Annotated in this window: 47 protein-coding genes; 20 read left to right on the top strand and 27 right to left on the bottom strand. The window is 38.7% G+C overall.

Annotated features, from left to right (window positions below; all coding sequences use genetic code 11):
• Nucleotides 1-271: 271 nt before the first annotated feature.
• The 7 genes from ACKPEB_RS22300 to ACKPEB_RS22330 form a co-directional block, all read right to left on the bottom strand.
• Nucleotides 272-1,903, bottom strand: a complete 1,632-nt coding sequence (locus ACKPEB_RS22300) for a CocE/NonD family hydrolase (RefSeq protein ID WP_408967213.1) — start codon at nt 1,901-1,903, stop codon at nt 272-274.
• A 229-nt stretch (nt 1,904-2,132) separates the two neighbouring features.
• A complete protein-coding gene (locus ACKPEB_RS22305; protein WP_408967214.1) occupies nt 2,133-3,584 on the bottom strand; it encodes a methyl-accepting chemotaxis protein in 1,452 nt (483 codons plus the stop codon).
• Nucleotides 3,585-4,053: 469 nt separating this feature from the next.
• Nucleotides 4,054-4,881 carry an ATP-dependent sacrificial sulfur transferase LarE gene (gene larE / locus ACKPEB_RS22310; RefSeq protein WP_408967215.1) on the bottom strand — a complete coding sequence of 276 codons (828 nt, stop codon included), beginning with the start codon at nt 4,879-4,881 and terminating at the stop codon, nt 4,054-4,056.
• 30 nt (nt 4,882-4,911) lie between these two features.
• Nucleotides 4,912-5,685 (bottom strand): ABC transporter permease, encoded by a 774-nt coding sequence (locus ACKPEB_RS22315; protein WP_408967216.1) that lies wholly within the window; start codon nt 5,683-5,685, stop codon nt 4,912-4,914.
• 73 nt (nt 5,686-5,758) lie between these two features.
• Entirely contained in the window at nt 5,759-6,352 is a 594-nt protein-coding gene (locus ACKPEB_RS22320) for a DUF5357 family protein (protein WP_408967217.1), read from the bottom strand.
• 92 nt (nt 6,353-6,444) lie between these two features.
• Complete coding sequence (gene fraC / locus ACKPEB_RS22325; protein WP_408967218.1) at nt 6,445-6,951, bottom strand: filament integrity protein FraC; 507 nt, start codon at nt 6,949-6,951, stop codon at nt 6,445-6,447.
• A 47-nt stretch (nt 6,952-6,998) separates the two neighbouring features.
• Nucleotides 6,999-7,850: a glycine betaine ABC transporter substrate-binding protein gene (locus tag ACKPEB_RS22330; RefSeq protein WP_408967219.1), complete on the bottom strand. Its 852-nt coding sequence runs from the start codon at nt 7,848-7,850 to the stop codon at nt 6,999-7,001.
• 371 nt (nt 7,851-8,221) lie between these two features.
• Between ACKPEB_RS22330 and ACKPEB_RS22335 the strand changes: the two genes are divergently transcribed.
• The 3 genes from ACKPEB_RS22335 to ACKPEB_RS22345 all read left to right on the top strand — a co-directional run bounded on the left by ACKPEB_RS22335 (nt 8,222) and on the right by ACKPEB_RS22345 (nt 12,216).
• Nucleotides 8,222-8,455, top strand: a complete 234-nt coding sequence (locus ACKPEB_RS22335) for a hypothetical protein (protein WP_408967220.1) — start codon at nt 8,222-8,224, stop codon at nt 8,453-8,455.
• 724 nt (nt 8,456-9,179) lie between these two features.
• Nucleotides 9,180-10,937: a group II intron reverse transcriptase/maturase gene (gene ltrA, locus ACKPEB_RS22340; protein WP_408967681.1), complete on the top strand. Its 1,758-nt coding sequence runs from the start codon at nt 9,180-9,182 to the stop codon at nt 10,935-10,937.
• 88 nt (nt 10,938-11,025) lie between these two features.
• Nucleotides 11,026-12,216: an RNA-guided endonuclease InsQ/TnpB family protein gene (locus tag ACKPEB_RS22345; protein WP_408967222.1), complete on the top strand. Its 1,191-nt coding sequence runs from the start codon at nt 11,026-11,028 to the stop codon at nt 12,214-12,216.
• A gap of 89 nt (nt 12,217-12,305) precedes the next feature.
• Here the strand turns inward: ACKPEB_RS22345 and fbp are convergent, their stop codons facing one another.
• The 5 genes from fbp to ACKPEB_RS22370 all read right to left on the bottom strand — a co-directional run bounded on the left by fbp (nt 12,306) and on the right by ACKPEB_RS22370 (nt 21,454).
• Complete coding sequence (fbp, locus tag ACKPEB_RS22350; RefSeq protein ID WP_408967223.1) at nt 12,306-13,382, bottom strand: class 1 fructose-bisphosphatase; 1,077 nt, start codon at nt 13,380-13,382, stop codon at nt 12,306-12,308.
• Between the two features lie 84 nt (nt 13,383-13,466).
• The gene (locus ACKPEB_RS22355) at nt 13,467-13,829 is read right to left on the bottom strand and encodes a rhodanese-like domain-containing protein (RefSeq protein ID WP_408967224.1); all 363 of its coding nucleotides are present in this window, start codon (nt 13,827-13,829) and stop codon (nt 13,467-13,469) included.
• An 86-nt stretch (nt 13,830-13,915) separates the two neighbouring features.
• On the bottom strand, nt 13,916-18,202 hold the full coding sequence (locus tag ACKPEB_RS22360) for a hypothetical protein (RefSeq protein WP_408967225.1): 4,287 nt from the start codon (nt 18,200-18,202) through the stop codon (nt 13,916-13,918).
• Between the two features lie 69 nt (nt 18,203-18,271).
• On the bottom strand, nt 18,272-19,807 hold the full coding sequence (gene crtD / locus ACKPEB_RS22365; RefSeq protein ID WP_408967226.1) for a C-3',4' desaturase CrtD: 1,536 nt from the start codon (nt 19,805-19,807) through the stop codon (nt 18,272-18,274).
• 135 nt (nt 19,808-19,942) lie between these two features.
• Nucleotides 19,943-21,454, bottom strand: a complete 1,512-nt coding sequence (locus ACKPEB_RS22370; protein WP_408967227.1) for a lysostaphin resistance A-like protein — start codon at nt 21,452-21,454, stop codon at nt 19,943-19,945.
• A 146-nt stretch (nt 21,455-21,600) separates the two neighbouring features.
• Here ACKPEB_RS22370 and ACKPEB_RS22375 point away from each other — a divergent pair, with 146 nt between their 5' ends.
• The gene (locus tag ACKPEB_RS22375; RefSeq protein ID WP_408967228.1) at nt 21,601-22,959 is read left to right on the top strand and encodes a histidine phosphatase family protein; all 1,359 of its coding nucleotides are present in this window, start codon (nt 21,601-21,603) and stop codon (nt 22,957-22,959) included.
• 112 nt (nt 22,960-23,071) lie between these two features.
• Nucleotides 23,072-24,421: a dihydroorotase gene (locus ACKPEB_RS22380; protein WP_408967229.1), complete on the top strand. Its 1,350-nt coding sequence runs from the start codon at nt 23,072-23,074 to the stop codon at nt 24,419-24,421.
• A gap of 189 nt (nt 24,422-24,610) precedes the next feature.
• On the opposite strand, the gene lepB is transcribed toward ACKPEB_RS22380, so the two are convergent.
• Nucleotides 24,611-25,213: a signal peptidase I gene (gene lepB / locus ACKPEB_RS22385; protein WP_408967230.1), complete on the bottom strand. Its 603-nt coding sequence runs from the start codon at nt 25,211-25,213 to the stop codon at nt 24,611-24,613.
• 133 nt (nt 25,214-25,346) lie between these two features.
• On the opposite strand from lepB, the gene ACKPEB_RS22390 reads away from it, so the two are divergent.
• From ACKPEB_RS22390 to ACKPEB_RS22400, 3 genes are all read left to right on the top strand, one after another.
• Complete coding sequence (locus ACKPEB_RS22390; RefSeq protein ID WP_408967231.1) at nt 25,347-26,681, top strand: dihydroorotase; 1,335 nt, start codon at nt 25,347-25,349, stop codon at nt 26,679-26,681.
• Between the two features lie 219 nt (nt 26,682-26,900).
• Nucleotides 26,901-27,149: a helix-turn-helix domain-containing protein gene (locus tag ACKPEB_RS22395; protein WP_408967258.1), complete on the top strand. Its 249-nt coding sequence runs from the start codon at nt 26,901-26,903 to the stop codon at nt 27,147-27,149.
• Nucleotides 27,146-27,889, top strand: coding sequence for a restriction endonuclease (locus ACKPEB_RS22400; protein ID WP_408967232.1), 744 nt, complete (start codon nt 27,146-27,148; stop codon nt 27,887-27,889). The genes ACKPEB_RS22395 and ACKPEB_RS22400 overlap by 4 nt, the downstream gene beginning before the upstream one ends.
• Here the strand turns inward: ACKPEB_RS22400 and ACKPEB_RS22405 are convergent.
• From ACKPEB_RS22405 to ACKPEB_RS22415, 3 genes are all read right to left on the bottom strand, one after another.
• The gene (locus tag ACKPEB_RS22405) at nt 27,843-29,042 is read right to left on the bottom strand and encodes a DNA cytosine methyltransferase (protein WP_408967233.1); all 1,200 of its coding nucleotides are present in this window, start codon (nt 29,040-29,042) and stop codon (nt 27,843-27,845) included. The two genes, ACKPEB_RS22400 and ACKPEB_RS22405, sit on opposite strands and share 47 nt — an antisense overlap.
• A 55-nt stretch (nt 29,043-29,097) precedes the next feature.
• Nucleotides 29,098-30,186, bottom strand: coding sequence for a GUN4 domain-containing protein (locus ACKPEB_RS22410; RefSeq protein ID WP_408967234.1), 1,089 nt, complete (start codon nt 30,184-30,186; stop codon nt 29,098-29,100).
• A gap of 72 nt (nt 30,187-30,258) precedes the next feature.
• Complete coding sequence (locus tag ACKPEB_RS22415) at nt 30,259-32,694, bottom strand: exonuclease domain-containing protein (RefSeq protein WP_408967235.1); 2,436 nt, start codon at nt 32,692-32,694, stop codon at nt 30,259-30,261.
• Nucleotides 32,695-33,108: 414 nt separating this feature from the next.
• On the opposite strand from ACKPEB_RS22415, the gene ACKPEB_RS22420 reads away from it, so the two are divergent.
• Nucleotides 33,109-34,608 (top strand): DASH family cryptochrome, encoded by a 1,500-nt coding sequence (locus ACKPEB_RS22420; RefSeq protein ID WP_408967236.1) that lies wholly within the window; start codon nt 33,109-33,111, stop codon nt 34,606-34,608.
• Between the two features lie 178 nt (nt 34,609-34,786).
• Here ACKPEB_RS22420 and ACKPEB_RS22425 read toward each other — a convergent pair whose 3' ends face one another.
• Nucleotides 34,787-35,596 carry a circadian clock KaiB family protein gene (locus ACKPEB_RS22425; RefSeq protein ID WP_408967237.1) on the bottom strand — a complete coding sequence of 270 codons (810 nt, stop codon included), beginning with the start codon at nt 35,594-35,596 and terminating at the stop codon, nt 34,787-34,789.
• 208 nt (nt 35,597-35,804) lie between these two features.
• A complete protein-coding gene (locus tag ACKPEB_RS22430) occupies nt 35,805-37,052 on the bottom strand; it encodes a type IV pilus twitching motility protein PilT (RefSeq protein WP_408967238.1) in 1,248 nt (415 codons plus the stop codon).
• A 199-nt stretch (nt 37,053-37,251) separates the two neighbouring features.
• On the opposite strand from ACKPEB_RS22430, the gene ACKPEB_RS22435 reads away from it, so the two are divergent.
• From ACKPEB_RS22435 to ACKPEB_RS22445, 3 genes are all read left to right on the top strand, one after another.
• Nucleotides 37,252-38,661 (top strand): amidase, encoded by a 1,410-nt coding sequence (locus ACKPEB_RS22435; protein ID WP_408967239.1) that lies wholly within the window; start codon nt 37,252-37,254, stop codon nt 38,659-38,661.
• Between the two features lie 123 nt (nt 38,662-38,784).
• Complete coding sequence (locus ACKPEB_RS22440; protein WP_408967240.1) at nt 38,785-40,449, top strand: alpha/beta hydrolase; 1,665 nt, start codon at nt 38,785-38,787, stop codon at nt 40,447-40,449.
• A gap of 131 nt (nt 40,450-40,580) precedes the next feature.
• Nucleotides 40,581-40,808, top strand: a complete 228-nt coding sequence (locus ACKPEB_RS22445; protein WP_408967241.1) for a hypothetical protein — start codon at nt 40,581-40,583, stop codon at nt 40,806-40,808.
• A gap of 82 nt (nt 40,809-40,890) precedes the next feature.
• Here ACKPEB_RS22445 and ilvC read toward each other — a convergent pair whose 3' ends face one another.
• On the bottom strand, nt 40,891-41,886 hold the full coding sequence (gene ilvC / locus ACKPEB_RS22450; protein WP_408967242.1) for a ketol-acid reductoisomerase: 996 nt from the start codon (nt 41,884-41,886) through the stop codon (nt 40,891-40,893).
• 108 nt (nt 41,887-41,994) lie between these two features.
• Here ilvC and ACKPEB_RS22455 point away from each other — a divergent pair, with 108 nt between their 5' ends.
• The 4 genes from ACKPEB_RS22455 to ACKPEB_RS22470 all read left to right on the top strand — a co-directional run bounded on the left by ACKPEB_RS22455 (nt 41,995) and on the right by ACKPEB_RS22470 (nt 44,812).
• Nucleotides 41,995-42,384: a RidA family protein gene (locus tag ACKPEB_RS22455; RefSeq protein WP_408967243.1), complete on the top strand. Its 390-nt coding sequence runs from the start codon at nt 41,995-41,997 to the stop codon at nt 42,382-42,384.
• Between the two features lie 279 nt (nt 42,385-42,663).
• Nucleotides 42,664-42,948 carry a hypothetical protein gene (locus ACKPEB_RS22460; RefSeq protein WP_408967244.1) on the top strand — a complete coding sequence of 95 codons (285 nt, stop codon included), beginning with the start codon at nt 42,664-42,666 and terminating at the stop codon, nt 42,946-42,948.
• Between the two features lie 222 nt (nt 42,949-43,170).
• The gene (locus ACKPEB_RS22465) at nt 43,171-43,305 is read left to right on the top strand and encodes a hypothetical protein (RefSeq protein ID WP_408967245.1); all 135 of its coding nucleotides are present in this window, start codon (nt 43,171-43,173) and stop codon (nt 43,303-43,305) included.
• 115 nt (nt 43,306-43,420) lie between these two features.
• Nucleotides 43,421-44,812, top strand: a complete 1,392-nt coding sequence (locus tag ACKPEB_RS22470; RefSeq protein WP_408967246.1) for a malic enzyme-like NAD(P)-binding protein — start codon at nt 43,421-43,423, stop codon at nt 44,810-44,812.
• Between the two features lie 334 nt (nt 44,813-45,146).
• On the opposite strand, the gene ACKPEB_RS22475 is transcribed toward ACKPEB_RS22470, so the two are convergent.
• Nucleotides 45,147-45,833, bottom strand: coding sequence for a potassium channel family protein (locus ACKPEB_RS22475; protein WP_408967247.1), 687 nt, complete (start codon nt 45,831-45,833; stop codon nt 45,147-45,149).
• Between the two features lie 85 nt (nt 45,834-45,918).
• Between ACKPEB_RS22475 and ACKPEB_RS22480 the strand changes: the two genes are divergently transcribed.
• Nucleotides 45,919-47,475 carry a cation:proton antiporter gene (locus ACKPEB_RS22480; RefSeq protein ID WP_408967248.1) on the top strand — a complete coding sequence of 519 codons (1,557 nt, stop codon included), beginning with the start codon at nt 45,919-45,921 and terminating at the stop codon, nt 47,473-47,475.
• 409 nt (nt 47,476-47,884) lie between these two features.
• Here the strand turns inward: ACKPEB_RS22480 and ACKPEB_RS22485 are convergent, their stop codons facing one another.
• Nucleotides 47,885-49,486 (bottom strand): glycoside hydrolase family 10 protein, encoded by a 1,602-nt coding sequence (locus ACKPEB_RS22485; protein ID WP_408967683.1) that lies wholly within the window; start codon nt 49,484-49,486, stop codon nt 47,885-47,887.
• A 231-nt stretch (nt 49,487-49,717) separates the two neighbouring features.
• Between ACKPEB_RS22485 and ACKPEB_RS22490 the strand changes: the two genes are divergently transcribed.
• Complete coding sequence (locus ACKPEB_RS22490) at nt 49,718-50,590, top strand: S-methyl-5'-thioadenosine phosphorylase (protein ID WP_408967250.1); 873 nt, start codon at nt 49,718-49,720, stop codon at nt 50,588-50,590.
• 435 nt (nt 50,591-51,025) lie between these two features.
• Here ACKPEB_RS22490 and ACKPEB_RS22495 read toward each other — a convergent pair whose 3' ends face one another.
• The 3 genes from ACKPEB_RS22495 to ACKPEB_RS22505 are packed head-to-tail and all read right to left on the bottom strand — an operon-like array spanning nt 51,026 to nt 51,693.
• Nucleotides 51,026-51,253, bottom strand: a complete 228-nt coding sequence (locus tag ACKPEB_RS22495) for a type II toxin-antitoxin system VapC family toxin (RefSeq protein WP_408967259.1) — start codon at nt 51,251-51,253, stop codon at nt 51,026-51,028.
• 12 nt (nt 51,254-51,265) lie between these two features.
• A complete protein-coding gene (locus tag ACKPEB_RS22500) occupies nt 51,266-51,475 on the bottom strand; it encodes a type II toxin-antitoxin system VapC family toxin (protein WP_408967251.1) in 210 nt (69 codons plus the stop codon).
• Nucleotides 51,475-51,693, bottom strand: a complete 219-nt coding sequence (locus ACKPEB_RS22505) for a hypothetical protein (protein WP_408967252.1) — start codon at nt 51,691-51,693, stop codon at nt 51,475-51,477. Before ACKPEB_RS22505 ends, ACKPEB_RS22500 begins: the two co-directional genes overlap by 1 nt.
• 254 nt (nt 51,694-51,947) lie before the next feature.
• On the opposite strand from ACKPEB_RS22505, the gene ACKPEB_RS22510 reads away from it, so the two are divergent.
• Complete coding sequence (locus tag ACKPEB_RS22510) at nt 51,948-52,148, top strand: type II toxin-antitoxin system HicB family antitoxin (RefSeq protein ID WP_408967253.1); 201 nt, start codon at nt 51,948-51,950, stop codon at nt 52,146-52,148.
• On the top strand, nt 52,145-52,357 hold the full coding sequence (locus ACKPEB_RS22515; protein ID WP_408967254.1) for a type II toxin-antitoxin system HicA family toxin: 213 nt from the start codon (nt 52,145-52,147) through the stop codon (nt 52,355-52,357). Before ACKPEB_RS22510 ends, ACKPEB_RS22515 begins: the two co-directional genes overlap by 4 nt.
• A gap of 276 nt (nt 52,358-52,633) precedes the next feature.
• Here the strand turns inward: ACKPEB_RS22515 and ACKPEB_RS22520 are convergent, their stop codons facing one another.
• The 3 genes from ACKPEB_RS22520 to acnB all read right to left on the bottom strand — a co-directional run.
• Nucleotides 52,634-52,954 carry a hypothetical protein gene (locus ACKPEB_RS22520; protein ID WP_408967255.1) on the bottom strand — a complete coding sequence of 107 codons (321 nt, stop codon included), beginning with the start codon at nt 52,952-52,954 and terminating at the stop codon, nt 52,634-52,636.
• A gap of 26 nt (nt 52,955-52,980) precedes the next feature.
• A complete protein-coding gene (locus ACKPEB_RS22525; RefSeq protein ID WP_408967256.1) occupies nt 52,981-54,909 on the bottom strand; it encodes an NERD domain-containing protein in 1,929 nt (642 codons plus the stop codon).
• A gap of 90 nt (nt 54,910-54,999) precedes the next feature.
• Nucleotides 55,000-57,534 (bottom strand): bifunctional aconitate hydratase 2/2-methylisocitrate dehydratase (acnB, locus tag ACKPEB_RS22530; protein ID WP_408967257.1); only part of this gene is annotated, 2,535 nt, incomplete at its 5' end.

Consider the following 57,534-nt stretch of genomic DNA (forward strand, 5'->3'; position numbering starts at 1 on the left):
GGTTATAATAACTATTAATCCCTATCAGGGATTGAAACCGGTTGGCAAACTCGCAACTATAGGGGTCTAAGGAGTTATAATAACTATTAATCCCTATCAGGGATTGAAACTCAAGACGTCGGAATCAGCGTTGGTCGCTGATAAGGTTATAATAACTATTAATCCCTGATAGGGATTGAAACGGCTTATTAAATGCTACCAAAAACCCGAAATAATAAGTTATAATAACTATTAATTCTGATCAGATATTTAAAGCTAAAAAGAGGGGGTATTAATGAATAGGTAATGTAATCATTGAGGGAAAATCGCTGCCCGAATAAATTGTTAAGGTAATAATTTGACAATCGATTAAACGAGTTTGAGCAAGAGGTTTTTCGATACCGGGGTTGACTGGATAGGCGGGGAAACAAGCACCACTAATACTTAAGCGTAAACAATGCCATTGAGGAATTTTAATACAAGTCGGTTGCAATTTAATTTGATATAAACTAGGGGTTTCATTCGGTGTTATTGCCGAAATTCGTTGATAACCTTGACTAAAATTATAAACACTGCCATCCGGTTTAACTTCTGATAAAATCGCACATAAATCAAAGGTAGGTTGATCTGCTGTACAATAAATATTGACAGTTATATCGCCAGCTAAATGTAAATCTTGAGTTAAAGGTTCAGAGGTATAAGTAACAATATCACTGCGAGAATCTAATGCTGAACGCTCAAAAGAACCTGGTGGGGACATTGCATGACCTCCTAGTGCGGGTACGGGGCGCCAGGGGTCATGAACAAAGACATCTTCTTGAGAAAGATTAGGACAATGAGGAGTTAATATTCCGGCATCTTCTCGTAAGCTGGCTAGTTTATTTGTTGATAAATAATAAACCTGGGAAGAGGATGACGGCCATTGTTTAAATTCTCGCCAAGTTTGGCTTCCCATTTCAAATAAACACACTCGATTTTGATTAAAAATTGGATGATCTTTACCTTTTAAAAAGGTATCAAACCATTGAATTTGTAGGGTATCAATTAAGGTTGATGCGGTTAACCCATAATTGACTGAACCGACTTTTCGCCCCCAAGGAAGATGAGCCCAAGGGCCAATGATTAAATGTTGGGGGTGTTGACTGCGGTTCACCATTTCTTGATAAAAATGAATTGTTCCTCTTAAAAAGGTATCAAACCAGCCGCCAATATGGAGCATGGGTAAATCTAAATGATCTAATTGAGGAGAGAGATTTTGCCAATATTCATCGGGTTGATCATGGGTTAACCAGTCATGATAAAATGAATCTGGATCATAAAGTTTTAACACTTCTGGACTAGCAGAAATTCCATCAAATAATGGTAAATTTCGAGAGGCTTGATAGAGGCGATTAAAAGCAATTTCATCTCCTTTTAATCGGGCGGTTTCTGCTGCAATTTGAATCGCCCATCCTAAATTAGCATATAAACAAAATGCTCCACCTTCATAGGCCCAATCTGCATATAAATCATGACTCATCATGGCGGGACAGACGGTTTTTAACGCTTGGGGACGTTGAGAGGCGGCGTAAATTTGAGTCATTCCTTGATAGGAAAAGCCATACATTCCCACCTGGGCGTTACTATAGGGAAGATTAGCAACCCAATTAATGGTATCAAATCCATCTTGTATTTCATAACTAAAAAGCTTGAATTCTCCGTCTGAGGTTCCCCGTCCTCTAACGTCTTGAATGACAACAATATACCCTTGTTGAGCATACCATTTTGGATGGGCATAAACAACCGTTGAAGCGATCGCTCTACCGTAGGGTTGTCGCATTAATAAAACGGGTAATTTTTCTTCGGTTTGGGGTCGATAAATATCCGCATCGAGTCGAATTCCATCACGGTTGATCACAGAGGCTGTTTCTTTAATAATCTTCATAGAATAAGCAAGGGGAAAGGAGAAGTTAAAAATAGGGGATAGTCAATGATGAGATTGAGTTAATTGATTTTTTAAAGTTAGATAGTCAGTCTAAATCAATTGTACAACTGTTTTGATTCTCCATTGATCGTCAGGGTGGGGTTATCTCGCCCCGACCTGGAAATCATTGTATTTTTGGGGATGAATAATAAAGCTGACTATTTTATACAATTCATTGAGATTTGCTATATTATTGATTGATATCATGAATTGATGTTTCTTGTACAATATCTTTTAACTTTAAAGAAGCTTTATTTAATTTGTTGATTCCAACTTTAATTTGAGCCATGCCTCTCCTGCTATTTTGAGCATTTTGGTTGAGACTATTCATGGTTTCTACCACCTGTTGAATCGCGAGAGCTTGTTGTTTTGCATTTAAAGAAATTTGTTGAGAACTTCTGAAAATATTATCAATTTCTCCCGACATTTTACTAAATGAGTTAGCTGTTTCTTGAGCTAAATTAACAGTGTTTTCTACACTTTTAATTCCAGCATCAGTGACAACATTGGTGACCGTATTAGATTGTTTAATTTCAGCGACTAAAGCATTAATTTGATTAGCTGATTTTTGGCTTTCATCGGCTAATTTGCGAATTTCAGAAGCTACAACAGAAAACCCTTTCCCATATTCTCCGGCTCTGACTGCTTCCACTGCCGCATTTAAGGCTAACATATTGGTTTGATTAGCTAAATCACCGACCAGTTGAGAGATATTACCAATTTGATTGCTTTGTTCCGTCAGACGGGTAATTTGTTGAGAGATTGCTTGAACTTTATCTCTCATTTGCCCCATTTCTGCTAAAGTTTGTTCAACTAATTGATTCCCATTTTCGGCTAAATTTAAAACTTGTTTTGCTCCCAGGGTAGAAGTTTCAGCTTGTTCACTGGCTTGTTGAGCAGAAGAGCCTAATTCATCCATCGTTCGAGTTGTTTCATTAACAGAAATAGCTTGACTACTGGTAAATTTTTCTTGTTCTTCTACAGCGTTATTAATTTCTAAAGATAACTGATCAATGGTATTAATAGCTTGACCAATTTTTCGGCTGACTAAAGAAGAAATTAACCAAGCAATTACAATCGCTGTAATTGCAGAAATAATTGCACCCAAAACTAATAAATTAATAGCATTTTGTAATGTATTTCGAGCTTGATTATTTTCTTGGGCGAGTCGGGCTGTTTCTGTATTACTAAACTCATAATTCAGTTTCAAGAAATCTGTGATCAATTTTTGACCTATTCCTGTATTAAAAAGATCAAAAGCTTCTTTTGTTTTTCCCTGAATTAACAAATTACTCATGCGACTTTGATAGTCATTAAACTGTTCTCCTATCGCTTGCATTTGTTCAAATTTTTGTCGCTGTTCAGGAATGGTAATGACATCTTTTAAGTGATCAACGGCTTCTTTAAAAGCCTCCCAATTATCTTGATACAGCTTTAAAAAGTCTTCATTTCTCAGTAAAAGGTAAGCCCGATTGTTAGCAACCATACTCGTTCCAGCTAATACCATCCGATCAACTTCAATAATTGTTCTTTGCACAGCCTCTACCTGATCAAATGCCTCAAATACCTGATTGGCATTGGTATAAACAATAGAGGTAGAACCAGCAAAAACAACAACGGGGATGGCGTAACCCAAAAGCATCTGGGTTCTCAGCTTAAATTGATTGAATAAATTTTTTTTCTCAGTCAAGGTAGTCTGAAAATAATCGCTCATCTTTTCAAGTTCCCAATTATCTAGTAACTGTCTCTTTATTAATTTTAAACTGTTATGAACAGGAATAAAAATTTAACAAGGAACAACTTAACTGGGAACAGGAACTGCGATTTGGTAACCACAAAATGTGCAAATCATTATGTTTGGGGACTTACAGAGTGCATATAAACAGGTTGAACCTGTTTGAACCTGTATTTTTAACCGGATTTTAAGTAATCGCTCCTGGTTTTACCCTTAAGATTAGGATGGACACTCCGAAAATCGTCACAACCCTCAACCTGAGTTTGGTAATTTTCTGACAAAATTAAATACTAATAGCGTCTAACTGTCCTCACCCCTGCCATTCTAAATGGTGGGGATATTTTTTGAGGATATCAAAATAGAAAGGGTTTTAGGTTTAAGACATTATTAATAATTCGGGAGACAGAACTTGATTGAGTTTTCCGCTTCGATACCCTTCTAAATCTAAAGTTACATAAATAAACCCAAACTCTTGAAAAGCTTGAACTAATTGAGGGAGGTTTGTTTTTAACACAAATTCTTGAATTTGTTCCGGGGGTAATTCGATGCGGGCAGTATCTGCTTCCGAACGAACTCGGAGATGACTCCAGCCTAATTTTCTTAAATAAATTTCGGCTTTTCCGACCCGTTGTAATTTAGCAATCGTAATTTCTTCTGTATAGGGAAAGCGGGAACTTAAGCAGGGTTGGGCGGGTTTATCCCAGGTGATTAAACCTAAAGATTTTGACAGTTCTCGAACTTCCAGTTTCGTTAAGCCGACTTCTGCTAAGGGGGATCTAACTCCCCGTTCTTTAGCGGCTTGAATTCCGGGGCGATAATCTTTTAAATCATCGGCATTGACCCCATCAACAATATAGGAATATCCCCATTGTTGAGCTAAGGGTTTTAAGGTATCATGCAGTTCACTTTTGCAAAAATAACACCGATTAACGGGGTTTGAAGTGTAGTTAGGATTCTCCATTTCTTGGGTTTCAATTTCTTGGTGTTGAATCCCAATTGCTGCGGCTTGAATGCGAGCTTCTTCCAAATCTTCGGGTAATAAGGAGGGAGAAACGGCGGTGACAGCGATGGCTTGATCACCTAATACATCATAAGCAATTTTAGCCACTAAGGTACTATCGACGCCTCCTGAATAGGCAATTAATGCCCGTTCCATTTCTTGAAAGATGGCTTGAATTTGGTTTAATTTTTCTGTTCCTGTCATGGTTGACCTTTCACTAATTTGTTAACAAAACTAAAATTCTCTTTTCCAAAAAATAACAATGGAGAGAGATAACAAAAGGGTTATATAAAGAATAGCATAAATGGCATTGGTGATTAATAAGGAAGGGTCAGGTAAGTAACCATAAACTGCTTCATTCTTTAAATTGAGTCGAGCTAAATCGGGTAAAATGATGTAAATTGATCTCATGATTTGTTCTAAAGCCGGATTTTCGCTTAATTTGCCTAATGCTAGTAAATCGCGGCTTAAACTTCCCATAATATAAACCCCAAAGGTTAATAAACTGGCAAGGAGGGAACTGGTAAAGACCCCTAATAAAATCCCGACGGCTGCAATTAAAGATAATTGTAACCACAGAAATAAAATCGTAATCAGCAAACTATTGAAGGGATAAACAATTTGATTAAAACTGAGAATTCCGAAATACAGTAGTGCCATTGCTAAGACTAAAACGGCAATAAATGCTGAAATCCCAAAATGTTTTCCAATAATCAATTCTGTCCGACTAACGGGTTTAGAAACTAATAGATAAACGGTTCGTTTTTCGATTTCTTTATTCACCAGGTTGGCACTTACAAAAACCGTAATTAGCAAGCTCAGAAAATCGATCAAAGCCATGCCAAAATCCAGCACAATTTTATGTTCTAACCCGGCGGATACTTCAGGCAGTAAACGGACGGAAGCCATGACCAGTAACGCAAAAACGCCTATAATATAAAGAATGCGATCGCGAACAACTTCTAAAAAAACGTTACTGGCGATGGTAGCAATACGTTGGAAATTCATTTCAGTAATCAGTCAGCAAATATCAGTGTCAGTAATTAGAATGACCCGTAAAAGGTGTCATTCTCAATGTGCCTTAGTGCAGTGAAGCATGGTTGCTACTCTTCCTTAAGGCTGGGGATTGAAACTCCTGATTAATTTTAGCAGAATCTGGTTGAAAAATCTCCTGTTTAGGAATCTTTTCTGGAATATTGTTTAACCAATTATCCACTTTTAAAGAAAATTCGATCCAGCAGTAAATATTAATATGAATCAGCCAAACAATAATAAATCGAAAGCGGACTAAAGGTGGAGGAGATTGAATTTTAAATTGATCTCGAATCAATTCTAAAATAAACAGGAAACAAGCTGCAATTAACGGCCATGCTTTTAAAGCAAAATAAGGTCGAGTAGCTGCTGTTTTTTGATAAATTATAAAGCACAGGAATAGGGAAGTCGTCCAAGGACTTAACGGAATTCCTCCAACTATGAAAGGCGGTTGACTGGTGCGAAAACCAATCGCAACCGTCAGAGATAACCAACTCAAAAGAGCTAATTCATTTCTGATCTCTTGATCAGTTGTTCCCAAAATTGAAGCTAAAAAAATGATAATACTAATCAGGATAAAAGTTCTCCAATCTAAGGGTTTAGCAGGTTTAAGAACATTGAAAGCTTGAATTAGTTTATTCATTAAGTACCCCAAAATAATGATTGACACATTTGGTGATTCCCTGTTCCCTGTCCCCTTTCTCAACTTGGTAATTTATTTTGCACAACGACTTATTATTCTACAATTAACAACGTAAATGCTAATGCTAAAAATAAAGAATAACTTAAGGTGTGAGCGATTAAGATAATTCTAAAATCTCGATATTCTTCACTGATTTTAAGATTACCTTCGGAATTTCTTTTAAATACTTTATTGACGTGAGATAGATCTCCGCTTAATAATACTTTTAAACCCTCAAAACCGATCCATTTAATCAACAGTGACAAAGTGAAATTAAATAGCGTTAAAAAGAAAATTGAAGGGGACGTTTCTTGAATTTTTTCAATTAATAAATAATCAATTAATTCTTTTCGAGCTTCTGCTGGAAAAAAGGGTTCTGCATTTAAAAACAAAACCCATTCACAAGCATTCGCTAATAAGTTTAAAGCCAGAGCATATTGTACACTGAGTTTAGGAGAAAGATTAAAGCTTTTCTTAAAAATCCAAGCTTCAATGGTAATAGAAACTAAAAGGCGAACAACTCTTAATAAAATAACTCTTAGAGCAATGACGATTGGCATATTTTGAAGCCAAAATCAATAAACTAGGCAATAGGTATGGAGAACAATCAAGGATTCGCTTTTAAGAACTCTTGAACGACCTCTTCATAGGATCGTTGTTTTCCATCGACTTCATAATTTAATTGTCGCATTTCTGAGGCTGAAATTGTCCCGCCTAACTGTTGCAGGACAGAATTTAATTGAGGATATCGATCTAAGGTTTCCTGACGAACGATAGGGGCTGCTTCATAGGGAGGAAAATAGTTTTTATCATCCTCTAATACCACTAATCCTAACACATCAATTAACGCATCCGTTGTTCCTCCCGCAACTAAATCCACTTGTTTTTCTGCGAGAGCTTGATAGATTAAACTCAAATCCATTGTTTTTGCAGGTTCGGAAAATTTCAGATGATAGGTTTTTGTTAACCCCGGTAATCCATCTTCTCGTTCTACAAATTCATATCCACAACCGAAGCGAATTTGAGGACTTTTAGGTTCTAAATCTGAAATGGTTTTCCAGTTAAATTGTTTGGCATCATCCCCACGAACAACTATAGCAAAACTATTATTAAATCCCAAGGGAGGCATCCAAACAACTTGATAGGTTTGAGCATAGCTGGATTTAACTTGATTAAAAACTGCTTTGGCATCGCTGATGGGTTTTTGTTTCAAGATATTGGTAAATGCGGTTCCCGTATACTCAACATATAAATCCACTTGACCTGCAACTAAAGCTTGGTGACATAATTCTCCTGCTAAATTAAAGCGTCGTTCTACCTGTAAATCTGTTTGAGCTTCAATGGTTTGGGCTAAAAGTTCCCCTAAAATTAATTGTTCAGTAAAATTTTTAGAACATAAGACAATTCGAGGAGAAGAAGACACACATCCGGTTAAACTCGTTATAATGCTCAACAACACTCCCCCCAAGACGATCAATTTTTTTCTGCTCCTGCTCAAACAATCGTGAGGGGAAGAAAAAGATAGAGTCTGTGAAGGAGAATACAGTTCCTGGATGAGAGAATCTTGCTGATCAAAACCAGAATGGGTAGGAGATTGCATACATTTTAGATTAAATTCAATCATGAATCAGTTTAACGTCCCTGATCCCTTTTCGGTTCAACAAACCCAGAATCGGAGATTAATGCTAAGAATTCTGTCGTAAAGTTTATAATTTCCAGAAATTTGTTATTTTTAATTTTAATGATCACTGCCAAATCTGTAGATCCGATTTCTGATTTCTGACCTCAACTTTGCTCTGTATCCTTTGTTGAACACTTCCCCTCACAATCATGAACTATCCAATTCCGACCAACCCTCAAGAAATGATAGCCCTGCGACAACAGCCTGTTAGTGATGAGTTAGTCGCAACCGCCATCGCAGGTGTGATTAAAATTGCTCGTTCCCGTCAACAGTCCTTAGAGGAACTCAAAGCCGAAGTTCTAGCTGATGATAGTTTGTTGAACTGGGAACAGCGCCTCTGGTTAAGTGAAGTTGTCACTCAAGCTTGGCAATGTTTACCTTAGTTCAGAATCTTAAAACAACATTGTTTATCGACAATTTTGGGTTTAAAACCCCTAAGTTCCACTAAGGCTTTTTATTCAATTGTAGTATATACTAAAGAAGAAGATTTTAAGCGCAGATAATGAAATTAAGGTATCGTTACAGAATCTACCGTGCGACTCGTTCCTACCAAAAGTCAAATAGATGTGGGTAGGGCAAGGTTGTGAACCTTGACAACTCAATAACCGTGATGGTGAAAAACCATCCCTCTTGATGGTGGAGTGACAGCATAACCCCTTCCTATGGAGAATGGTCATCAAAATGGGAAAAGCGGGGTTAAACGGCAGTAATGATGAATCTGACATCAAATCCTGTCTAGCATCTGATTATGTGTATGAATAAGAACTTCCGATTGAAGTATCGTAACGGTAACACAGCCTACACAGATTATTGGCTGTCAACAAAATGTTAACAAGCTAACGTACTGGAAAAAGGTAGAGTTTAACCAGAACCATTTACATAGCTTCGGTACAGAGGAAGACACTAAAGTCAGGAATACGGTTATTGGGAACGAAGTAACCCCTATGAATCTCTTAGAGTAAGGTCGTAACCTAAGCAGCAACCAGCGCAAGATTCATAGAGGGAAGGATTGTGTAAGAAGCCAAAGCCTATTTGTAATAAATAAGGATATGCTGACGTACACACTGTCCAATGGAATGAATAGTTTTTAGTAGCAATGAACAAGTTATGAACACGATTGAGAAATCGATGTATGAATGGAAGAGCATCAATTGGCGAAAAGTCGAAAGATGTATCTTTAAGTTGCAAAAAAGAATATTCAAAGCCAGTCAACAGGGTAATGTTAAATTAGTCCACAAATTACAAAGGCTACTCCTAAAAAGTTGGAACGCCAAACTGTTAGCAATCAGAAGGGTAAGTCAAGATAATTTAGGCAAGAAAACCGCAGGGATAGATGGTGTTAAAAATTTAACACCAAAACAAAGAATGGCCCTTGTAAACAAGTTAAAACTTGGCAATAAATCCCAACCAACTCGTAGAGTATGGATTCCAAAACCTAACACCGAAGAGAAGCGACCATTAGGGATACCTAATATGTATGAACGAGCATTACAAGCCCTAGTAAAACTAGCCTTAGAACCCGAATGGGAAGCTATCTTTGAACCTAACAGTTACGGATTCAGACCAGCACGTTCAGCCCATGACGCAATTGAAGCAATATACTCAAGCATCAATAAAAAGCCTAAATATGTACTAGATGCTGACATAAGTAAATGCTTCGACAAAATAAACCACCAAAAATTACTGGCAAAACTTCAAACATACCCAATGCTAAGACGACAAATCAAAGCATGGCTAAAGTGCGGAGTTATGGATGGAAAAGACCTATTCCCTACTGATGAAGGAACGCCACAGGGAGGCGTAATCTCCCCATTATTAGCAAACATAGCCCTACACGGTATGGAAGAACACATTCTGCATTACGCATCTGAACAGAAATGGAGATACCCCAACGGCGTATCCATGAGTAAACGAGATAAAAAACAAAGTATCTCACTAATCAGATATGCAGATGATTTCGTCCTCATCCATGAAAACCTAGAAATAGTTCAGGATTGCCAAAGAATAATTGAAAAATGGTTAGGGGAAATGGGATTAGAACTAAAACCCTGTAAAACAAAAATATCCCATACATTAAACACCCATGATGGAAATGTAGGATTCGATTTCTTAGGATTCAACATAAGACAATATAAAGTCGGAAAACATCAAGGGGCTAAAAGTATACAAGGGACAAGATTAGGTATTAAAACCCTAATCAAGCCAAGTGCCGATCAAGTCAAAGCGCATCTAAGAAAACTAGGAGAAGTAGTAGATAGTCATAAGACAGCCCCACAGTCTGTCTTAATCAAAAGACTAAATCCAATCATAAGAGGATGGAGTAATTACTACTCATCAGTAGTAAGCTCAGAAACATTCGCCAATTGTGACAAATACTTCTTTGAAAAACTCAAAAGATGGGCATACAGACGACATCCAATGAAAAACGGAACTTGGATAATAAACAAATATTGGCATACCAAGGGGGATGATAATTGGATATTCAGCACAAGAGAAAGGGAAAACCCTTTTAAATTGGCAAAACACCGAGACACAAAAATCATTAGATTTGTCAAGGTAAAGGGTAATAAAAGCCCTTATGACGGGGATTTAACATACTGGAGTAGTCGAATGGGTAAACACCCCGAAATGCCAGCCGAAAAAGCGTATCTACTAAAGAAACAAAAAGGACGCTGTGCATACTGTGGACTAACATTCCAAGATGGAGAATTAATCGAAACCGACCACATCATCCCTAAATATAAAGGGGGTAAAAACAACAGAGAAAACAAGCAGTTACTCCATCGACATTGCCACGATACAAAAACTGCAATAGATAAGACTGGTACTTATGACAAAGAGCCATTGGAGAGAGAAGCGGTGTGAGGTGAAAATCTCACGCACCGTTTTGAAGCCGAGCCAGAATGGTGACATATCTGGTTTAGGGCAACCAACAAGCCAACAAAAGAGGCTAATGTCTCAATTGTTTGGTTGTTGTCGTGTAGTTTTTAACGATGCCTTAGCCTACTGCCAAGAACAATACCGTGCGGGTAACAAAAAACCTAACAGCAAGGAACTTTCTAAAAGGCTAACAGACCTCAAAAAGACAACTGAAAAGCAATGGTTAACAGAAGTTTCTTCTATTCCCTTGCAACAGTCTTTAAGAGATTTAGAGCAAGCTTACTCTAACTTTTTCAAATCCTGCAAAGGACAAAGAAAAGGTAAGAAAGTTAAACCGCCTAAATTCAAGAAACGTAAATCCAAGCAATCAGCTAGATTTATGGATAACGGTTTTAAACTCTATCCCAATTCAGATTACATTTACATCGCAAAAATTGGTAATATTAAAGCAGTCTGGAGTAGAGAATTACCCGCAACACCTTCTTCAGTTACCTTAATCAAAGACAGTGCTGATCGGTATTTTGTCAGCTTCGTCGTTGAGTTTAATCCTCAACCCTTACCTGAAAACCCAAATTCCGTAGGAATTGATTTAGGAATCACCGATTTTGCTACATTCAGCAACAGTGAAAAAATTAAATCTCCTAAACCTTTAAACAAACAATTAAAGCGTTTAAGGAGATTACAACGGAATTTGTCAAGAAAACAGAAAGGTAGCAAGAGAAGGGAATCTGCTAGAAAGAAACTAGCCAAACTTCACGCTAAAATTTCTGATACCAGAAACGATTTTCTTCATAAATTGTCAACTAAGATTATTCGTGAAAACCAAACAATAGTCTTGGAAGACTTAAATGTTTCAGGGATGATTAAAAACCGAAAATTAGCCCGTGCTATTTCAGATTTAGGTTGGCAGTATTTTAGAACGATGCTAGAAGCTAAATCCGTTATGTACGGGCGAGATTTTCGAGTCATCAATAGATGGATTCCAACCTCTCAAATTTGTTCTTGCTGCGGTTTTCACGGTGGCAAAAAAGAATTAAATGTTAGAGAGTGGATTTGTTTGAATTGCGGTGAATCTCACGACAGAGATATTAACGCCGCAGTAAATATTTTAGCAAGCTCCGAGCTTGGCGATGCCCTGAGCTTGCGATGCCCTGAGCTTGTCGAAGGGTCGAAGTGTCGAAGTGTCGCCGGAGGGCATTCGGAGACTTTAAACGGACGTGGAGAGAAGGTCAGACTTTCTGCAAAGAGAGCATCGTCTCACTGAAGCGTCAACCCATCCAGCATTTCAACAATTGTCAATATTTGATCTGTTGAAATAGATGGAATCCCCGTGCGTTCACGCCAGGGAGGATGTCAATCCAGACCGCCTTCTTGTTCCCTACGTTTGCGATCTTGAATGAAAGATTCGACTAATGTCACATTCTCTTGACTTCCGATAATTAACGGAGTGCGTTGATGTATTTTTTCAGGAACAACATCTAAAATTTCTTGCGTTCCTGTTGAAGCTCGTCCTCCGGCTTGTTCGATTAAAAATGCCATCGGTGCAGATTCATATAATAACCGTAATTTTCCCTCTGGTTTTTTAACTGTTCCTGGATATAAAAACACACCGCCTTGATATAAAATTCGGTGAACATCTCCCACTAAAGCCCCACTATAACGGGCTGTATATCCTTCATGACGATGCACATAACGAATATAATCCCGAATGGATTCATCCCACTGCCAAAAATTCCCTTCATTGACACTATAAATCGGCCCGTGCTGGGGAATTGAAATGTTTTCTTTTGCGAGAATAAATTCTCCTAAACTCGGATCAAGAATGAACGCATGAACCCCCGTACCCAGTGAATAAACTAACATCGTACTAGGGCCATAAAGAATATATCCAGCGGCAATTTGTTTGCGTCCACTTTGTAACAAATCCATTGCTGATCCATCTTCATCATTGCCTTCTTGTTGACGAATGGCAAAAATTGACCCGACATTTAAGTTCGTATCTAAATTTGATGAACCATCTAAAGGATCATAAAGCAAGGTATAGCGCCCGATGGGACAATTTTCGGGAATATAAAAGGGGTTTTCCATCTCTTCTGATGCCAAACGACAGACTAAACCGCTTTGTTTGAACACCGAAATAAAGACGGAGTTCGCATAAACATCCATCTTTTGAACGGACTCTCCTTGAACGTTTACGACCCCTGTAAATCCTAACGCATCATCCACTAAACCCGCCTGGGATAAGCGACGGGAAATCAATTTTCCTGCTAATCCAATCCGATTCATCAAGGCGCTAATATCTTGAGCATCGGGGGAAAAACTATGCAATTGTTGAAGAACATGACGAGATAGGGTAGTGCAGTCCCGATCTAAATAATATCCTTGATCAATCGCATCTGAAAAATTAGACCCAACGGATGTTATTACCATAATTGATCGGCTCCTATTTTCCGGTAATTCCTATCTTAACGAAGCCATTTCATACTAGAAGACTTTTATCCCCTATTTTTGATCTTAATATCGCGGAACTTTAGGGTTAACGTATATCGAGTAAGCATCAATACCCCCATTAATATTTTTAACATCGGTGAAACCATGCCGAATTAGCCATTGACACATTTGAGCCGATCTCACGCCATGATGACACAGAACCAGGGTTGGTTGTGTTGGATCAAGCTCAACTAAAATTTTCTCAGACCATTGACTATATTCACTCAAAGGATAGTTCATAAACCTTTCTATTTTGGCCATAATCACTTCGTCGGGTTCACGAACATCAATTAACTGAAGTTGAGTTTCAGGAACAGTTTGCAGCAATTCTTCTAATTCTTGAACGTTGATTTCAGGAATCGGTTGAACAAAAAAGTTGGTTGACATAGGGTGATTGCTCTTTGAGTTGCTTTTGTTAGTTGGACATCAAAAATTGTTGATTGCTACAGAAAATTTCTAGTATTATTTATTGCCTACAAAGAAATAATACTAGAAATTCCGCGAATATGCAACTCAACCCTGGGTTTTTCATCTCGATAGAAAACAACGCCTCGATAGTCCCCCGTGGTACTATTAAAAGATAATTGATGACCATCGGCGACTTCTAACATTAACTCTCCAATTCTAACTTTCCCTTGTTTCCCATCGACATCAATTTGTAACGCTTTGGAACTATAAACATCCGTCAATAGTACCCATAAACTATTATTGCGTTTCGCTCGTTTCACTTGAATATGACCAATTTGGAAACTAAATCCATCAGCTTCTGGCCCTAAAAGGCGAATTTTAGTACCCGGAGGTAAACCTTGAATTTCGTTATCTAATACACTTTCAGAAGGGTTAGAGGAGTTAGAAGGAATCACTTGTAGCAATTCAGGACGATCAAATAAATCTAAGCGCGGAATGTCAGAATTAAGGGTTTCTAGGTTAATTTTCCAATCCTTAGCTTTACGAATAATATCTTGATGAATTTCTTGAGCCCGGATGGGTTCAGCCACAGAAGCATAATCTTTTTGTTTAAGTTTTGTAGCTAACCATCGTTCTTGGGAAAACTGTTGTAAAATCGTTTCATTACTATTAATAAATCGTTCATAAAATTTCAGGGTAGGAACTAATTCCCCGATTTTTTCTAAGGTGATCCCCACTTCAACAACGGTTAATTTTTGTTGCCAATTTTCGGTTGATAATGCTTTTTCAATTAAGGTTAAATAGCGACTGCGAAATTCACGGGCTTGTTCTGGCGTTAAACTAGAACGAGCAATTTGACGAATGAGTTCAAATCTAAATAAAATAGCTTCTAGTTTACTTAATTTCTCAATCGCTGCGATCGCATCAACCCACCGTTTAATTTTAATTAAATAATGAATCCAATCTCGCAGACGATTTTGTCGTTCTAAAGCTCGTCCTAGACAATCTAAATGTTTAATCCATTGTTGACTACCCGACTTGCCTGACTTTTCCCATTCTACAATAATTCGTTCAAAATCTCCAGCTTTTTCTAAATAAGACAATCCTTCAGGAAAGCCTAATAATTCAGCTTGGGCAAGATTATATTCTCGTTTTTGAGTGGTGCCACTTTCTTGCCAACACCGCACCGCCCGACGTAAATTTTTAGCTCGATAATAACAATCTCCTGCGAGTTCTAAACTGCTATTATATTTAGCTTCATCTAATCCTTCTAAAACTTCTCCAAATCGTTGCCATTCTTCTGGGTCTAGGATTTTTTCCCGCATTAAGATCCGAATTTGACGGGTATAATCTTGAACCGCAGTTTTCCACGCTTTAACTAAACGGTTTGCATGAACAATTTGGCTGCTTAAAGCTTCTTCTAAAAATTGGGTAAACTGTCGAATATCTGGTAGACTTTTTGAAGTCTGTGCCATAAATTCGACCAGGGGTTGTTCTACGGGTTTTTTCTGAGGAAATTGGCGATACCATTCTGCTAAAGCTTGCCAACACATTCCATCCCAAAAACAATCCCAAGCTTCCAATTCTTGACTTCTTTTGAGGAATAAACGCCCGGCTTCTCGAAACCGTTTATCAAATTTTAAGGCAAAAGCTTCACAAAGATCGGCTTTTTCTAAATAGCCTAATTCTCGATAAAATTGTTTCGCCCGACGCATGGAGGTAGCATCTTTTTGATTGCGACCATTATCTTCAAATTCTTGCGCTTGGGAAGCTCGATTATCCCGTTGTAATCCTCCTAAATTATCTCCCCAACGCACCCCTCCAATATAACTTTCCCAATTCTCGCGATGATTGACTTGATTTAACCAATATTCATCTTGATAAAGTCGGGATTTTTCCTCGATGATTTCAACGGTTGCATATTGCCATAAACAGCGATCGCCAATTTCCGTATCAATTACCACTAAATCGGACATTCCTCGACTAGCGGCTACATATAATTTATTAAAAAAGTATTCTAATTCTAAGGGATGATTTTCTGTTTTTTGAACATAATCAATTAACAAACGTTGATTAAACTCATGAGCAAATTGATCCCCAAATTTATATAAAATGACTAAGGGAAATTCTAACCCTTTCGCTTGAATGGCACTTAAAATATTTTTAGGCGGATTTTCTTCCGTCGCATCGGGAAATAAAGGCGATAAAAATTCATCGCGTCGAATATAATCTAATTCTCCTCCGGCTTCACAGGGTACAATAAAAATCGGAGACTTTTCGATATGTTGTTGTAACGCTTCAGCCGAAAAGTTATTTTGTCCAAAAATAAACTTTTGAGGAATGGGAGAATCCAGATAAGATTGCCAAGATTCTTGGGGTTTTAACTCTTGAATTTTAAATAAAATATGTCGCCATAAATGAATTAAATTAGTCACTTGAACAATCGATGAACTCGATCTATAATTAGATTCAAGTTCATAAAAAGTCATGGTTAAATTCAGTTGTCGCGTCGGGTCAAGGGCGGCAATGACTTGATCAAAAAACGTCGCTTTCACACTTTCCCAGCGAAATCCTGTGGGGTTTAAGGTTTGGAACGGATCACCCGCAAAAGCAAAGGGTAAACACCAAACTGGGGGATATAAATCACAATGGGAAAAGATAGATAACTGCATAATTAATCGCAGTTCTAAACTGGTAAAATCCTGCGCTTCATCACAAAAAATAGCTGTATAAACGGGTAACTCATCCCGCCGAACTTCTAAAACTTTGCGAATTAAATCTTGATCATCCCAATATCCTTCTCTCGTGGTTAATTGATGATACCAAGGCCAAACTTGTTTATAAATTGTTTGGAAAATTTCAACGGATAAACTACGTTCTCGTCGAGGAACTTCTTGATAATCATCGGGGGTCATATATCCGTCATGTTGTCCCGTTAGGGTATAGCCTTTAATAAAGGTTCTAATAATATGCCAACAAAGTTCAGGAGAATAACGACTATAACGGCGACCACAACGTTGTCTAAATTCATGAAAACAAATATATTTATCCGGGTCAAATTTATCACTTTCTTCAGGAGGTAATAAACTCAACAAAAATTGCTGAAAGGATTTAAAACAAATCTCAATAGAGGGTTTATTGCCTTTTCCATTGGTTTCTAATAAAAATTTATGGTGACTTTTTAGAAGTTTGGCTACCCCTTCTTTCGCTTTTCGCAATAACTGCTCATTATAAGTTAAAAATAAAGGATGGGGAACCTGGGTTAATCGTTGACGATGTTGTAAATAATATTTTTGATATCGATAACAATAATCGGCAAATAAATAAAATAACATCGTTGATTTGCCGCTTCCCGCCCGTCCATTAATAAACACAGGAAGAGAACCACTGCCTAATTCGGGAGTTGATAATTCATGAAGAATTTTTTCTTCTTCCATTGATAACGCCCAATTAATTCCGAATTCCTGTTCAATTTCTAACCAAATTTCGGGATCTCCTAATAAATAATCAGGATAAGAGCGTCGGGTATATCTGGCTAAATCTTCTAAGGTTAATTCCTGGGCTAAAATATTACTAGGATTAAGATTATTGATGTCAGCTAAATAAAATAAACGAGTCATTTGACCGACTTCAAGAATGTCATTAAAACTCGGATCATGTTCAAAGATAGAGAGTAGGAATAACACGCTGCGGTTCGGAATATCTGAAGTTAGAATCCAACTATAAAGAATATAACGATTTTGATCGAGTTTTCCCGCTATTTCAATATTATCAAATTCTGTTTTTCTAATTGTAATTCCTTCTTTTCCTTCCACTAAACTATCTACAATATCATAATAAGTTCGCCATTGTAGTTGAATATTTTGCTGTTTAAACTGTGTCAGCCAAATTTCACTTTCACAAATCACCGCATCGGTTGTATTTTTAATCCAATCTGGCCCTTTTAACCAAATTTGCCGTAAATCTTCCGGTAAACTAGGGCGCCGGGGAAAGGATTTTTGTTCTTCCCGTTGAGCATTAATTGTATTTTCTAATTCTTGAGGATCAACTAAAGTGTCAAGATAATCCCTACCATACTCATCGGGATTTCTTAAAAATGCCTCATATTCTTTCCCACCTCTGGGAAAAACGACCAATAAACATAAAACGGGGTCATTTTTAATCCAGAGAATTTTGCCCAGCAACCGCAAATTTCGGACAGGTCGCTTTAAGTAGGGATAATTCCACTCAAATAGCGCCTGTACCGCCACTGTTCCTTGAGTCTTGAGGGTGACCAGTAATTCTGCCACTTGACTCTGGATACCTTGCTGTTTTGCTTGTGCGTCGAAGGTCTGGGTTGTGTAGATTAGCATGACTTCGATTTTGACACAATCTGATCAGTGTCACCTTAAAGTCATTGTGCGTTATTCAAGGCAGAAATATCAAATTCTAGTTTTCAAAGCCTGAATTTGTCGAACAACGGTTAACGCTGAATAAGATACCCCTGCGGTTCCCTCACCCGGATGGGTAGAATCTCCCACTAACCACAAATGTTGAATTGGGGTACGATTTGCCAATCCAAACGGCCCAAAGGTGGAAATCCGTTGACCCACTCCCCCAACAACTCCTTGAGCACGAGCCGTATAACGTTCAAAAGTGCGAGGGGTGGCGGCTTCTTGATAAATAATTGTTTCTGGGGTTAAGTCAAAATAAGACTTTAAACGGTTAATGGCGGTGTCTGTGTAATGTTGTTTTAATTGTTGATAATCTGAACACTGCCACCATTGTTGAGTATCGGTAAAACTAGAAGCAATAATTGTGGCTTGTCCTTCCGGTGCTCGTCCGTCTCCGGGGTGACTAACAGATACAAATAAAGAATTATTTTCGCCAATCACTCCTTGATAATCATAGAGGAATTGTAAATGGGGTGGACAATTGGTGGGAATGGCTTGTTGTTGCACGCCTAAATAAATTACAAATGCGCCAGATGCCGGAGGTAATTTTTCAATTCTTCGTTGATATAAAGGAAATGAAATTGATAAAGTTTGGCGTGGATTTTTGGGCTTTTCATCTAACAATTGAATTAAATTTTGTACCGTGACATTGGCAACAATTTGATCTGCCCTTTCTCGCCAAATTTCTCCGGTTTTTTGATTTCTAATTCTAACGGCTACGGCTTGACCGTTTTCTGTTTCAATTCCTTCAACGGTATGCCGCATTAATAGTTTACCTCCATCCCGTTCTAAGGCTTGAACTAAGCGATCGCTTAACACCTGCATACTGCCTTGCAGATGGGATAATCCTTGAGGTTCCTGAGACACGCCTAACGCCGTTGCTGCATACAATAAAGCCGTTTCTTCCGTATCGACTTGAGAATATAATTTCAGTTGTAAATCTAAAAAGGTTTTGAGGCGTAGATTGTCCTGTAAATTGTACAACCGTAGGGCATCAGCTACGGTCATTAAGGCAAACGGTAAGGTAATTAAGGTATCGGGGCGCACTGCTTGAATTAATTGCCACAAATCCCATAAATTCCGAGGCGGAAGCACGGGATCTCGCGCTTGAAACCGCCAACTGGCTTGAAATAACGTCGCCATTAACTGCCACAACGGTTCACTCCCCGGAAATTGTCGTTGTCGTTCTTGTTGCCATTTTTGCGGATCTCTCCAGACCTGGATGGGTTCGGTTTCTCCGGGTAAAAACACCGCACAAGCGGGATCACAGGGGGTTGCGACGGGCAATTCTATTCCTAACTCCGTGAAAATCCGGTGATGAATGCCGCCGGGTTCGAGACCTGCTACCTGAGTCGCCCCGACGTCAAAGGTAAACCCCCGACGTTCAAAGGTGGAAGCACACCCACCCGGTACAATGGCTTGGTCTAAGATTAAAACGGAATATCCCCGATAAGCTAATAATGCTCCGGCCGTTAATCCCCCAATTCCCGCCCCAATCACAATCACCCGTTGTCCTGCGTTCACTCGTATTGATCCTCAATTGCTTAACATTTCTTAATATAGAGTAGGAAACAGGGAATTGCGGAGTCGAGAAACCGGGTTTTTATCCAGATTTTGATGCTTAATATTAACTGAACTCAAAAACCCGGTTTCTGAAGGTTAACTTCCGCCACTTCCGAGAATATACAAACTCAACAAAGTGCCACTATTCCATAAACCGTGCATAAACATGGAAGCTAATAAATTACGCGATCGCGTATACACAAACCCCAGAACAATTCCCAACGTCATTAATGGTAAAACTTCCGAAATATTTAAGTGGGCTGCTGCAAATAAAAAACCACTTAAAATAATGGAACTTCCTAAAGGTAAATAACGAGTTAAGGAGGGTAATAAAAACCCTCGAAACATAATTTCTTCAAAAATTGGTGCTGCGATTGATGCTGTGGTAAAAAAGATGGCTAACGCGACACTATCCTGACTTTCTAATGCAATCGGTAATAAAGGATTACTACCTCCTTGACCATCCCAAAGCTTTTGATTAATTAAAGACACTAAAATCACTAACGGTAAGGCGACTAAATACCCTCCCAAACCCCAAAAAAACCAATTGTCTTTGAGTTTAACGGTAAACCATCCTTCCGGCAAAGGGAAATAAGGTTTAATCGAAAAATACAGAATTGAAAAACCTCCTACCATTAATAATAGATATGTAATGAGAATATAAAACGCTTGTTCCCTAACATCAAAGGTATTGGGCTGAAGATTTAATCCTTGAAAAACCTCTTTTAAAGTTAGGGGAATGACGAGTTGACCTAATAACGAAAAACCCACCACAAATACTTGTAATATAATTTCCCAACTCCAAGGAATTAACCAATGAACATCCAGATTAGTTGCCAAGATAGAATTCTTGCCTTTCAGCAAGGCTTGAATTCCTAAAATGATAGCTAATATCAGTCCGCTTACCAAGCCTAAACCGGGAATAGCACTAACAATGATTAACTTAAAAATAGCTGTTTCAGCTTGCTTTTGTTCTTTGGTTTCTAAATCCAATAAAGCCTCTGGACGTTGTTGTAATGTATAAAGTTTAACTAAGGCTTGATAACGAAACCAACCGTCTAATTTTTGTTGTAAAATAGGTTCAGCATCTGGTAATAATCGCGCGGGTTTTTGCCATAAACCTGTTAACACTTTTGCCGTTATTTGTTGAGAAGAAGAAACGGCATATGCAACGGATTGAGGTTCAATCAAACTTTGCCAGGTTTTTAACGCTTTATCGGGTTGACCTAACTGAGTTTGTAAAATTCCAATTTGCAGTTTTAAATCTTGATTTAGTTGTTGTAGCTCGTTTAAAGAATCCGGTGCAATGACAGTGGAACGATCTTCAACTTTAACTAATGTTTTTTCAACGGATTCTTGCACCTCTTGATATTGTTTATAAGCTTCCTTAACCGGAGTTTGACCGATTAAATTATCTTTGAATGTGATTAAACTTTCTTGTTGTTCTTCCTGGCCTTGCCATTGGGACGCATGAAGCAGTAAATTGGTTTGGTATAATTCCAAACGGCTTTGAATTTGCGGTTGAGTCCAACTACTGAGTAACGATAAACCCAAAAAGCTAACCGCCATTAATGTTAAGATTGCTAAAATCCAGCGTTTCAGTGTCATGAGTTGAAAGCGTGAGCGTAAAACATTACCAAGTTTGAGCTAGAAACCCAACATTTTAACCGATACTGTCCGAAACAAGGTAGAATACTTCTGGCTTAAATTTGGCCCAAGTAAGAGTCTAAAATTCCAACTCCTCAATTTTAAAAATGACGACCCGTGTAATTCTTGTCCGCCATGGTCAAAGTACCTATAACGCCCAACGTCGAATTCAAGGTCGCTTGGACGACTCGGTTTTAACAGAAAAAGGTTCCGTGGCGGCGCAACAAGTGGGTGATGCCTTGACTGGTTTAAAGTTTGATGCGCTGTATTGTAGTCCCTTACAACGGGCAAAACAAACGGCTGAGATCATCGTAACGCGCTTGTCTAACCCACCTCAACTTCAACCCCATGATTTGTTGATGGAAATTGATTTACCGTTGTGGGCGGGGATGGAACGTCAAGCGGTTGTGGAACAGTTCTCTGATGAGTATCAAGCTTGGCAAGAGCGTCCCCATGAGTTTATGATGCGGGTTCCGACACCGGAAGGAGAAAAACAACATTTTCCGGTCTTAGCATTATTTGAACAAGCTAAACAATTTTGGCGAGAAATTTTAAGTTGTCATCAAAACCAAACGGTTTTAGTTGTCGCTCATAATGGAATTAATCGCTGTTTAGTTGCGACGGCTTTGGGAATTGAACCTCAATTTTATCAAGCGTTACAACAGTCTAATTGTGGCATTAGTATTTTGAATTTTACTAATATTATCCCAGGAGAATTACCGAAACCTGCGGATGTACAATTAGAGTCGATGAACCTGACGACTCATGTCGGTCATAAATTGCCTTCGCTGCGCCCCGGACATCAAGGGCCACGATTATTATTAGTGCGTCATGGGGAAACGGAATGGAACCGCATGGGGCAATTTCAAGGGCAAATTGATGTGCCGTTAAATGATAATGGTCGAGAACAAGCCCGCAAAGCTACAGAATTTTTAAAAGACATTAAAATTGATGTTGCCGTAACAAGTCCGATGGCACGTCCGAAGGAAACCGCCGAGATTATTTTGCAAGAACATCCAGGGATAGAATTACAATTTGAACCGGAATTTTGCGAAATTAGTCACGGTTTATGGGAAGGCAAATTTGAGACGGAAATCGAACAACTGTACCCCGGATTATTACAGGAATGGAAAACTGCACCGCAAACGGTTCAAATGCCTGAAGGGGAAAATTTACAACAAGTTTGGCAACGGTCTTTAATGGCTTGGAAGCAAATTGTTGCAACCTATAATCATCAGTCGGTGACAATTTTAGTGGTTGCCCATGATGCAATTAATAAAGCCCTTTTGTGTCAGTTATTTAATTTACCCCCGGATCATTTCTGGAACTTTAAACAAGGAAATGGTGCTGTCACCGTGATTGATTATCCTCATGGAATTGAGGGTTTACCTGTGTTACAAGCGTCTAATATTACCAGTCATTTATCGGGTAGCATTCTCGATAAAACGGCGGCTGGAGCGTTATAGTAACCCGTAGGGGCGGGGTTCTCCCGCCCACACTTTGCGATTACAACTGACTGTTGGCTATTCTCCGTACACCCCGCACTTTATACTTATTTCAGCCTGTTTTATTATTAATATGGTTGGTCAACTGTTAAAGCAAGTTCGTGTGATTGATCCGGTTTCTAAACGAGATCAAATCGCTGATGTTTTAGTGATAGATGGTTATATTAAGACCATTGAATCTTATATTAATGATTACCCAGAAAATACCCAAATTATTAATAGTGAAGGGTTAATTTTAGGGCCAGGATTAGTTGATTTATATAGTCATAGTGGAGAACCAGGATTTGAGGAACGGGAAAGTTTAAATTCCTTATTAAATGCCGCCGCAGCCGGAGGATTTACTCGGTTAGCAATTTTACCGAATACTATTCCTGCTATTGATCATCCAGCCACAGTAACCTTATTAAAAGAACGCTCTCGGAACGTCTGCATAAATTCTGGATTTTCGGTTCCAAATTTATATTTTTGGGGCGCATTAACCCAAGAAGTTGCGAGTCAACAAATGACGGAATTAAGCGAATTATCTAATGCAGGGGTTGTGGGTTTTGCTGATGGTCAACCGTTGCAAAATTTAGCATTATTACGAAGAATATTAGAATATTTAAAACCCTTAAATAAACCCTTAGCTTTATATCCTTGCGATCGCACCTTAGTGGTTAATGGAGTCATGCGAGAAGGTCATGATTCTATTTTATCCGGTTTACCCGGAATTCCTGACTATGCTGAAACCGCAGCCTTAGCCACTCTATTAGAATTAGTTGAAGTCACAAGAACCCCTGTTCATATTATGCGGGTTTCTACAGCGCGAAGTGTAGAATTAATTGCTCAAGCTAAAGCCCGGAATTTACCGATTACAGCCAGTACCACCTGGATGCACTTATTATTAAATACAACAGCCATTAATCGAGTTTGGAATCAACCGTTAGAAGATATAGAACCCTTAGAAAATCGAACTTTAATGAATTCCATTCCTCTCCCCTATGACCCTAATTTAAGATTAGATCCGCCATTAGGAAATCCCTCGGATCATCAAGCTTTAATTCAAGGAATAGAAACGGGAGTTATTGATGCGATCGCCATTGATCACACACCTTATTCCTATGAAGAAAAAACTGTAGCCTTTTCCGACGCTCCCCCCGGATCTATTGGCTTAGAATTAGCGTTACCCTTATTATGGAAAACCTTTGTAGAATCCGGGCGCTGGTCAGCCTTAGATTTATGGCGAGTCTTAAGCTGTCAACCTGCCCTTTGTTTACAACAAACACCCCATTCTATTCAACCGAATCAACCCGCAGAAATGATATTATTTGACCCTCAACAACCCTGGATAGTCAATGCAAATACTCTAAAATCTCGCTCTATTAATACACCTTGGTCGGGACAAAAAATCACAGGTCGAGTTGTACAAAGTTGGTCGCCCTGAACCATAAAATCAAGGCAACTTCATCATCTATTTTAATCTTATAAATTCCTGAATTTTAAATTGTTTAGATCTCCCTAATTCTGATTTTTAAAGAATTTTAGGAAGATCTAAACTTAGAATAAAAACAGACATTATCGGCTGAAATTAATACTCATATTCATCATTTAGCCTAGAAATATTTGTGTTTTTTTACTTTTGTTCATCGGGTGGATACTCAGGATCACCCAGTCCACCGACTCGGTTAGGAGGCCAAAACCGAACCGTTGCGCGACCAATAATATTTTCACGGGGGACAAAACCCCAATAATGGCTATCGTAACTATTATTGCGATTATCGCCTAACACTAAATAACTGCCTTCGGGAACTGTTCCTGGCCCCCAATTATACTGGGGTTTTTCCGCAATATATTTTTCAGGGAGAGGTTCACCATTGATGAACACTAAGCCATTTTTGACTTCTACAGTTTCACCCGGTAAACCAATAATTCTTTTAATAAACGCATCTTTATATTGTTTTTTGAGCTCTTCTGTTGGGTTAAATACCACGACATCACCTCGATGGGGATCTCCCAACTTATATCCGACTTTATCAATAATCAATCGATCATTGATTTCCAAAGTCGGTAACATCGATCCAGAGGGAATATAACGAGCTTCCGCAACAAAGGTGCGAATGCCTAATGCTAAAAAGATACTCAAACTAATGGTTTTGAGGATTTCTACCCAAGGGTTCTCTTGCTGTTGAGGGGACGATTTAACGGTTTCTGGTTCTTGATTGGGCCGGCTACTCATAGGCAAGTCATGACTGGACAGGAAACTACATTGATCATATCAAATTTGTCGGCAATTGCCAGGTCAAAGTTCCTGTGCTAAGGCAGCAAATTTACGGTTAAATAGGTTTATACCCGATTGGATCAAGAATATTATGTCTAATTCTTATGGTGTATTGATTAATCACGCTCGGATTTTATTACCGAATGGTGATTTTCTCCTCGGAGATGTGGTCATTCTGGATGGCAAAATTGTTGAGATTGCTCCAGAAATTGATCATCACACTTTCGGGGTTGATGATTGGGAAATTCTTGATGCAGAAGGGTTAACTTTATTACCGGGGGTTATTGATCCGCAGGTGCATTTCCGAGAACCCGGTTTAGAATATAAAGAAGATTTATTTACGGCAAGTTGTGCTTGTGCAAAAGGGGGCGTGACTTCATTTTTAGAAATGCCCAATACTCGACCGTTAACCACAACTCAAGCGAATTTAGATGATAAATTAAGACGCGCTTCTGAGAAATGTCTGGTGAATTATGGCTTTTTTATTGGGGCAACGGCAGAAATTTTACCCGATTTATTAGATGCAAATCCGGCTTGTGGCATTAAAATTTTTATGGGGTCGATGCACGGAGATTTATTAGTTTCTCAAGAAGAAATATTAGACCAAATTTTTGCCAAAGGCGATCGCTTAATTGCGGTTCATGCAGAAAATCAAGCTCGAATTAATCAACGTCGTCAAGAATTTGCAGGAATAACTGATCCAGCCATTCATTCTACCATTCAAGATAATCAAGCGGCGTTAGAAGCAACTCAACTGGCTTTAAAACTCTCTAAAAAATATCAACGACGATTACATATTCTGCATTTATCAACGGGAGATGAAGCGGAATTATTACGTCAAGATAAGCCGGAATGGGTAACGGCAGAAGTTACGCCACAGCATTTATTATTAAATATTAGTGCTTATGAAACAATTGGAACTTTAGCCCAAATGAATCCGCCATTGCGATCGCCTCAAGATAATGAAATATTATGGAAAGCGTTATTAGATGGGGTAATCGATTTTATTGCCACAGATCACGCCCCCCATACATTAGAAGAAAAAGCGAAAGGCTATCCGAATACGCCATCAGGAATGCCAGGAGTTGAGACATCATTACCCTTAATGTTAACGCAAGCAATGGCTGGAAAATGCACCGTTCAACAAGTTTCTAATTGGATGTCTACCGCCGTCGCCAAAGCTTATAAAATTCCCAATAAAGGCAAAATAGAAGTAGGTTATGATGCCGATTTAATTTTAGTAGATTTAGACAATTATCATCCAGTTTTACGGGAAGAAGTCTTAAGTAAATGTGGTTGGAATCCCTTTGAAGACTGGGAGTTAACCGGATGGCCGCAATATACCATTGTTGGCGGGAAAGTGGCTTATGCTCAAGGAAAATTAAATACAGAAGTTCGAGGTCAGGCGTTAAGGTTTGATGGGTAACTTAGGAAATTAACAGGTTCTACTAACAAATCCAGTGTTAAATTACTAGGGACAGGTTTTCTCTAAAATATTAGGATTTTCATTCAATAATTATGATAAACCTGCCCCTACATCTAAAAAATCATACAAATTTAACTTTTTTAAGAGTTACTGTCTTGAATCTACGAATGTGACTGATCGTCCGTAGACTGATCGTCTATGAAAGTGGAACATCATTTCATGGAACAGTCTAAAACACGACTTTTAAAGGCTTTAGGAATTTTGATCAGGCGACATCGAATGTCGATCAGAATTTCTCAGGAGGAGTTAGGGTTACGATCTCACCTAGACAGAACCTATATATCTGGACTAGAACGTGGTGTTAGAAACCCTTCTTTGACTGTTCTAGTATCTCTTGCTAGTGGCTTGAATATTACTGTTTCAGAACTACTGGAGAACTTAGAAACAGAGATGAGGAATTTGGAGTGAACCCAGAATCAGTAGAAAGTTTTAAATCTAAACTTAAATCAGGTTCATCACAGTATAAACTTTTCAATTTATTATCTGATCAAAACTGGCATTGTCGTAACTGTGAAGGGAAAGATGTTGCTTCTAATCAATATGCTGGAGGTGGTGGAATTCAAGGTTTAGAACGAGGAAATAGAAGCGGTCGTCCAGGGTTAGTGATTGAAACGAAGCGGGAATTATGCCAAGTTTGCCAAAAAAAGACGATTTGGGATCGATGGACAGGAGACACTAGAGAAGCGAATGCTTCTGCTAATATTCCGTCTAAATTAGTGAAAAGAATTTTAGAAGTTTACAACTATACAGATGTAATTGAAAATCGGCAACGATTGCCTCATGAGTTAGTCATTGATCATCGTTTTCCGATGGAACGCTGGGGTCAAAGTGAAGTGAGTCATGATGTTAAAATGAGTGAAGCTGAAATTAGAAGTAAATTTCAACTGCTCAAAAAAGATAGTTCTGGAAACCATAACCTTTTAAAGTCGAGAAGTTGTGAAAAATGTATTGAAACAGGAAAGCGAGGAACACCATTAGGACTCAAATTTTGGTATTTCGGAAATGAGAAATGGCCAGATAATATTCCTCAATCGGGTTCGGAAGCAGAACAAGGATGTGTGGGTTGCGGATGGTATAATTTTGAAGCTTGGCGAACTGGTCTTAATGCAACTCTAAAGCAAGTTGAATCTCAGAAGTTTTTGGAATAGTTGATAACTCTTTCTCTTTCCCTAAACTAATACTGTCTAAATAAGGAATAAGACCATATCCAATACATTCTGCTAAACGGGGAGGAACTGCATTTCCAATTTGCCACATGGCTTTTTTCATGGTTCCTTCAAAAATAAAAGAATCAGGGAAGGACTGTAATCTAGCCATTTCACGAGCAGAAATGACTCGGTTAAGATAGGGGTGAATATGGGTTCCACCGTGATTTTCCTTAATGGTCATACTGGGTTTACCTGGATATTGACGTTTGAACGCATCAAGATAGGTTTCATAGAGAGAACCTCCAGGGGGAACTTGTTCAATGCGCTGCATATATTCAGGAGAATGACGAGTCCATTCATGATTAATTTCAGGAATCGGTGTATACTCAGGAAGATCACAAATAGCCGATTCAATGGGTTGATATTGTTCGGGTTGAAGTTGAGGTTTGGGATAAGGATTTTGTAGTTCTAATCGATTCGCAATAAAAATCGCTCTAGGTCGAATTTGTGGCACTCCATAGGCGGCAGATTCAAGAATAACAACTGAAATATTGGAGTAACCAATAGATTCAAATTGTTCAAATATTGCTTGCTTGATTTTTCCATCTTTCATTGTCAGAATCCCCGGTACATTTTCCATGACAACATACCAAGGACGAATTTCTGAAACAACCCGAATAAACTCTTTAAATAGGTTATTTCTGGGATCATCTGGGTTTCGCTTTCCAGCAACAGAAAATCCTTGACAGGGAGGGCCACCGACTACTAAATGAATCGGGGGTAAATTAACTTTTTCTAACCATTCTATCGAGTTAAATTCACAAATATCACCCAAAAAATGATGACTGTTTGGAAAATTTCTCTGGTGAGTTGCTGAAGCAATCGGACTAATTTCAACACTGGCTACAGGATTAAACTTTACTTGAACTAATCCTTGTGTGAATCCTCCAGCACCACAAAAAAGATCAATAAAGTTATAGTTGAACGGAGATACAGTTTGATTCTCAATATCAATAAAAACTTGATAAGGATCACGCTGAGTGGTTAACAGTTCTCGTTGGAGTCTCTCATAGCGACCTAATTTCACTTTTTTTTGCTTTTTTGCAGTGAATTGTTTTTCTGTAGGAGGAAATAAAGATAACTGTATATCCATATTATTGAAATCAAGACGATTTATCCTTAATAAAGTTTATACGATTTTTACTCTACTACGAACAACTTTTTAAACGATTTGATAATTCTTGAATCCAACCACCTCCCCAAGCGTTCATCATTCCATCTGATAACACGGGACGCAAGGGTAAATGACCTTTTGGTGCAGATTTAACATCAAAAATTGGTTGTGTTCCCGTCCATCCCACCGTTTTTTCAAACTTCAGAGAATCTTCGTAACTTTTCCCTTTTAGGTTTTGCCAAATTTGAGCTTGTACACTCAAACCAAATCGACCTTGACTATATTTAACCCACAATTGATCAATCTGTTTTAACGATTGACAGGATAATTTGCGAGTATCTGTTGCTACTAAATACCCCCGTTTTCTTTGTCCGGCGAGGTCTAAAATTCCCAAAGAAGTTAAACGATTGGCTTCTTTCCAGTTTCCGGCGGCTAAGGCTTTTTCTAATGGCGATAAAGCTGTTGTATTGGATGCTAAACAGGTATTAACTCGGTTATAAAATGCCGGAAGATAAGTATAATTTCGTTCCTCCTGTAAATACATTGCATCAATACTACAACTACCACATCCTAAACCAATTTCATTAATTAAAGACATGATTCGTTCTTGAGAAATGCCATGCCAAGGTAAATGACCAACAGGAGCATTAGGTGTAAAATTAAGTTCAGATTCTAATAGCCAAGTTGAAGCAAACCATTTATCTTGAAGTTCCGTTTCGGTTAAGGGTTTTTGTCTAACCCAACCTATTTTTTGACCAAAAGATTCAATACTGGTTCGATCTTTGGGTGATAAATTTTGCCATTGTTGCTGTTGAATACTCAACCCAAAACGATTATTACTTGCTTGTTTCCATAGGGTATCAATGGTTTTTAAACTCTCACAGGGAATAGCATTAACCTCCGGTTTGGCATAAACATCTCCCTTGGGAAAAATCCACTGTTGAATTAAGCGACGGGTTTCTATATCAGCCGCTTTCAAATTCCCTGATTTTAACTGCTGTTGTAACGGAGTTATATCTGGATCAGAAGGCGATTGAGTGTGGGAAAATGCAGGAGAATTAATCCCCGTCATTAATGCAGAAAATGTAGAAATTACGCCGATAAACGGATGTAAATTGTGCATAACGCTATAAATTAATTAACAATTGGATTAGTGATTATTTCCGAATATGGTTAGAATGATTCAGGATGATTTTTAACTCAAATACTGTTTAAGATTCTGAAATAACCAATACTCTTTATATTCTGATAAAATAAACTCCATAGCGTCCTCTAGTTTAATGTCTAAATCATAGTTCTGGATATCCACAATCATTTGATAGAATAATTCAAATAAAATCCGCTCATCCTGGTTTAAAAGCATCAATTTTCCATTGCGTGATTGTTGAAATCGTTCGAGTTCTAATTGGCTTTTTTGTCCGCTTATGGGATAATCGGCTTGATCTCGACAGAGAATAAATTTAAAATTCGGTTTCAGACCCAATAACTCATTCCAATTTTTCAAACGATGGAAAAAGGGAGAACCCCCTAAATGCAAAAATCCTACTACAAAACTATGAGTTTTGGTTTGGATGACTAAATGTTCAGGAATAACCCGTTTTCCTAACCGCAAAACATCAATACTCAAGGGAGAAATCACTAACATTAATCCTTCTAAAATTGTCATTAATTTTCCTAAATCATCACTATCGGTAATGATTTTAGGTTTAGAGAAAGCCGCCTCTAAACAAATCAGTTGTTCCTTGACATAATTTTTAAGTTGACGCTTCACGGGAGAATCTAACCAAGGGAACACTCCCAACAACTCTGAGTTAAACACTTGTAACTCTTGCTGATGATTTCGAGAAAGAAATTCACCGATTTGACTCATCGCTTGCTTGATTTTTTCCAGTTCAGATTCTAACTGTTGTAAGCGTCGTTCCACATCGGTTTCATCTGAAGTTGAGATGGGAATCAGTTGATGTTTAGGAAGGGGAATTCCATCAACTTTATAACGATAATAATCCGCCGCAACGTTTAAGACTGTCCGAATGGAAAGATGATTTAAAATGGCTGTGATTTCATCGGGTTCAAATAAATCATCAATGGTGACATCTAAAAATTTTATTTTTAAATTCAATAATTGTTTTAACTCTTGGTTAGAAGGACGATTTAAAAACATTTGAGACTGAGACACGCGATCAATAATTGACCCATCAAAAGCTGCCTTAAATTGTTGCCAACGATCAGGAAATAGATTTAAAATAATTAAACTATTGGGAACATGGGTAAAAATCTCTTTAATGGCTGCTCCAAAACGGTGTAATAACGATTCATTTTGCTTGAGTCCTAACCCTTCTAATTGATCAAAAACAATCAATAAGGGTTCATCTAATAAGGATAAACATCCTAACACTTTTAACGCTTCTAAAGAAGCTTCCTCTCGGCTTAATTCATCCTCCCAAGACGGTAAACCTACCCGATCTAATTCCTCTTGGGGTAAGTTATTCATCGCCAACCATTGGGTAATAATATGACGACGGTTAAAGTCAGTATAACCGCAAAATTTCACAATCCCCTGTAAAAATTTAGGAGCGTAACCTGCGGCGGAGAAGTTATTATTCCACCATTCTAAAGCTCGTTTTTCAATATGTTGCCAAAACTCTCGTTTGGTTTTGGTTTCCGCCTGGGATAAATCGCTAAATAACTTTAAATTTCCTCCTTGAATCAGTTGTAATATCTTTTCATCTTTTTGAGTTCTAGCAGTAAAATAAGGATCGGTAGATTTAATAATTTCAGCAAAGCTATTCGCTAATAAATATTCAAGCTGGGTGTGAATACTGTTGGGGACAATTTGGATTAATGATTCTAAAATTCGACTATAGGTATGGAATAAAACGGTATCGGGATTATTAGGTTGGCGAATAAATAATAAACGGTTTTTAGTTAATAAATCTTTGGCTAATCGCATCATGAGATGGGTTTTCCCTGAACCGGGTTCCCCAATGACAACTGCTCCTTTGGTTTGATGGTTGGGATCTAATTTAATATCTGCTAAAATAGCTTTTAAGCGATCGCATTCTTCCGCAAAAATCCCTCGAAAATCCGGGTGTTCCTGAAAGGGAGTATCAACCCGACTACTTCCAAAGGGATTAGGTTGTGCTTTTAATTCTTTTTTCAAATATTCATTAACAATATGTTTATAAAGTTGATAGGTAAATAACGCATCATATTTCGCCCGATGGGCTGCGTCCCGAATAAAAAATTGACCATCTAGCTTAAGTCTTAAATGCTTACTTAAGGCTTCTAAAGAATGGCTATTTAGTTGAGGTAAATAACGTTGAGCGAGTTCAAAACTACACTGAAAATCTAATTGAGGGCTGGCTATTCCTACCGCCTTAAACGTATTTCTTAAAACTTCAATATCATGTTGAGCATAATGACAAACAATTAATTGAGATTGAGCAATTTCAACAAATTCTTTTAAAATCTGTTTTAACGGTTTTGTGCGATGAGGAATTTTAGGACTTTGGGGATGATTTTCTGCAAAGGCTTCATAAATTAATTCTCCCTGATAATTCACAATGGCTAATTCTCGCAAAATCGGTTGTCCTTCTGTATCAATGACAATAAAATTTTTTGTAGTTTTCATAGGATTTAAGATCAATCAACTTTGGGGAAAGAACGTATTCAATGATCAAGATCACTGGATACCCTCGATCTTTCTCACTCACTTCTATGTTTATTGTCACTCAAATTGAACGTTATTATCACAGAATTTTAGAGATGTCCATCCCTGATCTGACTGGGAAAATACGGAATAATTGAATGCTCAAGTTAATGATCCAATTCCTTCAACCTTTACGAACGTGGAGACGTATTATGAAAGCTTGTCCTAAACCCCTGCGTTCTAACCCCTATAACAGCTATCGTGACCCCAAAACAGGACGCTGGTTGATTGTTAAACCTCTGGAAACTTCTGTTAAAATGAGTTAAGGTGAATCCGCAGGAGTCTATAACCGAGGGCTTCCGTAAACGACCTTAAACATTTAAAACTAAAATCATCGTGACAGCAAAACAAGTTTTAATTTGGTATCGTAACGATTTACGGGTTCATGATCACGAACCTTTATTCTCTGCATTAAAATCAAAAGCTAAGGTTATTCCTCTCTATTGTTTTGATCCGCGACAATTTGGTATAACGGCTTATGGTTTCCCGAAAACGGGTGCTTTTCGCGCTCAATTTTTATTAGAAAGTGTAGAAGATTTACGCCAATCTTTAAAACAGTTGGGAAGCGATTTAATCATTCGTGTCGGCAAGCCAGAAACCATTATTCCTGAATTAGTTAAAACTTTAAAAGTTGATTCTGTTTATTATTATCAAGAAGCGACATCGGAAGAATTAAAAGTAGAATATCGCTTAAAAATAGCATTAAATTCTCTAGGTGTTTTGGTTCAATCCTATTGGGGTGCAACTCTTTATTCTATTAAAGATTTACCGTTTTCTATTGCTGAAATTCCTGAAGTTTTTACTCAGTTTAGAAAAAAAGTAGAATATCACTCTACTGTTAATCCTCCTTTTTCTCCTCCTCAAAATTTACCTAATTTACCCGAAATCGAATTAGGAGAATTACCAACCCTTCAAGATTTGGGTTTAGAATTTACAAGTTTTGATTCTCGGACTGTATTACAGTTTAAAGGGGGAGAAACCGCAGGATTAAAACGATTAAAAGATTATATTTGGCAACAAGATTGTCTAAAAAATTATAAAGAAACGCGCAATGGAATGTTAGGAGCTAATTATTCTTCTAAGTTTTCTCCTTGGTTAGCACTGGGTTGTTTATCTCCTCGATTGATTTATGAAACTGTGCAACAGTACGAAGCACAACGAATCAAAAATGATTCTACTTACTGGTTAATTTTTGAATTATTATGGCGAGATTATTTTCGGTTTATTGTCTTAAAACATGGAAATAAAATTTTTGATTCTGGGGGTTTAAAAGGAATCAAAATTCCTTGGCAAGAAGATTTCCAACAATTTGAACGGTGGCAAACCGGAATCACAGGTTTTCCCTTAATTGATGCTAATATGAGAGAATTAGCTTTAACGGGATTTATGTCAAACCGAGGACGGCAAAATGTTGCCAGTTTCTTAACTAAAAATTTAGGAATTCATTGGAAAATGGGGGCTGAATGGTTTGAATCTATGCTAATTGATTATGATGTTTGTAGTAATTGGGGAAACTGGAACTATACCGCAGGGGTAGGAAATGATGCGAGAGGATTTCGCTATTTTAATATTTTAAAACAATCTAAAGATTATGATCCCAATGGAGATTATGTCAAATATTGGCTACCGGAATTAAAGGATATACCCGCCTCAAAAGTTCATGAACCTTGGAGGTTACTTTCAGTTGAACAAAAACGCTTTGGGGTGATTTTAGGTGTTGATTATCCTCAACCGATGGTTAATTTAGAACAATCTGTAAAGGTGAATCAAACAATCTATGAATCGGCTGAAAAAAACAGTTATAGTGTTAGGGAACAGAGAATTAGAAATGTGTAAATAATTAGGTTTGGGTAATTATAGTTACAAAAATTAAAATAAAATCTGTAAAATTTGGGAAATTCCTTTTAATTTGGGCTTATAATTGATATAGGACTATCCATGATGGGTTAAGACATTTTTGAATGCTGAAACTCTTTTAACTTTTTACTGTTCCCTCGAAAAGTAACAGTATAGATTATAAAGGTAAACCATCAACCGGACTGCCTAATAATCGTAAAATTATATCAACATTATTTAACTCTCCCACAATTCGACGGACAGGTTTTGGCCAGACTTTAACTAAGGTAGGAGTGGCAGAAATTTGATCAGCTTCCGCTAAGTCAGGATGTTTTAAAACATCAATCACTTTCAACGTATAAGGATGACCAACGGAACATTCTAACAATTGATGTAGGGTTTGCAGGGTTTTTTCTGTTGCTAAATTATGACCTGAGACAAATAACCGTAAAACAAATCCTTGGGTTTCAGGGAATTCTGCTTCAGGAGATAAATTTAATTCAAAACCGGGAGATCGAAGGTCTGATAAGTTCCCATGTGTTGCCAAATTCGGATCAAAATCATTCTTTTTCACCTGAACAATTAGATCGTGATTTTGCCAAAGTTGAGGAAATTGCTGATAATAAGTGGCAATAATTAAAGGGTTACAAAATTCTTCTGAACCCGTTGCGGGTTGCCAAACTAAATCTCCCGTCTCAAAAATCGTATTTAATAACGTTTGGTATTGCAAAACCGGAGGATAAGCTTCCGCCGAGCGTTTAATTTCTTGAGTTTGGGGGTCAACCCATCGATCATAAGTAGCCGTATAACAAGGAATTAAAAAATGCGGGGGTTCAGATAAACCCAAAAGTTCTTGTAAATAGGTGCAAAGATGAGAATGCCAGCGTCGTTGTTTATGGGGGTCAATACAATAAACGACATCTCCCCCCGGAGTAAACAAAGCGATCGCTTTAAAAGAGCGAGTAACCTTAGAGTTAACAACATTCAAGGGCTTATTCCGTCACTAATGTTAAAAGTTTAACCCTGAAAGCAGTAAATCGTGACTCTGATCCTTCAGAAGACTCTGACATTAAAAGCTTCTGACGAAAAGATCCCAGAACTTGAATCCTAAAGGGAAGGAATCATGATTTACCAATACTTTTACTTTAGGGGATTCCAGTAAGAATAGGGCCAAAATTTTACATTTTTGTTAGAGTTTAAACCCGTCCTCGTAACATTTGGCTCATCTCATTCGGGAAGGGAGACACCTCTAAACAAATCTCTTCAGTAATTCGTCCTTCCTGATAAAGATTGTAAAGGGATTTATTCATGGTCGTCATCCCTTCATAGGTATCTTTGAGCATGATTTGGTTAATTTCCTCAAACTTATCTTTCACGATGTATTCTTTAATCACGTCGGTATTGATCAGAACATCATGGAAAGCCGCCCGTTTCCCATCAGTGGTTTTACACAATAATTGAGCAATAATAGCGACTAATGATTCAGAAATTGAGACTTTAATTGAAGGTTGTTCCTCAGCGCTAAACATATCTAAGATCCGAGTTAATGTTTTTACCGCACTATTGGTGTGTAAGGTTCCAGTTACTAAGTGACCTGTTTGTGCCGCTTTTAAGGCAATTTGCATCGTTTCTTTATCCCGAATTTCTCCTACCAGTAAGACATCCGGGTCTTGCCGCAAAGCTCCTTTGAGAGCATTAAAAAACTTCAACGTATGACGTCCGACTTCTCGGTGTTTAATTAGGGATTTTTTACTTTCGTGAACAAATTCTACTGGGTCTTCAATTGTAATAATATTGTAGGCATAGTTACGATTCATGTAGTCAATCATGGCTGCCAGGGTGGTAGATTTACCCGAACCCGTTGGCCCTGTCACCAAAATTAACCCTTTGTGATAGTTACAGATTTTTTTAAAGACATCGGGCAGTTTCAACTGTTCCAAGGTTAAAATTGTAGAACCAATTAACCGCAGCACCATTGAAGGGCCATTGAGAGCATCAAAGATACTAATCCGAATTCGCACAAATCCTAAATCTGCCGCCCCGTCAAAGTCAAGAGTGTCTTGAAATTGCTGAATTTCATCATCGGTTAACACCTCCGCCAACCAACTCATAAAGGTATTTAAGTCAGTGATTGGCCAATCTAAAGGAGTAATATCCCCGCGTTTGCGAAAGCGAGGCGGTTCATTCACCCCTAAGTGAATATCGGACGCCCCCTCATCGTTGGCTCGTTTGACAATATCCCGTAACGTTGGATGTCCGGGGCTAGGGCCTTTGGTTCTCGATGTTGCCATCACCGTTGGTATTGTCGTGGTTTGAGTCGGTGTAGCAACGGTAGCACCTGCACTTCCAGCCCCTGGAGGAGGGGGTGCTTTGGGTGCGGGTGGACGTGGCGGAACCCCTGGTGCTGGAGGACGAGGAACAGGTGGACGCTGTGATTGTGTCATATCCCGTGACCTTCAATAAAACAAATAAATTCGGGCTGAAATCTTGAAATAGAATACTCTCAGTCTACCGCTTTCACCAGTTTACAACAAGTTAAAGGTTGATGGTTGAGCTCAGAATTGTTGACGGTTGAGCATTGACCGATTACTGTTAACTATTAATCTTGATTCTCGATTCCCGATTCCCCGTTCCCTGTTCCCTATGAATTCAGTGGATTTAGCCTTTAAATCAGCCTTAGAACAAGCCCGATTAATTCGCACCAAAGTTTTATCGCCATTAGAGTTAGTTAATGTTTATTTAGATCGGATTCAACGATTAAATCCACAGTTGGGTTGTTATTTTACGGTGATGGCAGAAACAGCCTTAAAACTCGCTAAAACCCAAACGGAACAATTAGCTAAAGTTTCTGATCTTAACGAGTTACCGCCTTTTTTTGGGGTTCCAATTTCCATTAAAGATTTAAACGCCGTTGCGGGAGTTCCTTGTACTTACGGTTCACGAGCTTTAGTGAATAACATTGCCACCTATGATGATGGAGTGGTTAGTCGCATTCGCCAAGCCGGATTTAATATCTTAGGAAAAACGGCAACTTCTGAAGTCGGATCATTACCCTACACTGAACCCGATGGCTTTCCTCCCGCTCGTAACCCTTGGAATTTAGACTATACCCCCGGTGGTTCCAGTGGGGGGGCTGCGGCGGCGGTGGCTGCGGGATTATCCCCCGTTGCTCATGGGTCAGATGGGGGCGGTTCCATTCGGGGCCCTGCCTTTTGTTGTGGTTTAGTCGGAATTAAACCGACAAGGGGTCGAGTCTCCCATGCACCCGTCGGAGACTTTCAAAGCGGAATTTCCACTGATGGCCCCCTCGCCCGGACTGTTGCTGATGCGGCGGCGTTATTAGATGTGATCTCAGGATATATTTTAGGTGATCCCTATTGGTTGCCCGATCCAAATCCGTCCTTTTTAGCGGCGACTCAACAACCTCCAAAGGCTTTAAAAATTGCGATCGCCACGTCTATTTTACCCGTTGGTCAAGCCTCTCCAGATTGTGAACAAGCGGTTCAAAATGCCGTTAAGCTTTTAGAACAATTGGGTCATCCAATTGAAACCATTACTCCTGATTTTAGTTCAATTATTGAACCCTTTACGTTAGTTTGGAAATCGGGAGTTGCTGCGGCTGGCATTCCGGCGGAATATTTAGGTTCTGTGAATCAATGGTTAATGGAAACCCAAATCACAGCCGGACAATATTTGCAAGCGGTGACTAAAATGCAGGTGGCAGGTCGTCAAATTGTTGCTTCTCTGAGTCCCTTTGATGTGGTGGTTTTACCGACCTATATGCACCCGACAATTTCTGTGGGAGAATATGCTCAACTTTCTCCAGAAGAAACGTTACAAAAAATTATTCAATGGATCGCCCCCTGTCCGGCTTTTAACGTCAGTGGTCAACCGGCCATCGCCATTCCCACAGGTTTCACTCCAGAGGGTTTGCCCATCGGGGTGCAATTGGTCGGAAAACCGGCGACGGAAGCCACTTTAATTGCGTTAGCTGCTCAACTGGAGGCTATACAACCTTGGGAGCACCATCGTCCCCCAATTGTCAACAGTTGACAGGAGTAAAAAACCCTGTTTTTTGTCTGAACCGAAACCTGGAGATTTTGTTCAGAAACTGGGTTTTTCTGTCACTCCTATTAATGTTAAACTTTTTGGATTGTTGAACCCAGACCTTTGATTATGCCAGAAATTCCAGTCTCTATTTTTGCTAAACTTCCGTGGAAAAAATTGTTGTTTTCCTTGAGTTTTTTAACGCCGAGCCTGATGAGCAGTGGTTTGCTGTTTCCGCTTTCTAGTCACGCAGCAGAATCTGTTGTCATCAGACAAGGATTTATTTATGCTACCGTTCCAGTAAAGGATTTAAAAGAATTTGCACAAACCGGAAAAGTTCCATTAGGATTGTTGGGTTATTTGAGTTTATTGAATCCTGAACAAAAACAACAGGCATTAGCAGCATTAAATATTAAAATTAAAATTAGTGATGAAATTGTTGATGAAATTGTTAATAGTCAAGTTGGAACGAGAATTTTAACGGATATTGATACAATCATTTCTTCTGATCAATCTCAAGAAGGAACAGCCATTAAAGAAGCAATTCTTTCTGCGTCAAAATCCCCCCAAGGGTTATCAGTGATTAATTTTTTAGAAAATTATCCCTTGTCTACTATTGAGATTAATCTTCCCCAAGCCTTTCAGGTTTTAAAACGGTTAAATCAAGGATTTTGGCAAACCCAAAGATTACTTTTAGAAGTCTTACCGAAATTTCCCACCGGAGAATTCCAACCGCCCCAAATTCCATTTGATCCGACTCAACCTGGGCCCGGAAAAGTAGAAATTACTCAGATAGAATTGCAGGATCAACAGCGAAATCGGAAAATTCCGGTTTATATTTATTCCTCCTCCGTAGCTAGTCCAGATCAACCTTTAATTCTGTATTCTCATGGTCGAGGTTCAGATTATCAAGAATTACGGTATTTAATGGAACATTTAGCTTCCTATGGCTACACGGTTATTATTCCTGAACATCCGGGAAGTAACGCTACTTATGTTGATCAAAATTTGTTCCTCTCCCCCACAGAAATTATTGAACGTCCCCAAGATTTAATTTTTACCTTGGATGAATTAGAAAAATTAAATCTAACTGATCCGAGATTTAAAGGAAAATTGAACACGAATAATACTTTAGTTTTTGGTTATTCTTTTGGGGGAGTAACAGCTTTAGCTTTAGCAGGAGGAGAGTTACAAATTGATGAACTGAGGAAAAATTGTGATCAAAGTTTTATTACCTTTAGTTTAGGAAAAGCGACTCAATGTTTAGCAGCAGAACTCCCAAAAGATCGATATCGATTTAGTGATCCTCGGATTAAACGCGCGATTTCTTTTGCACCGACAGCTTCTGTAATTTTTGGAAAAACCGGATTAAATCAAGTTCAAATTCCTACCTTAATTTTAACTCAATCTTCTGATAAAGTTACCCCAGCATTACCCGAACAAATTGCAATTTTTCCTCAAATAAAAACGGATAAATTATTATTAGGGGTTTTAGGAGCAACTCATTTAAGTGTTCGAGATCCCAGAACTATTGCGGATCAAAGTTGGATTCCGATCACCCCAATTTCAGGGGGTGAAGTCATTGGTGATGCGTCAACAGATGTTCGTAATTATGCTAAAACCATTGTCTTAGCAACCGCAGCCCAACTCACACCAGAAGCTGAAAAATATCAGGTTTTTCTCACACCTGAATATTATCGCTCAATTTCTACTCAAGCTTTTCCCGTTCGTTTAATTACGGATATTCCCCCAGAAACTCAAGTCTTTATTGAAGAGTTATTAAAAGCTGAATAGCTCATTGACCAATGGGATAGCTGATGAATGTTTCTGCTTGCAAAAGTTTATTGCCAGAGTGCCTATTTCTGATTCCGTGTTTCCTGCTATACAATAAATTGCCATAAATATCTTTATCTAAAAAACGGCTTATGACTCCTAAAAAAATTCTAGGCTGGGGTGCTGTTGCCTTAGTCGTTGTGTTTATTACCTCGGGCGATACATTTAAATTTTTGCCCAAACCTGCCAGAGATGCGAGTAAAACCAGTCGTGAATTTGTTGTTAGTTTATGGCCTAAATGGTTACGGCCGAAAGACACCAATGAGCAACGAGAGAAGGAAATTGAAAAGCTCGAAAAAGCCCCAGGGGCGACACAATAGGGTCTTAGGTGTCAAGAGTGAATCATTTCTCCCCTACTTCCCCTGCTCCCCCTGCTCCCCCTGCTCCCCTTCTCCCTTTGCTTTAGTCCTTCTTCATCCAACTAAACATCTGGCGTAACTTCTGGCCGACTTTTTCGATCGGATGTTCAGCTTCTTGACGACGCATGGCGGTGAAACCCGGTTTTCCAGCTTGATTTTCTAACACAAAGTCTCTAGCAAATTGACCGGATTGAATTTCGCTGAGAATTTTCCGCATTTCGGCGCGAGTTTCATCAGTAATAATTCGAGGGCCGCGAGTATAATCTCCATATTCCGCCGTGTTAGAAATGCTATCGCGCATTTTAGCTAGACCGCCTTCCACGACTAAATCCACGATCAATTTAACTTCGTGTAAACATTCAAAATAAGCTAATTCAGGTTGATAACCTGCATCTACTAAGGTTTCAAATCCAGCTTTAATTAACGCACTTAAACCGCCACATAAAACCGCCTGTTCACCAAATAAGTCGGTTTCGGTTTCTTCACGAAATGTGGTTTCTAAAATGCCACCTCGGGTTGAGCCAATGCCTTTGGCATAAGCCATCGCTCGATCACGAGCTTGTCCAGACGCATCTTGATAAACGGCAAATAACGCCGGAACTCCTTGACCTTGTTCGTAGGTGCGACGCACTAAATGTCCAGGGCCTTTGGGGGCAACCATGACCACATCTACATTGGAGGGAGGAACGACTTGACCAAAGTGAATATTGAAACCATGAGCAAAGGCGAGGGTTTTACCTTCGGTTAAATGGGGTTCAATTTCATTTTTATAAACGGTTTTTTGAACTTCATCCGGCAGTAGAATCATAATGAAGTCAGCAGCTTTAGCCGCCTCTTCAACGGTATGCACCGTTAAACCGGCATCTTTGGCTTTAAAAGCTGATTTACTGCCGGGATATAATCCGACAATCACATTCATGCCACTATCTTTTAAATTCAGTGCATGGGCATGACCTTGAGAACCATAACCAATAATTGCAATTGTTTTTCCTGCCAAAATATCTAAATTGGCATCTGCGTCATAGTACATTTGAGCCATCTGGCTTCTCCTTCGCCGCTTGTGGGGTGAGTCTGCAAAACTTTGATCATATCATGCTCTAGTATGATGTTACCGTTCATTGCCATCGAAATTAGGACAGGCTGAATTATGCTGGAGTATGTGACTCTCCCCAACCACGTTTTACCCCCTGTTGCTCCTTATTCCCATGCGGTCAGGGCTGGAGATTTTTTGTTTGTGACGGGACAATTGGCTGAAGATCCCCAAACTGGCGAGGTAATCAAGGGAACGATTGAACAACAAACTCAACAAGTAATGGAAAACTTAAAATTAGTGCTAAATTATGTAAAAGCAAATTTTAATAGAGTTGTTATGGCTCGGATTTTTGTCACGGATTTTCGATACTATGAAACGGTCAATCGCATTTATGCTTCTTATTTTGAAGCGGAACGTTTACCCTGTCGAACCACCGTTGGTGTTATGGGATTAGCGGGATTAGGAGATGTTGAGATCGATTTAATTGTGTATTGTGGAGACTGAATCGTTCCTACTTTTTAAAAATGTGTCAAACTATCAAATTGTGTAAATATATGTATCGATTACAAAGAACAGCTATGATCCCATCAAGGGTTAAAACACCTGTTATAATGAGTTTGTAGCCCAAATCTGTAACATTAAATTAGACAAACTCCTATTAAGTCTTATTTCAGCTTGCTGGGATGAATTGAGAAAGCACAGGGGATCATGAATACTAGAAGGTAAGCCCTCTACCGAAAGGAAGAGATAAGCGATCTAGAACTCCATACTAGAGGTGAGGATATGAAACAACCTTCACAGTTAACTCGACTGATTTGGGATTTTTATCGGGAAAATCAACAGGAGTTAGATCAACTTCAACTTCTGGCGAATTGTAGAGTATTTCGGCGGTGGGGAGTCTTACATATCCAATGTTTGACTGAGGAAATTGGTGAGGCTCTCACAGAGGTTTATAGTTTAATTCGAGAACCGGTTTCTCAAATGCGACTGGCCCCTAAAATTAAAATATCCGTAAAAAACATAACGGTTGCTGTTTTTTATGTTACATCAGATCGAATTATGGCTTGAACGACTGAAGATGTTGATAACATCTTTACAGAAGTTTAAGGATCAACAAGTTCCCTGCTATTTCCCAAAAAGAACCGCAGGAAACTTGTTGAGGATATCAAGGAAATTAACGGATTGTTAACTTGAAATTGTAGGGTAAATTATTCCTATGGAGTTATCAATCCGTTAGTGTGCGCTTCACGACCGAGATCAGTGATTCATGCTAACCTGAAGCACAATATTATGAAACCATCAAAGACTCAGCGTAAACAGCAAGTTCAGCAAGCCTTACAAAAAACTCCTACTCCTAAATATGTTGATCATTATATTACCTTGGCAAATCTGACCTACTATTTACAATTGAACCAACAGTATTAGTGGAGATCCCTGAGTCGAGAATTGTCTGGAAATCTGGAAAAAGAAGAGTAAAAGAACTGACAAAGAAGCCGATCACCTTTACAATTGGGGTCTACCTTGAATAATTAGACTGAGTATGGTTAACTTAACACCGAATCCGAGTTTTAGTGTCACAATTCGTTTGGAACTGCCCAATCGGGCGGGAATGTTGGCGAGTGTTGCCCAAGCGATCGCTTCAGTGGGAGGTAATTTAGGTCAAATTGACTTAGTTGAACAAACCTTGCACAAAATTATTCGAGAAATTAGTATTGATGCTTCAAGTAGTGAACACGCAGAAAAAATTGTCCAAGCGGTGAAAGCATTACCGGACTTAAAAGTGTTAGCGGTTTATGACCGAACTTTTAATCTGCATCGGGCGGGGAAAATTAGTATTCAATCTAAAATTCCTCTCAAATCTCAAGCTGATTTAGCCATGGCTTATACCCCAGGAGTAGGTCGAATTTGTAATGCGATCGCGGACGATCCTGAAAAGGTTTATAGCCTGACGATTAAACAAAATACCGTTGCCATTGTCACCGATGGCAGTGCGGTTTTAGGGTTAGGGAATTTGGGGCCAGCCGGGGCTTTACCCGTGATGGAAGGGAAAGCCATGTTATTTAAAGAATTTGCTGATATTGATGCCTTTCCCATTTGTTTAGATACTCAAGATACAGACAAAATTATCGAAACTGTTAGATATATTGCCCCGGTTTTTGGTGGAATCAATTTAGAAGATATTGCGGCTCCTCGATGCTTTGAAATTGAAGCAAAATTGCGCGAATCTTTAGATATTCCTATTTTCCATGATGATCAACATGGAACGGCAATTGTCAGTTTAGCCGCTTTGATTAATGCCTTAAAATTAGTTAAAAAATCAATAGATGAAATTCATCTGGTTTTAAACGGGGCAGGTGCTGCGGGAATTGCTATGGCACGTTTATTTAAAAAAGCAGGCGTTCGTTATATTACCCTATGTGATTCTAAAGGGATGATTTGCCATCAGCGCACGGATATTAATCCTCAAAAACGGGAATTTGCGGTTGATTTATCCGGTACTTTAGCTGATGCCATGAAGGATGCTGATGTGTTCATGGGAGTCAGTGCCCCAGGAGTGGTGACACCCGAAATGGTACGTTCTATGGCAAAAGATCCGATTGTGTTTGCTATGGCGAACCCCATTCCTGAAATTCAACCCGAATTAATTACCGATGATGTGGCGGTGATGGCAACGGGACGGAGTGATTATCCCAATCAAATTAATAACGTTTTAGCTTTTCCGGGGATTTTCCGAGGGGCTTTAGATTGTGGGGCAAAAAGCTTAACAATTTCGATGTATTTAGAAGCGGCAATGGCGATCGCCTCTTTAGTGTCTCCCAGTGATTTAGATCGCGAACATATTGTCCCATCAGTGTTTGACAAACGAGTCGCCACCTCTGTTGCTGGGGCCGTTGCCCACATGGCCCGTCAAGAAGGATTAGCTCGTCATTAATCGCTTAGGAGTCCTCAGAGGTCGGAATTAGAGAAGTATAGCACTACGCATTACACTTAGGACATTTCTAAATCCTAAGCCTCTTTGTCACCCCCCACCAACATCTCAAGGCTTAAGTGAATACTTGTCTGACACGGTTAATATCTTAAGCCTTTATCTCATCGAATTTCTAACAGTAGCGGTTCTCATCACACCGCTACTTTATTGAAAAAAGCGACAACTAGAAATCTAGTTCTAGTCATCTCGTGAAATCAGTATTAGAACTCCATACTCACCCATCTATCATGATCACCTGGGGTGCATTTACGAATTCGGAAGTTAAAAAAATAAACCTTTATCCACAAGATTGATAACCTTCAATAAAATCAATCACTTGATGTAATGTTCCAGGCTTTGTAACAATCAATATCGTTGAACCCGGTTCTAAAACTGTACTCCCATTCGGAATCATTAAATTATCCTGGGGATGGGGTTGATAACCAATAATTAAAGAACCCGTTGGAAACCGAGAATCTTGAGCAATTTCCGCCACACTTCGACCCGCGACATAACAAGTTTTCGGAATGGCTAATTTTAACACTTCAATTTGTCCTTGCTCAAAGTGCATCATTGATTCCACTTGAGGATATTCAATCGCATTCACCATTGTAGAAACCCCTAGTTCAACGGTACTAATAATATGATTAGCACCCGCTAAACGCAGAGGTTCAGCAAAATCTGGATGTCGCATTCGACTGATAATATGGGGAACACCATAATGTTTAGCGAGTGTCACCATTGCTAAGTTTAGTGCATCACTTCTAAGTGCCGCCACTAAGGAATTGGCTTTACGAATACCCGCTTCTAATAACACATCGGTACTCACTGCACTGCCTTCAAATACCATGACGCCGATTTTTTCCCGTGCATAACGACAGGCGTTCGGGTCAATATCAATAACGGCTACAGTATGCCCTAATTCTAACAATTTTTGAGCTAAACTCAACCCCACTAAACCACCGCCACCAATCAGAACATACATAGAAACTCCTCATCCTGGGTTGACATCAATATTAGCTTCTGGCAATCTTAGTCCATAATACAAAAACTTATTACCAGTATCGAGAGTGGATGTTACCGAATTAGTCAGAATTTCAATTATTCTCCTACTGGTTGCGACAATTGTAGCTTTATTATCGCGCCGGGTTGGGGTTCCTTACGTTACAGGTTTAGTTTTAGCGGGCTTACCCTTTACAGAATTAATGTCTCGTCCCGTTGGTTTAGATCCGTCCCTGGTTTTAAATCTATTTTTACCGATTCTGATCTTTGATGCGGGAATTAATACCGATGTTAGTCGTCTCCGTAGTACCTTTAAACCTATTGCCCTTTTAGCAGGCCCAGGAGCTATTCTTTCAAGTGCAATTATCGCGGTTCTGTTAAAATTTGGGTTGGGATTAGGTTGGATACCTGCTGCATTTATGGGGGTAATTCTGGCAAATACAGATACAGTTTCCATGATTGCGGTGTTTAAAGAAATCCCCGTTCCCTCTCGACTCTCTACAATTGTCGAAGGAGAAACCCTGTTTAATGATGCGGCGGCTTTGGTTGGTTTTAATCTGATTTCACAAGTTTATTCTACGGGTTCACTCACGTTTCAAGAAGGTATCCAACAACTGCTATTTATTTCTATTGGAGGCAGTATAGTCGGGTTAGTTTTAGGTTATTTAACCATCCCTGTTTTTGCCCGTTTAGATGATCCTCTTAATAGTTTATTACTAACAGTTGCCGTAGCATTAGGAACGTTTCAAGTCGGTCAATGGTTAGGGGTATCCGGTGCGGTGGCGGTAGTCGTTGCGGGATTAATTTTCGGAAATCTCGGACTGTCTCACCAAACGACTGCTTCCAGTCGCATTATCTTATTAAGCTTCTGGGAATACGCTAGTTTTACGGTCAATACTTTTATTTTTCTATTAATTGGAGTCGAGATCAATTTATTAACATTTTGGCAAACTTTACCTGCGGTTTTACTTGCTGTTTTAGCTTATCAAGTGGGGCGAGTTCTTACGGTTTATCCGCTTTTAGCGGGAATTCGTTGGTTTGACCGTCCGATTCCCTTGCGTTGGCAACATTTACTATTTTTTGGTAATATTAAAGGCTCACTATCAATGGCGTTAGCATTAAGTCTACCGACGACACTCCCAGGACGAGATCTGCTGATTACACTGGTGTTTGGTAGTGTGCTGGTGTCTTTGGTGGGCCAGGGTTTAAGTTTACCTTGGGTGGTGAAACGTTTAAAATTATCGACGATTTCCCCAACTCAACAGCAAATGGAAGAATGGCAAGCTGAATTAATTACGGCGAAGGCTGCACAAGATGAATTAGAAGGGTTATTAAAGTCGGGAATCTTACCCAAATCGGTTTATGAGGAAATGCGTTCAGCCTATCAAGTGAAAGTAGCAAGTGCAGAAAGATCTCTACGGGAATTTTATAATCGTCGTCCAGGGGAATTACAGGGTTCTAGGGGCGATTATTTGAGTAAATTGGATGCCATTCGTCGCCGTTTACTCTTAGCAGAAAAAGGAGTTCTCAACGAAGCTTTACGAAAACGGATTTTATCGGAAGCTATTGTCCGAGGACGTCTACGAACTCTGGATGAACAGTTGTTACAACTGGAGGATGATTAAGTTTTATTTAGGGGTACTGCATAAACTGACGATTTTGTCAATACCCCCTACTCTAGTGTTCTGTTTTCGCTGCAAAACTCGTGCATCGTCTAATCAAAATTGAGTCAGAAAACACCAATATTTGACGGTACTATAAGGGTTGTAGCCTCTATTTTGGCGTTTAGACAAAGTAACCCCTTGGGTGGTGTTTTTTATAGTCTACCAGAACGCCCATAATTTCGTCAACTATTTGAGAAATATTCTCAATCAAATATCCATATTTCCTGACAATCTTTTAAAAAACAGAATAATTATAAAATTATGATTATAAAAACTTATCTTATTTCCAGAGATTCTTTTAAAGTCAGAAGGGCGAGGCGACCTCGCCCCTACAATTTAGGGTTAAAATCTGTGTTGAATATCCGGTGAATTAAGACACAGAAACAACCTGTTCAACGCTTTCATTCCCCATTCTATCAACGGCACGAATGGCATAATTTCCTGGGTTAACCCGAATAGAAGTTGTATTTTTATCCACAACTTTAATTAACTGCCAACCCGTAGAAAATTGTTGGTAAATAGACCAAGACCGAAGATCAGTTTCAGTCGAAGGATTCCAAGAAATAATTCCAGAATTGGCTTGAATAACTGTTGGGGTTTCTGGCGGTTCATTATCTAACCAAGGCATCGGGGGAACTAATGCTGGAGTCGGATAAACGGCAGTTTTAAAAATATCATTGACCCCCTGACGATTATCGCGGAAAATCTTCATACTAAAAAAGATATTTCCTAATGAAAGTTGGGCTGCTTTTTGTCGAGAAATTGTAACTTGTCGTTGCAATTCAGATACAGGCCATTCGTTTTCAATGCGACTGAGAAAATTGCCTGTATAAATATGACGGCGTTGAGGATTATGTTGTAACCACCAATCTAACAACACGGGATAACTTTGTTGAGGCGGATCAATTTTCCAATACAATTGAGGGGATAAATAATCCATCCAACCTTGTTCTACCCATAATTTCACATCAGCATAAAGGGAATCATATTGATCTAATCCTACAATTCCGGGTGCTTTTCCAGGGCGATAAATTCCAAAGGGACTAATGCCAAATTTAACATAAGGCTTAATAGATTTAATCCCATCATGAATGCGTTTAATCATCAGATTAACGTTTTGTCGTCGCCAATCTTTTAAACTTAATGTTCCGCCAGCAGCACGATAGGCGTTATAGGTTTGACTATCAGGAAATGGAATACCGCTTTGGGGATAGGGATAGAAATAATCATCTAAATGGATGCCATCAACATCATAACGTTGCACCACATCCATAATCACATTAAACGTTTGATCTTGTACTTCCTTCGCACCGGGTTCCATCCACATTAAATCCCCATATTGATAGGTATATTGGGGGAATTTTGATGCCATGTGATTTGGCGAAAAGGGAGCATTTCCTCTTAATCTTGCGCGATAGGGATTAAACCAAGCGTGTAATTCAATATTGCGTTTATGAGCTTCTTCGATGGCAAATTGAAGCGGATCATAATAAGGTTCAGGGGGTTTTCCTTGGGTTCCTGTTAACCACGCACTCCAAGGTTCTAAACTGGAACTATACAACGCATCTCCATTAGGACGGACTTGCAGAATTAACGCATTTAAGTTTAATTCTTGCATCCGGTTGAGAATAGCAATGAGTTCAAATTTTTGCTGATCAACCGATAAATTTGATTTAGACGGCCAATCAATATTGGCAACGGTTGCTACCCAAACTCCTCGAAATTCTCGTTGATGACTAATGCCACTGGCAGGATTGATCATTCCTTGAGCTAACAATTGATTGGATTGTTCCTGTCTAATTGTGGCAATATTAACAGATTTAGAAAGAACCGGAAATTGAACTAACGTTAATCCTAGAAATACGCAACAGAAGCCTAAGACTAAATAACGTTGAAAGCGGGTGATTTTTCCGACTCTTAAGGGTTGAATCTGATGTTGGAGTGAACGGGTGAAAGAGTTTAACCGTTTCATAACCCTAGACCAAAAACGAGTCTGGTGTTGAATAAAGTTCCAATTCATGTTTGTTTGTGAGAGAAGATAGCCAGCAGCATGATAAATCAACCATTTAATAGCTTAACCAAGAAGGGGACATCTTACAAGGGATGTGATTCTAACCCTATGAAAAACCGCTATTTTGCCTGAGTCAATTATTACCCATTTTCGCTACAATATTTAAGGACAACTTGGTAAAGGAAACGAACAATGAACGCAGTTAAAATCGGGATTATTGGGGGAAGTGGGTTATACAAGATGGAGGCATTTACCGATGTAGAGGAACTACATCTCAATACTCCATTTGGTTCTCCCTCCGATGCAATTTTAGTAGGAACCTTAGAAGGAATGCGAGTAGCTTTTTTAGCTCGACATGGACGAAGCCATAAATTTTTACCCTCAGAATTACCGTATCGTGCTAATATTTATGCACTTAAAAGTTTAGGAGTTGAGTATATTATTTCCGCTTCGGCTGTAGGATCTTTAAAAGAAGAGGTTAAACCTTTAGATTTAGTTGTTCCTGATCAGTTTATTGATCGAACTTATCAACGAACTGCTACGTTTTTTGGTGATGGAGTTGTCGCTCATATCGGCTTTGGTCATCCCTTTTGTTCTCACCTTTCAAAAATTTTAGGACAAGCGATCGCTTCGTTAAATTTACCCGATATTGATTATCATTTATCAGGAACTTATGTGTGTATGGAGGGGCCAGCTTTTTCAACTAAAGCCGAATCTAATTTATATCGAAGTTGGGGGGGAACGATTATTGGGATGACGAATTTAACGGAAGCGAAATTAGCTAGAGAAGCGGAAATTGCTTACACGACTTTAGCCTTAGTTACCGATTATGATTGTTGGCATCCTGATCATGATCATGTCACCGTAGAAATGGTGATTCAAAATTTACATAAAAATGCGGTTAATGCTCAAAAAGTGATTCAAGAAACCGTGCGTCGCTTGAAAGATCATTTACCATCTTCTGAAGCTCATTCAGCTTTAAAATACGCGATTTTAACCCCCCTGAATCACATTCCACAAGAGCGACTCCAACAGTTAGAACTGTTTCTCAAAAAATATCTCTAAATCTAGGGTGGGCTTTGCCCACCTGATCAGAACTATAATTTAAACTATGGTATACTTCAGCCAAAAATATGCTACAGTGTTAGTTGAAATGAGGAACTTTTACAGAAATATCTAATTCTAGTGTAGGGATTTCATCAAGCCATTGAATACAATTATTTTTCAAAATCGCTTTAATTTTTTTTAACATAGTTTGACTTTTAATTGTTAATAATTGATTAATTCTGAAAAAAATTACTATACTATTATACTTTACAATATTACAAAGTGATCGCACCTCAAATTCCCCTACAAAAAGCGAGCCCATTCTCAACTTCCCAAAAAAGCTATACCTACGGTAAGTTGCGGGAACGCATCCCTAACTTTCTTCCCAAAAAGCGATCGCATTTCAAGAATTGAACTGAGTTAAAAAAGCGATCGCTACCCCACACCCCAACCTTAAACCGCAGAGCAATTATTCTCTTCTGTAAAATCCGTAATCGGAATTAGTGTAACATTACAATTAATAGCAGTATTCGATTGACGTTGATCAACAGTAATTAAAGGATAATTTAGATTTAACGCTAAAGCAATATATAGAGAATCATAAATAGCTAATTGATGCGTTAATCCAATATCTAAGGCAACAGATAGTAAGTGATGAACAGAAATAATTTGAAAGGGAATAGATTGTAAATCCTAAATCAGTAATTTTGCTTGTTTTTCAGGAAGTCCATAAAATCTAACTTGCTTCCAAATGACATTTGTACATTCTAATAAGCAAAATTCAGGGATGTAAAACTGATCTCCTTCCAAGAGGCGATTAAAAAGTATTCGGGTTTGTGCAGTGTATTCTTGCTGAATAAATCGCTGAATCACAATACTAGCATCAATAATATAATGATTCATTATTTATTGCGATCCTCCTGTAAAAGTTGTAAGGTAGAAGGAACAGAGTTAGGAGGATTCCAAATATGAGAATCAATAGATTTAAAGATTTCTGTCAACTGGTGTTGATTAGAAGATTGTTTGATAATTTTTTGTTCTCTAAGTCTTTCATCAACAATTGAAACAATTAGGGTTTTTAATTCTTCAAAGTTGAGATTAGATAACGGTTTTTTTAACATGATTTTTAGCTCGTCTAGTTATTTATCAGTGAGACACTTTCTGGAGATATTGTTAATGGATTCATCATCAGCTTTACATTTAGTAAGATTATTGATAATGCCTATATTATTATAGCATAATATCCATGTTATCATGTGCGATCGCATTTCAATTAATTGAACTGAGTTAGAAAAGTAATAATTTTTGCTTCTGTAGCCAGTTAATATTAGATTGTGATAATATTAGTTAAATTGTACTGATCAATCATCAAAATATGAAAATTAAAGTCATTGTTTGGCAAGAAGATAATGTTTGGTGTGCGAGTGTTCCTGCATTACCGGGTTGTCATACTTGGGGTGAGAGTTACGAACATTTAATGGAAATGGTGAAAGAGGCGATCGAAGGTTGGTTAGAAGTTGCAAGTGAACAACAATCTCCCACTGAACAACAACAATTAGTGGAGATTTCTCTATGAAGTCAGTTTCGGGGAAAGTGCTGTGCAAAATTGTTGAAAAGGTGGGATGGAAATTAAATAGGGTAAAGGGAAGTCATCATATTTATACTCAAGAAAATAGTTCAGTTATTCTTGTAATTCCTGTTCATGGGAATAGAGATTTACCTATCGGAACATTAAAAGCAATTCTGAAGAATGCAGGTTTAACGGAAGATGATCTTAATTTATAATTGATTGTTTTTTAAGAGTTATTAAGAGCGATCGCATTTCAAGAATTGAACTGAGTTAGAAAAGCGATCGCTGTTTTGATGGGAATTTTAGGAAAAGGAACGATCGCTTATCTACATCTAAAACCAAGATTTAAGCACAATGTGGAACAGGCATCTTGCCTGTTATCCGAAATAAACGAACCCTAACCATAATACTAAATCAAAACCTCCTGCTCCTGCAAATAAATCTAAAAGTTTAAGGTTTTTATTGTTCATTGGTACTCAATTAATATTAAATCAAGAAAGTAAATCATCAATATTTTGTTGATCGCTAAGTAACCATTTAAGGAGTTTCTTACGTTGATCTAATGGTAAGTCTTCAGGATTTACATCTACTCTATCTTGTAGTAATTGAGCAAGTGATTTTTGTGCTTTTTGTGTACGTTTTCTCCTCCTCTGATTTTCGTAAGTTTCAAGATTACGTTTAATTTTAGTCATATCAGGTACAATAAAGTTAACACGACCAACTTCTTCTAAAATTTCTTGTATTTCTCTAAATAATAATTTACTATTCTCGCCCACACCAGTAAGGTTTAACCAAGCTTTTGTTCTTGTCATTGCAGTAAAAGCTATATTTCTTTGTTTTACAATATCACTTGAACTTGCAATATTTTCAAACCCATAAACATATACAAGAGATGCTTCATTCCCTTTGCACGAAAAACACTCGTTATAGTTACACATCCCTCTGAACGAAATATATCAGCAGAAGTATCTTTTCCTATTCTTACAGATCTAATTCCCCTATCTTTTAATCCTTCAAATAATTGTTGATATTCGCTATTAGTAAATTTTGTTCTACCATCTAGGGCAATAATTGCAATCTCTTCAGGCTTTAACTCTTCTTCTTGTATGTTTTTATCTATATCATCAATTATCCATTCTAATTCTTGCTTTCTATTGTCAAATGATTTACATTGTATTAAATTATGATATCCAACCAATTCTTCTAATAAGTGGGGAGAGTTATTCTTGGGACGATGAAGAGTAATTTCTTGACCTGTGGTTAATTCATTACTATTTACTTGTTCTGCTTCATATCCTATGTCTTGCCATCCTGCAACTGTATTAATGAACTGAACTGCACCTCCTTTTCTTCTTAAACCTAAACCAAAAGCATGAGCAGCAATTAAAACAGGTCGGGGATTTCTATAACAATGATATAAAATCATATCTTTTTCAATTTCTCCTGGATAAAGTCCATCGAGACTTACTAATGGATTACCATCAAAATCTTTTCCAAAAAGACTTTCAGCCGTTGGTATTTCTAACTCTTCCAAACTTTGAACTTCATCATATCCCCAAATTATTCTCTTAGGTTGTTTAAGTAACTGATAACATAATCGAAAGTAGTTTTCACCAAAATCTTGAGCTTCATCAATTAGAATGGCATCAAATAATTCTGGAATTTCGTTTTGATTAGCTAATAATTCAGCACAACATCCATTAAAAGCAATTCTTCCACTAGATGTACCAAAATAACTTTTAGCATTGTCATAATTTCTAAAATTAATCATTGTTTGAGATGTTATTTGCTGATAAAGTCCAGATTGTTCTTTAGCTCCCCAAGCGTGAAGTACCTGAATTTTATTCCAATTGGGTTGTTCTAATTCTCCTCTAGAAAATTCTTGAACAAAACGAGTGATATAGTTAATAATTTGTTCATATAAAGAGCGAGAATAAAATGTATAAACAATAGACCAATCAGGATTTTCAACGTGCATATATGCAGCTTTTTGAGCTAAAACTACTGTTTTACCTGTACCTGCCAGTCCTCTAATTCTTTGGGGTCCAGTAGGAGTTTGAACCGCAACTTTATGTTGTTGAATATCAAAAGATTTAATTTTTTCCTCAACTTTTCTGAGAAAGGCTGCTTTACTATCTTTATTTTTAGTAGGTCTGCGTTTTTGAGATTGAATCCCTTGTGAACCTGTAATCACTGCTATAGCTGTATTCCATTCCTCTTCTGTTAAAAGATTTTGTCGCTTCATTGGTGCATTAATAATTCTTTGATATAATCCGTCAGTCTCTAAGTCTCCTGAAAATATTAACTCCCATTTAGGGGCAGATAAATGTTCTTCAAATTTCTTTTTCCATAAAGGTTCACTTATATAAGGTAAAGCAATAAAAGCTTTACCAGATATTTTGCAATTACCTTGATCATCCCTTAACAAACCATGATGAAAGTGTTTTAATCTATCAAGAATAGCCCACATATGTTTTTCAGCTTGTTCATAGGGTTCTATTTCATCCTTGTAAAAATCTTGCATATACCAAGTATGACCTTCAATAGATTCAATATTTTCTAAATAACATCCTTTAACTTCTATAACTATTAATCCTAATTGAGGATGAAGAATAATAATATCTGGTTCTAAACGAGGACCACTATAACTTGTAATAGGATAACGATGCCAACAATAACCAGGTTGCTCCTTAAATTGCTCTTTTATTCCATCCCAAACGATTTTTTCTGCTTCACTATCGAAGTTTTTTGTTGAAATAAATTCCATAGGTATAGTTTTTAATATGTAAGTTGTTTTTTTTGAAAATTCTTTTCAACTCAAGGTGAGTCAGTAAAGACCCACCTCAAAATTATACTACTAAACCAAAACCTCGTCTAACTGAGGCATCTGATCCACAGGAATCACCCGTCCGAAATCCTCAAAATTCTCAATTTGATCAAAATTGAGATAACGGTATAAATCACCTTTAAAGGGGTCAACTTTTTGCGCCACAATAGTCATATATTCCTCAACCGTCGGAATCTTACCTAATAGGGCACAGACCGCCGCCAATTCCGCAGAACCGAGATAGACCCTTGCACCTTTACCCATGCGATTATTAAAATTACGGGTCGAAGTCGAGAACACAGTGGCATTATCCTCGACACGGGCTTGATTCCCCATACACAGGGAACATCCGGGCATTTCTGTCCTTGCACCTGCGGCGGCAAAGATACCATAAACCCCTTCTTCTCGGAGTTGTTGTTCATCCATGCGAGTCGGTGGACAAATCCATAAACGGCCTTTCACCGTACCCGCACCTTCTAAAATCTTAGCCGCCGCCCGATAATGGCCAATATTGGTCATACAAGAACCAATAAACACCTCATCTACTTTATCCCCGGAACATTCACTCATTAATTTAACATTATCCGGGTCATTGGGTGCGGCAACAATCGGTTCTTTGATCTCGCTTAAATTCACTTCCAGGGTATCCACATATTCCGCATTGGCATCGGCAGACATTAAACTCGGATTAGCCAACCATGCTTCCATCTTAGCAATCCGCCGTAACAAGGTACGAGCATCTTGATAACCCCGTGCAATCATATTTTTCATTAACACGACGTTAGAACGCAAGTATTCCGCGACGGTTTCTTCACTGAGTTTAATCGTACTTCCAGAACAGGAACGTTCAGCCGTGGCATCGGTTAATTCAAAGGCTTGTTCCACCTTTAAATCTGGTAAACCTTCCATTTCCATGATGCGACCGTTGAAAACGTTGATTTTGTTTTCTTTTCCAATGGTGAGCTTACCTTGTTGCATGGCGACCCAGGGAATAGCGTTAACGATATCCCGTAAGGTGACTCCGGGTTGTAATTCTCCGGTAAACTTAACTAACACCGATTCTGGCATATCTAAGGGCATGACTCCTAAAGCGGAGGCAAAAGCCACTAAACCTGACCCGGCGGGGAAGGAAATACCGAGGGGAAAACGGGTGTGAGAGTCGCCGCCTGTACCAACGGTATCCGGTAATAACATCCGATTTAACCAAGAGTGAATAATTCCATCTCCAGGCTTTAAGGCGACCCCCCCACGAGTCGAGAAAAAGTCGGGTAATTCTTTATGGGTTTTAATATCAACGGGTTTCGGGTATGCTGCGGTGTGACAGAAACTCTGCATAACTAAATCAGCCGAAAACCCTAAACAGGCAAGTTCTTTGAGTTCATCCCTCGTCATCGGGCCAGTGGTATCTTGAGAACCGACGGTGGTCATCAACGGTTCGCAGGATGTCCCTGGACGAACTCCGGGCAAACCGCAAGCTTTTCCGACCATTTTTTGGGCGAGGGTGAAGCCTTTTCCGGTGTCTTCCGGCAGAGAGGGACGCACAAACAAGGTGCTGGGTTCTAGTCCCAAGGCGGCGCGGGTTTTATCCGTTAAGCTACGACCAATTAATAGAGGAATACGACCTCCAGCCCGGACTTCATCTAAAATCGTATCGGGTTTGAGGGTAAAGGTAGAAATTACTTCTCCCGCTTCGTTGGTAATTTCACCGTTGTAGGGATGAATGGTGATCACATCCCCAGTATTCAGTTTACTAACATCACATTCGATGGGGAGGGCGCCGGAATCTTCGGCGGTGTTAAAGAAAATTGGGGCAATTTTTCCCCCTAGAATATAGCCGCCCGCGCGTTTATTGGGAACGTAGGGAATATCGTTACCAATATGCCACAACACGGAGTTAATCGCAGATTTCCGAGAAGAACCTGTGCCAACAACGTCTCCGACATAGACGACGGGATGTCCTTTTTTCTTCAGTTCGGCTATGGTTTCTAACCCTCCGGGCATCCGACTTTCCAACATGGCTAAGGCGTGTAAGGGAATATCGGGGCGGGTGGTAGCGTGGGGTGCGGGAGACAGGTCATCGGTGTTGGTTTCCCCAGGAACTTTAAAGACAGTCACGGTAATGGTTTCGGGCAGTTGCGGACGTCCGATAAACCAGTCGGCTTCCGCCCAAGCGTCAATGACTTGTTTAGCAAAAGGATTAACTTCCGATAAATGCAGAACGTCGTTGAAGGCATCGAAGACTAACAACGTCTTACTGAGGGCATTCGCAGCAGCCGAAGCAATACTTTCATCCCGAACTTTGAGTAAGTCTATCAGGGATTGGACGTTATAGCCTCCCACCATTGTACCTAATAGGGAAACAGCGCCTTGATGGGAAATCAGGGGGCTGGTGATTTCGTTTTTGGCAATAGCGGTTAAAAAGGCGGCTTTGACATAAGCGGCTTCATCGACACCGGGAGGGATACGGTCTCTCAGCAAGGTCATCAAAAATTCTTTCTCTTCCTCTGGCGGGTTTTTCAAGAGTTCGCAGAGTTCGGAGGTTTGTTGGGCGTTGAGGGGAAGGGG

Origin of the sequence: Planktothrix sp. (genome assembly GCF_046067725.1) — a bacterium.
Lineage (GTDB): Bacteria > Cyanobacteriota > Cyanobacteriia > Cyanobacteriales > Microcoleaceae > Planktothrix.

What these genes read in the sequence shown, in the direction of transcription:
- ACKPEB_RS22300 (WP_408967213.1), bottom strand. Translation starts at nt 1,903, where the DNA reads ATGAAGATTATTAAAGAAACAGCCTCTGTGATCAACCGTGATGGAATT.
- ACKPEB_RS22305 (WP_408967214.1), bottom strand. Translation starts at nt 3,584, where the DNA reads ATGCTTTTGGGTTACGCCATCCCCGTTGTTGTTTTTGCTGGTTCTACC.
- larE (WP_408967215.1), bottom strand. Translation starts at nt 4,881, where the DNA reads ATGACAGGAACAGAAAAATTAAACCAAATTCAAGCCATCTTTCAAGAA.
- ACKPEB_RS22315 (WP_408967216.1), bottom strand. Translation starts at nt 5,685, where the DNA reads ATGAATTTCCAACGTATTGCTACCATCGCCAGTAACGTTTTTTTAGAA.
- ACKPEB_RS22320 (WP_408967217.1), bottom strand. Translation starts at nt 6,352, where the DNA reads ATGAATAAACTAATTCAAGCTTTCAATGTTCTTAAACCTGCTAAACCC.
- fraC (WP_408967218.1), bottom strand. Translation starts at nt 6,951, where the DNA reads ATGCCAATCGTCATTGCTCTAAGAGTTATTTTATTAAGAGTTGTTCGC.
- ACKPEB_RS22335 (WP_408967220.1), top strand. Translation starts at nt 8,222, where the DNA reads ATGAACTATCCAATTCCGACCAACCCTCAAGAAATGATAGCCCTGCGA.
- ltrA (WP_408967681.1), top strand. Translation starts at nt 9,180, where the DNA reads ATGAACACGATTGAGAAATCGATGTATGAATGGAAGAGCATCAATTGG.
- ACKPEB_RS22345 (WP_408967222.1), top strand. Translation starts at nt 11,026, where the DNA reads ATGTCTCAATTGTTTGGTTGTTGTCGTGTAGTTTTTAACGATGCCTTA.
- fbp (WP_408967223.1), bottom strand. Translation starts at nt 13,382, where the DNA reads ATGGTAATAACATCCGTTGGGTCTAATTTTTCAGATGCGATTGATCAA.
- ACKPEB_RS22355 (WP_408967224.1), bottom strand. Translation starts at nt 13,829, where the DNA reads ATGTCAACCAACTTTTTTGTTCAACCGATTCCTGAAATCAACGTTCAA.
- ACKPEB_RS22360 (WP_408967225.1), bottom strand. Translation starts at nt 18,202, where the DNA reads ATGCTAATCTACACAACCCAGACCTTCGACGCACAAGCAAAACAGCAA.
- ACKPEB_RS22370 (WP_408967227.1), bottom strand. Translation starts at nt 21,454, where the DNA reads ATGACACTGAAACGCTGGATTTTAGCAATCTTAACATTAATGGCGGTT.
- ACKPEB_RS22375 (WP_408967228.1), top strand. Translation starts at nt 21,601, where the DNA reads ATGACGACCCGTGTAATTCTTGTCCGCCATGGTCAAAGTACCTATAAC.
- ACKPEB_RS22380 (WP_408967229.1), top strand. Translation starts at nt 23,072, where the DNA reads ATGGTTGGTCAACTGTTAAAGCAAGTTCGTGTGATTGATCCGGTTTCT.
- lepB (WP_408967230.1), bottom strand. Translation starts at nt 25,213, where the DNA reads ATGAGTAGCCGGCCCAATCAAGAACCAGAAACCGTTAAATCGTCCCCT.
- ACKPEB_RS22390 (WP_408967231.1), top strand. Translation starts at nt 25,347, where the DNA reads ATGTCTAATTCTTATGGTGTATTGATTAATCACGCTCGGATTTTATTA.
- ACKPEB_RS22395 (WP_408967258.1), top strand. Translation starts at nt 26,901, where the DNA reads ATGGAACAGTCTAAAACACGACTTTTAAAGGCTTTAGGAATTTTGATC.
- ACKPEB_RS22405 (WP_408967233.1), bottom strand. Translation starts at nt 29,042, where the DNA reads ATGGATATACAGTTATCTTTATTTCCTCCTACAGAAAAACAATTCACT.
- ACKPEB_RS22410 (WP_408967234.1), bottom strand. Translation starts at nt 30,186, where the DNA reads ATGCACAATTTACATCCGTTTATCGGCGTAATTTCTACATTTTCTGCA.
- ACKPEB_RS22415 (WP_408967235.1), bottom strand. Translation starts at nt 32,694, where the DNA reads ATGAAAACTACAAAAAATTTTATTGTCATTGATACAGAAGGACAACCG.
- ACKPEB_RS22430 (WP_408967238.1), bottom strand. Translation starts at nt 37,052, where the DNA reads ATGACACAATCACAGCGTCCACCTGTTCCTCGTCCTCCAGCACCAGGG.
- ACKPEB_RS22435 (WP_408967239.1), top strand. Translation starts at nt 37,252, where the DNA reads ATGAATTCAGTGGATTTAGCCTTTAAATCAGCCTTAGAACAAGCCCGA.
- ACKPEB_RS22440 (WP_408967240.1), top strand. Translation starts at nt 38,785, where the DNA reads ATGCCAGAAATTCCAGTCTCTATTTTTGCTAAACTTCCGTGGAAAAAA.
- ACKPEB_RS22445 (WP_408967241.1), top strand. Translation starts at nt 40,581, where the DNA reads ATGACTCCTAAAAAAATTCTAGGCTGGGGTGCTGTTGCCTTAGTCGTT.
- ilvC (WP_408967242.1), bottom strand. Translation starts at nt 41,886, where the DNA reads ATGGCTCAAATGTACTATGACGCAGATGCCAATTTAGATATTTTGGCA.
- ACKPEB_RS22455 (WP_408967243.1), top strand. Translation starts at nt 41,995, where the DNA reads ATGCTGGAGTATGTGACTCTCCCCAACCACGTTTTACCCCCTGTTGCT.
- ACKPEB_RS22460 (WP_408967244.1), top strand. Translation starts at nt 42,664, where the DNA reads ATGAAACAACCTTCACAGTTAACTCGACTGATTTGGGATTTTTATCGG.
- ACKPEB_RS22465 (WP_408967245.1), top strand. Translation starts at nt 43,171, where the DNA reads ATGAAACCATCAAAGACTCAGCGTAAACAGCAAGTTCAGCAAGCCTTA.
- ACKPEB_RS22470 (WP_408967246.1), top strand. Translation starts at nt 43,421, where the DNA reads ATGGTTAACTTAACACCGAATCCGAGTTTTAGTGTCACAATTCGTTTG.
- ACKPEB_RS22475 (WP_408967247.1), bottom strand. Translation starts at nt 45,833, where the DNA reads ATGTATGTTCTGATTGGTGGCGGTGGTTTAGTGGGGTTGAGTTTAGCT.
- ACKPEB_RS22485 (WP_408967683.1), bottom strand. Translation starts at nt 49,486, where the DNA reads ATGAAACGGTTAAACTCTTTCACCCGTTCACTCCAACATCAGATTCAA.
- ACKPEB_RS22490 (WP_408967250.1), top strand. Translation starts at nt 49,718, where the DNA reads ATGAACGCAGTTAAAATCGGGATTATTGGGGGAAGTGGGTTATACAAG.
- ACKPEB_RS22500 (WP_408967251.1), bottom strand. Translation starts at nt 51,475, where the DNA reads ATGAATCATTATATTATTGATGCTAGTATTGTGATTCAGCGATTTATT.
- ACKPEB_RS22505 (WP_408967252.1), bottom strand. Translation starts at nt 51,693, where the DNA reads ATGTTAAAAAAACCGTTATCTAATCTCAACTTTGAAGAATTAAAAACC.
- ACKPEB_RS22510 (WP_408967253.1), top strand. Translation starts at nt 51,948, where the DNA reads ATGAAAATTAAAGTCATTGTTTGGCAAGAAGATAATGTTTGGTGTGCG.
- ACKPEB_RS22515 (WP_408967254.1), top strand. Translation starts at nt 52,145, where the DNA reads ATGAAGTCAGTTTCGGGGAAAGTGCTGTGCAAAATTGTTGAAAAGGTG.
- ACKPEB_RS22520 (WP_408967255.1), bottom strand. Translation starts at nt 52,954, where the DNA reads ATGACAAGAACAAAAGCTTGGTTAAACCTTACTGGTGTGGGCGAGAAT.
- ACKPEB_RS22525 (WP_408967256.1), bottom strand. Translation starts at nt 54,909, where the DNA reads ATGGAATTTATTTCAACAAAAAACTTCGATAGTGAAGCAGAAAAAATC.